At 37.2% G+C, this 53,657-nt stretch carries 74 protein-coding genes and 1 pseudogene (2 of these 75 cut by a window edge); 61 read left to right on the top strand and 14 right to left on the bottom strand.

Annotated features, from left to right (window positions below; genetic code table 11):
- Together HMPREF2988_RS07680 and HMPREF2988_RS07675 are read right to left on the bottom strand one after the other, a co-directional pair.
- Window positions 1-254 carry the 5' end (the start) of a DUF58 domain-containing protein gene (locus HMPREF2988_RS07680; RefSeq protein WP_070770350.1) on the bottom strand. Its footprint begins 820 nt before the window's first position, so the window shows 254 of its 1,074 coding nt (coding positions 1-254); it begins with the start codon at window positions 252-254; the stop codon falls past the left edge of the window.
- Between the two features lie 3 nt (window positions 255-257).
- A complete protein-coding gene (locus tag HMPREF2988_RS07675; RefSeq protein WP_070770349.1) occupies window positions 258-1,202 on the bottom strand; it encodes an AAA family ATPase in 945 nt (314 codons plus the stop codon).
- A 257-nt stretch (window positions 1,203-1,459) separates the two neighbouring features.
- On the opposite strand from HMPREF2988_RS07675, the gene HMPREF2988_RS07670 reads away from it, so the two are divergent.
- The gene (locus HMPREF2988_RS07670; protein ID WP_070770348.1) at window positions 1,460-2,752 is read left to right on the top strand and encodes a hypothetical protein; all 1,293 of its coding nucleotides are present in this window, start codon (window positions 1,460-1,462) and stop codon (window positions 2,750-2,752) included.
- Window positions 2,753-2,825: 73 nt separating this feature from the next.
- Window positions 2,826-3,401 carry a hypothetical protein gene (locus HMPREF2988_RS07665; protein WP_002291618.1) on the top strand — a complete coding sequence of 192 codons (576 nt, stop codon included), beginning with the start codon at window positions 2,826-2,828 and terminating at the stop codon, window positions 3,399-3,401.
- Window positions 3,402-3,465: 64 nt separating this feature from the next.
- Here the strand turns inward: HMPREF2988_RS07665 and HMPREF2988_RS07660 are convergent, their stop codons facing one another.
- Complete coding sequence (locus HMPREF2988_RS07660) at window positions 3,466-3,831, bottom strand: hypothetical protein (protein ID WP_002308708.1); 366 nt, start codon at window positions 3,829-3,831, stop codon at window positions 3,466-3,468.
- 207 nt (window positions 3,832-4,038) lie between these two features.
- Here HMPREF2988_RS07660 and HMPREF2988_RS07655 point away from each other — a divergent pair, with 207 nt between their 5' ends.
- The 4 genes from HMPREF2988_RS07655 to HMPREF2988_RS07640 all read left to right on the top strand — a co-directional run bounded on the left by HMPREF2988_RS07655 (window position 4,039) and on the right by HMPREF2988_RS07640 (window position 9,979).
- Window positions 4,039-4,521, top strand: a complete 483-nt coding sequence (locus HMPREF2988_RS07655; RefSeq protein ID WP_002291615.1) for a hypothetical protein — start codon at window positions 4,039-4,041, stop codon at window positions 4,519-4,521.
- Between the two features lie 194 nt (window positions 4,522-4,715).
- The gene (locus tag HMPREF2988_RS07650; protein WP_002291614.1) at window positions 4,716-5,606 is read left to right on the top strand and encodes a phosphate ABC transporter substrate-binding protein PstS family protein; all 891 of its coding nucleotides are present in this window, start codon (window positions 4,716-4,718) and stop codon (window positions 5,604-5,606) included.
- 250 nt (window positions 5,607-5,856) lie between these two features.
- A complete protein-coding gene (locus HMPREF2988_RS07645) occupies window positions 5,857-8,325 on the top strand; it encodes a cation-translocating P-type ATPase (RefSeq protein WP_070770347.1) in 2,469 nt (822 codons plus the stop codon).
- Window positions 8,326-8,509: 184 nt separating this feature from the next.
- Window positions 8,510-9,979: a C69 family dipeptidase gene (locus HMPREF2988_RS07640; protein WP_143355233.1), complete on the top strand. Its 1,470-nt coding sequence runs from the start codon at window positions 8,510-8,512 to the stop codon at window positions 9,977-9,979.
- Window positions 9,980-10,073: 94 nt separating this feature from the next.
- Here HMPREF2988_RS07640 and HMPREF2988_RS07635 read toward each other — a convergent pair whose 3' ends face one another.
- The gene (locus tag HMPREF2988_RS07635; protein ID WP_070770345.1) at window positions 10,074-11,813 is read right to left on the bottom strand and encodes an ATP-binding protein; all 1,740 of its coding nucleotides are present in this window, start codon (window positions 11,811-11,813) and stop codon (window positions 10,074-10,076) included.
- Entirely contained in the window at window positions 11,810-12,514 is a 705-nt protein-coding gene (locus tag HMPREF2988_RS07630) for a response regulator transcription factor (RefSeq protein WP_002291606.1), read from the bottom strand. The genes HMPREF2988_RS07635 and HMPREF2988_RS07630 overlap by 4 nt, the downstream gene beginning before the upstream one ends.
- Before the next feature lie 130 nt (window positions 12,515-12,644).
- On the opposite strand from HMPREF2988_RS07630, the gene HMPREF2988_RS07625 reads away from it, so the two are divergent.
- From HMPREF2988_RS07625 to HMPREF2988_RS07605, 5 genes are all read left to right on the top strand, one after another.
- Entirely contained in the window at window positions 12,645-13,148 is a 504-nt protein-coding gene (locus HMPREF2988_RS07625) for a 2-thiouracil desulfurase family protein (RefSeq protein WP_002291604.1), read from the top strand.
- On the top strand, window positions 13,108-13,446 hold the full coding sequence (locus HMPREF2988_RS07620) for a putative DNA-binding protein (protein WP_002291603.1): 339 nt from the start codon (window positions 13,108-13,110) through the stop codon (window positions 13,444-13,446). The genes HMPREF2988_RS07625 and HMPREF2988_RS07620 overlap by 41 nt, the downstream gene beginning before the upstream one ends.
- A gap of 20 nt (window positions 13,447-13,466) precedes the next feature.
- The gene (ffh, locus tag HMPREF2988_RS07615; RefSeq protein WP_070770344.1) at window positions 13,467-14,885 is read left to right on the top strand and encodes a signal recognition particle protein; all 1,419 of its coding nucleotides are present in this window, start codon (window positions 13,467-13,469) and stop codon (window positions 14,883-14,885) included.
- 111 nt (window positions 14,886-14,996) lie between these two features.
- Complete coding sequence (locus HMPREF2988_RS07610) at window positions 14,997-15,569, top strand: DNA-3-methyladenine glycosylase I (RefSeq protein WP_070770343.1); 573 nt, start codon at window positions 14,997-14,999, stop codon at window positions 15,567-15,569.
- Between the two features lie 18 nt (window positions 15,570-15,587).
- A complete protein-coding gene (locus HMPREF2988_RS07605) occupies window positions 15,588-16,109 on the top strand; it encodes a dihydrofolate reductase family protein (RefSeq protein WP_070770342.1) in 522 nt (173 codons plus the stop codon).
- 208 nt (window positions 16,110-16,317) lie between these two features.
- On the opposite strand, the gene HMPREF2988_RS07600 is transcribed toward HMPREF2988_RS07605, so the two are convergent.
- On the bottom strand, window positions 16,318-16,872 hold the full coding sequence (locus HMPREF2988_RS07600) for an NADPH-dependent FMN reductase (protein ID WP_002290264.1): 555 nt from the start codon (window positions 16,870-16,872) through the stop codon (window positions 16,318-16,320).
- A 179-nt stretch (window positions 16,873-17,051) separates the two neighbouring features.
- On the opposite strand from HMPREF2988_RS07600, the gene HMPREF2988_RS07595 reads away from it, so the two are divergent.
- The 10 genes from HMPREF2988_RS07595 (at window position 17,052) to rplS (ending at window position 23,520) form a co-directional block, all read left to right on the top strand.
- Window positions 17,052-18,164 (top strand): helix-turn-helix domain-containing protein, encoded by a 1,113-nt coding sequence (locus HMPREF2988_RS07595; protein WP_070770341.1) that lies wholly within the window; start codon window positions 17,052-17,054, stop codon window positions 18,162-18,164.
- Between the two features lies 1 nt (window position 18,165).
- Window positions 18,166-18,366 carry a PLDc N-terminal domain-containing protein gene (locus HMPREF2988_RS07590; protein WP_002290267.1) on the top strand — a complete coding sequence of 67 codons (201 nt, stop codon included), beginning with the start codon at window positions 18,166-18,168 and terminating at the stop codon, window positions 18,364-18,366.
- A complete protein-coding gene (locus tag HMPREF2988_RS07585) occupies window positions 18,366-19,268 on the top strand; it encodes an ABC transporter ATP-binding protein (protein WP_070770340.1) in 903 nt (300 codons plus the stop codon). The genes HMPREF2988_RS07590 and HMPREF2988_RS07585 overlap by 1 nt, the downstream gene beginning before the upstream one ends.
- Complete coding sequence (locus HMPREF2988_RS07580) at window positions 19,265-20,035, top strand: ABC transporter permease subunit (RefSeq protein ID WP_070770339.1); 771 nt, start codon at window positions 19,265-19,267, stop codon at window positions 20,033-20,035. The genes HMPREF2988_RS07585 and HMPREF2988_RS07580 overlap by 4 nt, the downstream gene beginning before the upstream one ends.
- Before the next feature lie 122 nt (window positions 20,036-20,157).
- Window positions 20,158-20,433, top strand: a complete 276-nt coding sequence (rpsP, locus tag HMPREF2988_RS07575) for a 30S ribosomal protein S16 (RefSeq protein ID WP_002290274.1) — start codon at window positions 20,158-20,160, stop codon at window positions 20,431-20,433.
- An 11-nt stretch (window positions 20,434-20,444) separates the two neighbouring features.
- A complete protein-coding gene (locus HMPREF2988_RS07570) occupies window positions 20,445-20,696 on the top strand; it encodes a KH domain-containing protein (protein WP_002308728.1) in 252 nt (83 codons plus the stop codon).
- 123 nt (window positions 20,697-20,819) lie between these two features.
- Window positions 20,820-21,611 (top strand): hypothetical protein, encoded by a 792-nt coding sequence (locus HMPREF2988_RS07565; protein ID WP_070770338.1) that lies wholly within the window; start codon window positions 20,820-20,822, stop codon window positions 21,609-21,611.
- 150 nt (window positions 21,612-21,761) lie between these two features.
- The gene (gene rimM, locus HMPREF2988_RS07560; protein WP_002290281.1) at window positions 21,762-22,286 is read left to right on the top strand and encodes a ribosome maturation factor RimM; all 525 of its coding nucleotides are present in this window, start codon (window positions 21,762-21,764) and stop codon (window positions 22,284-22,286) included.
- Entirely contained in the window at window positions 22,276-23,037 is a 762-nt protein-coding gene (gene trmD, locus HMPREF2988_RS07555) for a tRNA (guanosine(37)-N1)-methyltransferase TrmD (RefSeq protein WP_002335943.1), read from the top strand. Before rimM ends, trmD begins: the two co-directional genes overlap by 11 nt.
- A gap of 135 nt (window positions 23,038-23,172) precedes the next feature.
- On the top strand, window positions 23,173-23,520 hold the full coding sequence (gene rplS / locus HMPREF2988_RS07550; RefSeq protein ID WP_002290284.1) for a 50S ribosomal protein L19: 348 nt from the start codon (window positions 23,173-23,175) through the stop codon (window positions 23,518-23,520).
- 131 nt (window positions 23,521-23,651) lie between these two features.
- Here rplS and HMPREF2988_RS07545 read toward each other — a convergent pair whose 3' ends face one another.
- The 5 genes from HMPREF2988_RS07545 to HMPREF2988_RS07525 form a co-directional block, all read right to left on the bottom strand.
- A complete protein-coding gene (locus HMPREF2988_RS07545; protein WP_070770337.1) occupies window positions 23,652-24,788 on the bottom strand; it encodes a tyrosine-type recombinase/integrase in 1,137 nt (378 codons plus the stop codon).
- Between the two features lie 116 nt (window positions 24,789-24,904).
- Window positions 24,905-25,597, bottom strand: coding sequence for a hypothetical protein (locus HMPREF2988_RS07540; RefSeq protein WP_002340827.1), 693 nt, complete (start codon window positions 25,595-25,597; stop codon window positions 24,905-24,907).
- A 137-nt stretch (window positions 25,598-25,734) separates the two neighbouring features.
- Window positions 25,735-26,388 (bottom strand): hypothetical protein, encoded by a 654-nt coding sequence (locus HMPREF2988_RS07535; protein WP_002342021.1) that lies wholly within the window; start codon window positions 26,386-26,388, stop codon window positions 25,735-25,737.
- A gap of 49 nt (window positions 26,389-26,437) precedes the next feature.
- Window positions 26,438-26,866: an ImmA/IrrE family metallo-endopeptidase gene (locus HMPREF2988_RS07530; protein ID WP_070770336.1), complete on the bottom strand. Its 429-nt coding sequence runs from the start codon at window positions 26,864-26,866 to the stop codon at window positions 26,438-26,440.
- Window positions 26,867-26,870: 4 nt separating this feature from the next.
- Window positions 26,871-27,245: a helix-turn-helix domain-containing protein gene (locus HMPREF2988_RS07525; protein ID WP_002337457.1), complete on the bottom strand. Its 375-nt coding sequence runs from the start codon at window positions 27,243-27,245 to the stop codon at window positions 26,871-26,873.
- 286 nt (window positions 27,246-27,531) lie between these two features.
- On the opposite strand from HMPREF2988_RS07525, the gene HMPREF2988_RS07520 reads away from it, so the two are divergent.
- The 4 genes from HMPREF2988_RS07520 to HMPREF2988_RS07510 all read left to right on the top strand — a co-directional run bounded on the left by HMPREF2988_RS07520 (window position 27,532) and on the right by HMPREF2988_RS07510 (window position 28,525).
- A complete protein-coding gene (locus HMPREF2988_RS07520; RefSeq protein ID WP_002315391.1) occupies window positions 27,532-27,717 on the top strand; it encodes a helix-turn-helix domain-containing protein in 186 nt (61 codons plus the stop codon).
- A 12-nt stretch (window positions 27,718-27,729) separates the two neighbouring features.
- Window positions 27,730-27,978 carry a hypothetical protein gene (locus tag HMPREF2988_RS07515; protein WP_002325021.1) on the top strand — a complete coding sequence of 83 codons (249 nt, stop codon included), beginning with the start codon at window positions 27,730-27,732 and terminating at the stop codon, window positions 27,976-27,978.
- Window positions 27,979-28,008: 30 nt separating this feature from the next.
- Window positions 28,009-28,179, top strand: a complete 171-nt coding sequence (locus HMPREF2988_RS13785) for a hypothetical protein (RefSeq protein WP_180363525.1) — start codon at window positions 28,009-28,011, stop codon at window positions 28,177-28,179.
- Window positions 28,180-28,342: 163 nt separating this feature from the next.
- Window positions 28,343-28,525: a hypothetical protein gene (locus HMPREF2988_RS07510; protein WP_070770335.1), complete on the top strand. Its 183-nt coding sequence runs from the start codon at window positions 28,343-28,345 to the stop codon at window positions 28,523-28,525.
- Here HMPREF2988_RS07510 and HMPREF2988_RS07505 read toward each other — a convergent pair.
- On the bottom strand, window positions 28,508-28,861 hold the full coding sequence (locus HMPREF2988_RS07505) for a hypothetical protein (RefSeq protein ID WP_010752312.1): 354 nt from the start codon (window positions 28,859-28,861) through the stop codon (window positions 28,508-28,510). The two genes, HMPREF2988_RS07510 and HMPREF2988_RS07505, sit on opposite strands and share 18 nt — an antisense overlap.
- A gap of 76 nt (window positions 28,862-28,937) precedes the next feature.
- Here HMPREF2988_RS07505 and HMPREF2988_RS07500 point away from each other — a divergent pair, with 76 nt between their 5' ends.
- From HMPREF2988_RS07500 to HMPREF2988_RS13675, 18 genes and pseudogenes are all read left to right on the top strand, one after another.
- Window positions 28,938-29,636 (top strand): Rha family transcriptional regulator, encoded by a 699-nt coding sequence (locus HMPREF2988_RS07500; RefSeq protein WP_047927437.1) that lies wholly within the window; start codon window positions 28,938-28,940, stop codon window positions 29,634-29,636.
- A gap of 178 nt (window positions 29,637-29,814) precedes the next feature.
- Window positions 29,815-30,156 (top strand): hypothetical protein, encoded by a 342-nt coding sequence (locus tag HMPREF2988_RS07495; RefSeq protein WP_070770334.1) that lies wholly within the window; start codon window positions 29,815-29,817, stop codon window positions 30,154-30,156.
- A pseudogene (locus tag HMPREF2988_RS07490) lies at window positions 30,149-30,830 on the top strand (DUF1071 domain-containing protein). Before HMPREF2988_RS07495 ends, HMPREF2988_RS07490 begins: the two are co-directional and overlap by 8 nt.
- A gap of 5 nt (window positions 30,831-30,835) precedes the next feature.
- Entirely contained in the window at window positions 30,836-31,522 is a 687-nt protein-coding gene (locus HMPREF2988_RS07485) for a putative HNHc nuclease (protein WP_070770333.1), read from the top strand.
- 2 nt (window positions 31,523-31,524) lie between these two features.
- Window positions 31,525-32,355 (top strand): phage replisome organizer N-terminal domain-containing protein, encoded by an 831-nt coding sequence (locus HMPREF2988_RS07480; RefSeq protein WP_070770332.1) that lies wholly within the window; start codon window positions 31,525-31,527, stop codon window positions 32,353-32,355.
- Between the two features lie 15 nt (window positions 32,356-32,370).
- Entirely contained in the window at window positions 32,371-33,222 is an 852-nt protein-coding gene (locus HMPREF2988_RS07475; RefSeq protein ID WP_002323158.1) for an ATP-binding protein, read from the top strand.
- Window positions 33,219-33,578 (top strand): DUF1064 domain-containing protein, encoded by a 360-nt coding sequence (locus tag HMPREF2988_RS07470; RefSeq protein WP_002321420.1) that lies wholly within the window; start codon window positions 33,219-33,221, stop codon window positions 33,576-33,578. The genes HMPREF2988_RS07475 and HMPREF2988_RS07470 overlap by 4 nt, the downstream gene beginning before the upstream one ends.
- A gap of 14 nt (window positions 33,579-33,592) precedes the next feature.
- Window positions 33,593-33,754 carry a hypothetical protein gene (locus HMPREF2988_RS07465; protein ID WP_002301517.1) on the top strand — a complete coding sequence of 54 codons (162 nt, stop codon included), beginning with the start codon at window positions 33,593-33,595 and terminating at the stop codon, window positions 33,752-33,754.
- Window positions 33,751-34,062, top strand: coding sequence for a hypothetical protein (locus HMPREF2988_RS07460; RefSeq protein ID WP_083314617.1), 312 nt, complete (start codon window positions 33,751-33,753; stop codon window positions 34,060-34,062). Before HMPREF2988_RS07465 ends, HMPREF2988_RS07460 begins: the two co-directional genes overlap by 4 nt.
- The gene (locus HMPREF2988_RS07455; protein ID WP_002326231.1) at window positions 34,056-34,346 is read left to right on the top strand and encodes a hypothetical protein; all 291 of its coding nucleotides are present in this window, start codon (window positions 34,056-34,058) and stop codon (window positions 34,344-34,346) included. Before HMPREF2988_RS07460 ends, HMPREF2988_RS07455 begins: the two co-directional genes overlap by 7 nt.
- Complete coding sequence (locus tag HMPREF2988_RS07450; protein ID WP_070770330.1) at window positions 34,346-34,657, top strand: MazG-like family protein; 312 nt, start codon at window positions 34,346-34,348, stop codon at window positions 34,655-34,657. Before HMPREF2988_RS07455 ends, HMPREF2988_RS07450 begins: the two co-directional genes overlap by 1 nt.
- Window positions 34,654-35,079, top strand: coding sequence for a YopX family protein (locus tag HMPREF2988_RS07445; RefSeq protein WP_070770329.1), 426 nt, complete (start codon window positions 34,654-34,656; stop codon window positions 35,077-35,079). Before HMPREF2988_RS07450 ends, HMPREF2988_RS07445 begins: the two co-directional genes overlap by 4 nt.
- Window positions 35,076-35,708 carry a DUF1642 domain-containing protein gene (locus HMPREF2988_RS07440; RefSeq protein WP_002391686.1) on the top strand — a complete coding sequence of 211 codons (633 nt, stop codon included), beginning with the start codon at window positions 35,076-35,078 and terminating at the stop codon, window positions 35,706-35,708. The genes HMPREF2988_RS07445 and HMPREF2988_RS07440 overlap by 4 nt, the downstream gene beginning before the upstream one ends.
- A complete protein-coding gene (locus tag HMPREF2988_RS07435; RefSeq protein ID WP_180363524.1) occupies window positions 35,705-36,028 on the top strand; it encodes a hypothetical protein in 324 nt (107 codons plus the stop codon). Before HMPREF2988_RS07440 ends, HMPREF2988_RS07435 begins: the two co-directional genes overlap by 4 nt.
- Window positions 36,029-36,247 carry a hypothetical protein gene (locus tag HMPREF2988_RS07430; protein WP_070770328.1) on the top strand — a complete coding sequence of 73 codons (219 nt, stop codon included), beginning with the start codon at window positions 36,029-36,031 and terminating at the stop codon, window positions 36,245-36,247.
- Window positions 36,247-36,543, top strand: coding sequence for a hypothetical protein (locus HMPREF2988_RS07425; protein ID WP_070770327.1), 297 nt, complete (start codon window positions 36,247-36,249; stop codon window positions 36,541-36,543). Before HMPREF2988_RS07430 ends, HMPREF2988_RS07425 begins: the two co-directional genes overlap by 1 nt.
- 75 nt (window positions 36,544-36,618) lie before the next feature.
- Window positions 36,619-37,035, top strand: coding sequence for an ArpU family phage packaging/lysis transcriptional regulator (locus HMPREF2988_RS07420; RefSeq protein WP_002318885.1), 417 nt, complete (start codon window positions 36,619-36,621; stop codon window positions 37,033-37,035).
- Window positions 37,036-37,295: 260 nt separating this feature from the next.
- Window positions 37,296-37,451 carry a hypothetical protein gene (locus HMPREF2988_RS13675; RefSeq protein WP_002339938.1) on the top strand — a complete coding sequence of 52 codons (156 nt, stop codon included), beginning with the start codon at window positions 37,296-37,298 and terminating at the stop codon, window positions 37,449-37,451.
- Window positions 37,452-37,454: 3 nt separating this feature from the next.
- On the opposite strand, the gene HMPREF2988_RS07415 is transcribed toward HMPREF2988_RS13675, so the two are convergent.
- Complete coding sequence (locus HMPREF2988_RS07415; RefSeq protein WP_002339939.1) at window positions 37,455-37,721, bottom strand: hypothetical protein; 267 nt, start codon at window positions 37,719-37,721, stop codon at window positions 37,455-37,457.
- Window positions 37,722-38,076: 355 nt separating this feature from the next.
- Between HMPREF2988_RS07415 and HMPREF2988_RS13780 the strand changes: the two genes are divergently transcribed.
- From HMPREF2988_RS13780 to HMPREF2988_RS07395, 5 genes are read left to right on the top strand one after another with little or no spacing between them, the layout of a single operon-like run.
- Window positions 38,077-38,241 (top strand): hypothetical protein, encoded by a 165-nt coding sequence (locus HMPREF2988_RS13780; RefSeq protein WP_180363523.1) that lies wholly within the window; start codon window positions 38,077-38,079, stop codon window positions 38,239-38,241.
- Entirely contained in the window at window positions 38,238-38,465 is a 228-nt protein-coding gene (locus HMPREF2988_RS07410) for a hypothetical protein (RefSeq protein ID WP_070770326.1), read from the top strand. The genes HMPREF2988_RS13780 and HMPREF2988_RS07410 overlap by 4 nt, the downstream gene beginning before the upstream one ends.
- A complete protein-coding gene (locus HMPREF2988_RS07405) occupies window positions 38,462-38,746 on the top strand; it encodes a hypothetical protein (RefSeq protein WP_070770325.1) in 285 nt (94 codons plus the stop codon). Before HMPREF2988_RS07410 ends, HMPREF2988_RS07405 begins: the two co-directional genes overlap by 4 nt.
- Before the next feature lie 40 nt (window positions 38,747-38,786).
- A complete protein-coding gene (locus tag HMPREF2988_RS07400) occupies window positions 38,787-39,359 on the top strand; it encodes a hypothetical protein (protein WP_070770324.1) in 573 nt (190 codons plus the stop codon).
- Window positions 39,360-39,674, top strand: a complete 315-nt coding sequence (locus HMPREF2988_RS07395) for an HNH endonuclease (protein WP_070770323.1) — start codon at window positions 39,360-39,362, stop codon at window positions 39,672-39,674. It abuts the gene before it with no gap.
- A 286-nt stretch (window positions 39,675-39,960) separates the two neighbouring features.
- Here HMPREF2988_RS07395 and HMPREF2988_RS07385 read toward each other — a convergent pair whose 3' ends face one another.
- Window positions 39,961-40,551, bottom strand: a complete 591-nt coding sequence (locus tag HMPREF2988_RS07385) for a hypothetical protein (RefSeq protein WP_016631236.1) — start codon at window positions 40,549-40,551, stop codon at window positions 39,961-39,963.
- Window positions 40,552-40,602: 51 nt separating this feature from the next.
- Between HMPREF2988_RS07385 and HMPREF2988_RS07380 the strand changes: the two genes are divergently transcribed.
- From HMPREF2988_RS07380 to HMPREF2988_RS07320, 13 genes are all read left to right on the top strand, one after another.
- Window positions 40,603-41,058 carry a phage terminase small subunit P27 family gene (locus tag HMPREF2988_RS07380; protein WP_025481918.1) on the top strand — a complete coding sequence of 152 codons (456 nt, stop codon included), beginning with the start codon at window positions 40,603-40,605 and terminating at the stop codon, window positions 41,056-41,058.
- Complete coding sequence (locus HMPREF2988_RS07375; RefSeq protein WP_016631238.1) at window positions 41,049-42,839, top strand: terminase large subunit; 1,791 nt, start codon at window positions 41,049-41,051, stop codon at window positions 42,837-42,839. Before HMPREF2988_RS07380 ends, HMPREF2988_RS07375 begins: the two co-directional genes overlap by 10 nt.
- A complete protein-coding gene (locus tag HMPREF2988_RS07370; protein ID WP_016631239.1) occupies window positions 42,839-44,074 on the top strand; it encodes a phage portal protein in 1,236 nt (411 codons plus the stop codon). Before HMPREF2988_RS07375 ends, HMPREF2988_RS07370 begins: the two co-directional genes overlap by 1 nt.
- 34 nt (window positions 44,075-44,108) lie before the next feature.
- Window positions 44,109-44,834, top strand: coding sequence for a head maturation protease, ClpP-related (locus tag HMPREF2988_RS07365; RefSeq protein WP_070770321.1), 726 nt, complete (start codon window positions 44,109-44,111; stop codon window positions 44,832-44,834).
- Window positions 44,835-45,971: a phage major capsid protein gene (locus HMPREF2988_RS07360; protein WP_016631241.1), complete on the top strand. Its 1,137-nt coding sequence runs from the start codon at window positions 44,835-44,837 to the stop codon at window positions 45,969-45,971.
- Between the two features lie 73 nt (window positions 45,972-46,044).
- On the top strand, window positions 46,045-46,407 hold the full coding sequence (locus HMPREF2988_RS07355) for a head-tail connector protein (protein WP_002318060.1): 363 nt from the start codon (window positions 46,045-46,047) through the stop codon (window positions 46,405-46,407).
- A gap of 85 nt (window positions 46,408-46,492) precedes the next feature.
- Entirely contained in the window at window positions 46,493-46,747 is a 255-nt protein-coding gene (locus tag HMPREF2988_RS07350) for a phage head-tail adapter protein (RefSeq protein ID WP_225610375.1), read from the top strand.
- Entirely contained in the window at window positions 46,740-47,144 is a 405-nt protein-coding gene (locus HMPREF2988_RS07345) for a hypothetical protein (protein ID WP_016631243.1), read from the top strand. The genes HMPREF2988_RS07350 and HMPREF2988_RS07345 overlap by 8 nt, the downstream gene beginning before the upstream one ends.
- On the top strand, window positions 47,141-47,551 hold the full coding sequence (locus HMPREF2988_RS07340; RefSeq protein ID WP_016631244.1) for a hypothetical protein: 411 nt from the start codon (window positions 47,141-47,143) through the stop codon (window positions 47,549-47,551). Before HMPREF2988_RS07345 ends, HMPREF2988_RS07340 begins: the two co-directional genes overlap by 4 nt.
- 60 nt (window positions 47,552-47,611) lie before the next feature.
- Window positions 47,612-48,199: a major tail protein gene (locus HMPREF2988_RS07335; RefSeq protein WP_016631245.1), complete on the top strand. Its 588-nt coding sequence runs from the start codon at window positions 47,612-47,614 to the stop codon at window positions 48,197-48,199.
- A 72-nt stretch (window positions 48,200-48,271) separates the two neighbouring features.
- Window positions 48,272-48,739 (top strand): Ig-like domain-containing protein, encoded by a 468-nt coding sequence (locus tag HMPREF2988_RS07330; RefSeq protein WP_016631246.1) that lies wholly within the window; start codon window positions 48,272-48,274, stop codon window positions 48,737-48,739.
- 45 nt (window positions 48,740-48,784) lie between these two features.
- On the top strand, window positions 48,785-49,093 hold the full coding sequence (gene gpG / locus HMPREF2988_RS07325) for a phage tail assembly chaperone G (protein WP_002337251.1): 309 nt from the start codon (window positions 48,785-48,787) through the stop codon (window positions 49,091-49,093).
- A gap of 194 nt (window positions 49,094-49,287) precedes the next feature.
- Window positions 49,288-53,657: the 5' portion of a phage tail tape measure protein gene (locus tag HMPREF2988_RS07320; protein WP_070770320.1), read on the top strand. The gene runs 2,395 nt beyond the window's last position; 4,370 of the gene's 6,765 nt are visible here — the first part of the coding sequence; the start codon lies at window positions 49,288-49,290; its stop codon lies off the right edge, out of view.

Below are 53,657 nucleotides of genomic sequence, written 5' to 3'. Positions count from 1 at the left end.
AAAGCTCTCTTTTTGGCTATAGAAAAACTAATCTGTATACTTTTTTTACGATAAACGACTGGCTGGACTGTGCAAGTAACAGAGAGTTTCTTTAGAAAGGTGCTTAGTGAAAACACACTCCATGATACATAAAGAGTAAAAAAGGCCAATAAGAACCACCCTAAAGAATTGTTGAATACAAGAGCAAAAAAGACAATGACGAAATATATCAGAAATAACACAAAATTAATGAAATAATCTTTGGCTTTTTCCATTATCTACCTCACGGGAATTGGGATTTGTGCAACAAGGGCATGGATCATTTGTGTCTTTTCGTCTTCCTTCAATGAACGATCGTAAAAAATCAAGCGGTGAGAAAAAACGAAAGGAACTAACTCCTGCAAATCTTTGGGCGTGACGTAATTTCTCCCATGGATCAACGCATAGGCTTTTGCTGCCTGAATAAAGGCAAGGCTTCCTCGTGGACTGATACCAAGCTGGATAGCAGAGTGGGTTCTTGTTGCGGATACTAACTGCAAGGCATAAGATGCCACTTCTGGACTGACAAAGACATTCGCCACACTTGTTTTTATTTCTTCTATTTCATGACTGTTCAAGACGACCTTCAAATTATCCAACACTTTTTCAAATTTATCCAAAAGTAGCAGAAGTTCGTCGTCAAAAGAAGGATAACCAATTTGTAGTCGGAATAAAAAACGATCGAGCTGTGCTTCCGGCAAAGGATATGTTCCTTCATATTCGATTGGATTTTGTGTAGCTAAGACAAAAAAATGATTGTCTAGGGGGTATGTATTGTTGTCGATCGTTGCATGATTCTCTGCCATTGCTTCTAAAAGTGCTGACTGAGTGCGAGGAGTCGTACGATTGATTTCATCTGCTAACAAGATCGTTGTAAAGATTGGCCCCGGACGAAATTCAAACTCTTTTGATTGTGAGTTATAGACAGAAAAGCCTAAAATATCACTAGGAAGAAGATCGGGTGTGCATTGGACTCTGCTAAAGGTTCCTTGCACAGCCTTTGCTAGTGCTTTGACTAGTAATGTTTTACCTACACCGGGAATATCTTCGAACAAGACATGACCACCTGCTAGCAGGGCAACAATCATCAATTGGATAGTGGAACGTTTACCGATGACCGCTTTTTCTAATTCTTGTATCAACTGATCGATTTTTTGTTTGGATTCTTCGATTTTAGCTTCCATTTTCACATCACCTTCTCATGAAATCACTATTTATTTTAATTGTAATGGAAGGGGATACATCCTACAAGCAAAGTGATTTTATTATGTTTTTTTAAAGTACATTCGTTTTAAAATGAGAATACAATTAAATTAAGTAAAATAAAAAATAATGAGAGAAATTTGCGTAATTAAGTAAATAGAAAGGGACTTTTTATCTTTTTAGAAAAGAGCCCTTTCTGATCAAACAATATGTTTAGAAACTAGGTGAGAGATGATCAATGAGATGGCAAAAACTATTATCAAAAAATGCACAGAATTTATTTTCACTAATCAACCTAATGAAAGATCTAATCTGGCGAAAAACGGATTTAGCTGAAGAACTGAAAATCGATGTCAAAACAGTTGATCGGCATCTAAAACGTTTGGCAGAAAGCGACTGTCCAATCCAACTGATTCTTCATAAGAAAACCGTTCAGTTAGTTTATGATCAAGGATATAGCGAACCTTACCTCCTTTTTGTTTTTCTGATCCAATCACCACCTTTTTGTCTACTGAAAAATCTGCTGTTGAATGAACCTTATGAACAGGAGTATGATCGTTCGACACAAGAGCGGTTGAGAAAATGGTTTGGTGAGTATCACCTTTCGTTTTCTTATAAAAAAGCGCAGATCTTTGGTTCAGAAAGAAAAATACGGTACCTGCTATTTTGTTTTTTGAAAGATTTCCCCCATTTTTTTGCAGACGATGGAGAGCAATCCTTTTCAGAGACATTCATCCAATTATTGAAGCAACGAAAGGATCCGGCAGAAATCGAGATTTTAGGAGACAGTCGAACCCTTTTCTTTGAGTTGTTTCCAGAATTGCTTTTTAGAGAAGAGCAGATTTTGCCAATAAAAGAAAAAAATTATCTAGCGATTTTGCGCTTGAGCTGTAATCAGATTACTGAAAAACGGTGGGAACGGATAGAAGAGACACAAGACTATCGGAAATTGACGATCGTAACTGAGAAGCTTGACTCGCTGTTTTGGCTGAATAGTGAGTTTGAAAGTGGAAATAAGTCAAAACTGACAAAAGTACTTTACCAAGAATGGCTTCGTTATGTGATTGGTATCCATGACCGACTGGTGGAAGAAGAAGTTCGTTATTATCAGGAAACATTAGAAAAGTTTCCTAATTCCAAAGATAAACTCTATCAATTTCGTCTAGCAATCCAACAAGCACTTGCACACCCCGCAGTTGAATGGGGAATGCTTTTACTTAAGACACTCCAAGAACGGGGGTATTTAGATGTCCATCCTCCTGAAGTGAAAATCGTCTTTTTTTTTCGTTATGAACATCAGGAAGCAAGAAGACTTGCCGAGGTACTGAACAAAACCCTAAGACATCGAAAACGGATCTCGATCCATGTTTGCACTCGAAATAAGCCACCTCGTTATGCAGATCTAGTGATTACGGATCATTTTTTTCCATTAGACCATAATGAAGATCAAAAAACGTATCTGTACCATCCTTCATTTGGTATTGAAAGACTACTTACGGATATCAATTACTGGTTAGGGAAAAACCGATAAAACCTTTGGAAAACAGATCAAAACAAGTCAGTCTATGCTATAATAAAAAGCGATTAGTAAAGGAGGAAATCCATTGGAATTAAAGAAATTAGAAGTTCCCACATCTTCGATCACAGAAGTAAAACGATCGCCGATGGATGTATTTGCTCAAGCGCGAGACGCGGGAACTGGCGTATATATATTTAATCGGGAAAAAGTAGCTGGTGTGATGCTGACCCAAGAACAATACGAAACGCTCTTGCAAGAACTAGATGTCCTTCGTCAAACAGTGAAAGAGGAACTGAAAGAACCAAAGGAAAAAGAAATACATGAAGAATCTGTCAATAAAACAGCTTCCGTCGTATCCAATGCTGAAGGGATGGAAGAGTTGGCTCAAACATTACAGCACTCGCTTATTACGGGTGTGACGATTACAGCAAAAAATCTAGATGAACGAATGGTCGCACTTGGTTTTATTACGAAAAAAACCGGATTTGGCGGGGTCGTGGATATGCTCAGCGAATTGATGAAAACCGGGAAAATCAATTACCAGCTAAGAAGAAAACCGCAAAATCGGACCATCATCGCTGAAATCATAGGGGAGCAAAACAGTCAGTCCCAATTGATGGATAAGATCATTATCAAAAAAATTTTTCTACATGAATTATAAGAAAACCCTATATGTACAAAAAGAAGAAAAACAGCTTCTCTTTGTACATATAGGGTTTGTTTTTTTAGGGATGCCGTGCTTTTTTATAAGATAAGGCTACCGCCCATAACGATCCAAGGATTTGTGGAACTAAGTAAATGCCAGCTAGAATCAAAATCAGTTGGGTCGGTTTTAAAGGATGATAAAAGTACCGCCATTCAGCAAAATTGACGCAAAATAAATAGGAAGTGACAGTAGATATAATATTGGCGATAAATAAAGATAAAATACGCCTGCTTTTTTGGAAATAATACCCAGCAAAAAGAGATAAAAATATCAACGTGATGAATCCGCTTACGGAATGATAATGGAAATCAAGCAGTAAAGCGAAATGCACATAAGGAACAAAAGATAAAAGCAATGGAAGATTCTTCCAACACGTTTTTATCATATTTTGTCACCACCTAACAAGTGTTATTATTTTGTTAGTTTTATTGTAAATTGAATCATATAATAATCAATTACTTTTTCATTATTTCTAGATTAAATGAATAAACTCTCATGCCATTATCTCTAAAAAAAAAGTTTTTCCCCCTAATTTTTTTAGATAGAAAATTGTATAGTATGATGAAAGAAAAATTGGTTTGGGGGAACATTGATGAGAAGAAAAGCAGTAATCGATCGGCTTTATTTATTTTTTTGGTTTTTTCCTATCGTTTTGCTACCTTTTACATGGGTAAATGCTGTTGTGCAAGGTGCCGAGATATTAGGGCTGATCCAAGGAAGTGGATTTGTGGTTTCTAGAAATTTTCCAGCTTTGACTGTTTTTTACTTAGTGATAAGTGTAGGTCTATTACTGCCAAAATCTCTGATCAATCATTATAATTGGCAGCTGCTTTATTTTTCTTGTTTACTCATATTCACATCTATGTTTTCCTTGTTGCCTCGCATGATCATCGGTCCTAATGGTTTGAGCGAGAGCGGACTGAAGGATTCAGCATATCCCTCCATGTATTTCTTGACCATTAAACCGTGTTTCTATTTAGTCATTGTCTCATTTATTCTTGCGACATTCTTTTACTTCTGGACAGAGATCCGGATAAAAAGTGAACGATCTGTATCTATAAAAAATAACCGTTGATGGTGGATCATCGGTAACAAGCATATGAGCGGCGGAAAACGCCTGTTTCTCATATGCTTTTTTATTCTCGTGTAAAGAATCCGAAAAACGTTTACATGATTTTTACATAACTTAACTATATTTTTACAGCAACCATACGAGGGATTTACAGTCGACTGATAAACTTTAGTTGTAAATAAGAAAGGAGCAATAAAATGAAAAAAGTATTGTTTACTCTAGGTATGATGGGAATTCTTTTAGCCGGATGCGGCTCAGGATCAGGAAATACAGATGGCTCTGCCACACAAAATAATTCAAGTGACTCAAATGAACAAGTAAAAATCGTTGCGGTAGGTTCGACAGCATTGCAGCCTTTGGTCGATGCAGCGCAAGAAAGCTTTGTACAAGAAAATCCGAATTATCAAATCTCTGTACAAGGAGGAGGAAGCGGAACTGGGTTGAGCCAAGTCGAAGCTGGAGCAGTTACTATCGGAAACTCTGATGTATTTGCAGAAGAAAGAGACGGGATCGATGCCTCTAAACTAGTGGATCATAAAGTAGCAGTAGTTGGGATGGCACCCATCGTCAACAAAGATACAGGTGTCAAAGATATCACAAAACAGGAATTGATTGATATCTTTACAGGAAAAATCACTAATTGGAATGAAGTTGGCGGGAAAGATCAAAAGATCAACGTTGTGAATCGTGCAAACGGCAGCGGTACCCGTGCGACATTTGAAAAATGGGGATTAGATGGTGCCACACCTATACAGTCCCAAGAACAAGACTCATCAGGAACTGTTCGGCAGCTTGTAAGTCAAACACCAGGAGCAATCAGCTATTTAGCCTTCTCATATCTCGATGATTCCACACAAGCACTAAGTATCGACGGTGTAGAACCAAAAGAAGAGAATGTAGCAGATAACAGCTGGAAAATCTGGTCCTATGAACATATGTACACGAACGGAAAACCTTCCCCTGAAGTCCAAAAATTCTTAGACTACATGATGACAGAAGAAATCCAAGAAGGACCTGTCAAAGAATTGGGCTATTTACCAATCACAATGATGAAAGTAGAACGTGACCACGAAGGAAATATCAAATAACTAGCAGATAAATATGCTACAGTTATCGTGACTATCAAGGAAAAATCAACTATGTTTCCCCGCATATAGATTTTTCCTATAATTGAGAAAAAGAGCGACGACATAGAACTGTCGTCTCTCTTTTTTTGCTATATGACAGGAATGAAAGGTGTATGCAAGCTTAATAAGAGGAACACTTTTCATATCTGTTCTATACTGGATAGGAGAAGTTTGTAAATATCCAGAAAACGAAATTGATCGAGGTAGCCACATGAAGAATAAATGGACAAATCGAAGTAAAAAAAAGAAAAGAACACAAAAATCATCTGACAAAGTTATCCGTCTTTTTCCCTCGTACAAAGAAGGATTGACAGCAGAACAAGTCAAGGAACGAATAGAAAAAGGTGCAGCAAACGATTCAGTCGATCCCACATTCAAAACAAACCAACAAATTATATTGGAAAATATTTTTACGTATTTCAATTTGATCTTTCTTATCTTAGCCATTTTGCTTTGCCTAGTAGAATCTTATAAAAACTTGACCTTTTTACCAGTTATCATAGCCAATACAGGAATCGCTGTCTTTCAGGAAATTCGATCCAAAAAAATCTTGGATGAATTGAATGTATTGAATACAGCAAAAGTCAATGTCATAAGAGAGGGGATAGAGCAAACAGTAGCTATAGAAAACCTTGTATTAGATGACATTGTTATTCTAGAGACTGGACATCAGATTCCAGCAGATGCAGAGGTCGTGGAAGGAAAACTGCAAGTCAACGAGGCTTTATTAACAGGTGAAGCAGATGAGATAACCAAAGAAATAGGTGATCCATTGATGTCCGGCAGTTTCGTTGTTTCCGGAAAAGCTTACGCCCAATTAGACAAAGTCGGAGCGGATTCGTATATTTCCCAATTGACAGTCAAAGCCAAGACAATGGGAGAAGGAGAACAGTCGGAGATGATTGCTTCTCTTAATCAATTGATCAAATGGATTGGGATCATCATTATTCCTATCGGTATTCTGCTTTTTTCTCAAAGTTACTTTTTTAATGGAAACACGATGAAAGAAAGTGTCGTCGCAATGGAAGCAGCATTGATCGGTATGATACCTGAAGGACTGTACTTGCTAACGACGATCGCATTAGCATTAAGTGCGACTAAACTAGCAAAGCAAAGAGTTCTTTTACACAATATGAAAAGCATTGAGACATTGGCAAGAGTAAATGTCCTTTGTGTAGATAAAACAGGAACGATCACAGAAAACAAAATGTCTGTCCAAAAAGTGATTGTCTCTAAAAAACAAGAAATAATCAGCCAATCAGATCAACTGGAAGAGCGCATTGCTGACTATGCAAAAGCGATGGCAGGAGACAATGCAACAATGGAAGCCGTCAAAGAATACTTTACAAAAACCACTGATCAATCCTATCACCAGGTCATTCCTTTTTCTTCTGTCCAAAAATTCAGCAGTGTAGCGTTGGAAGACAAGGTGTATGTTTTAGGAGCACCCGAAATGGTTTTGCGAGATCAGTTGCCGGAATATGCGGAAGAGTTTGTTTCTTTTGCTGAAAAAGGCTATCGCGTGTTGGTCTTTGGTGTGTACGATGGGATTCTTGAAGAACCAGTATTGACGGAGGCAGTCACACCATTAGGCTATATCCTGATCGCTAATCCTATCAGAAAAGAAGCAAGAGCCACATTCGATTACTTCAAAAAACAGCAAGTAGCCATCAAAGTGATTTCTGGAGATAATCCGCTCACCGTATCTAATGTAGCTGTCCAAGCAGGGATTTCACATGCTGATCAGTACATTGATGCGTCTAAATTATCAGAAGAAGAATATGAAGCAGCTGTCGAAAAATATACAGTTTTTGGACGCGTCAAGCCAGAACAAAAGAAAATCTTCGTTCAATTGCTAAAGCGTAACAATACAGTAGCTATGACAGGTGATGGCGTGAATGACATTCTAGCCATGAAAGAAGCAGACTGCAGTATAGCGATGGCTTCTGGCAATGAAGCCGCCATGCAGGCCTCACAAGTGGTCTTGCTTGATTCTGACTTTTCACGCATGCCGGAAGTTGTTGCAGAAGGACGGCGCGTCGTGAACAATATTGAGCGATCAGCCAGCTTGTTTTTAGTGAAGAATATTTTTTCCTTTTTGCTTTCGCTGTTTTCAGTCATCTTTGCTTTGACCTATCCTTTAGAACCATCACAGATCACATTGATTAGTTTGTTTACGATCGGACTCCCATCTTTCTTGCTTGCTCTAGAAGAAAACAAAAAGCGAATCAAAGGGAAATTCATCATGAATGTGATGGAAAAGGCTGTGCCAGGTGGACTGACAGATATGATCGTAGTCGGTGCGTTGGTGATCTGCGGGGTGACTTTGAATCTAAATAAAACAGATGTTTCTACAGCATCTACTATGCTTTTGATTGCAGTAGGATTTCTCGTTCTCTATAAAATCTGTTCACCGCTGAATAAATTCAGAAGTCAGATCATTCTTTTCTGTGCTAGCGGTATCTTTTTTTCGGTGGTTTTTTTGCATAAACTTTTTTCAATCACCGGTATCTCAGCTGTATCGCTTTTGTTGTTGAGCATTCTATTTTTCTCGGCAGATTCGATTTTTAGGCATTTGACTACATTGGTAGAATATTTGTTTGAACGTAAAAATGAAAAAGAGCCGGAGATAATAAATAAATTGCCTCGGTTCCTTCGATTATTCAAAAGAAATAAATGACTAATAAGATAAAAGAAGCTTAAAAAATACATTAACCAAAAAATTGTATTTTCTAAGCTTCTTTCTGTATAAAAAACAAAGCAAATTTTTATCTAGAACTTATAGAAAACCAATTAAATCTTTACTTCAGGTGTCCTATAATCATTTTGAAAGCGTTTTTATAAAATTGGGAGGGATGCTTCAAATGAAAAATAGAAGATTGCTTCAATTTAGTTTATTTTTAGGTGTACTGTATGGGATTTTCTTATCCGTTTCCATTGATGCTTGTACGACGATTTTAGTAGGAAAAAATGCTTCAGTAGATGGATCAACGATGATTGCTAGAAATGAAGATCTGAACACGGCTTGGTCCAAACACTTTGTTGTCAGAAAAGAAAATACGAATCCTTCACATTTTGTATCAAAAGGGAATGGATTTACCCTTGATCTTCCGAAAGAACAGCTGAAGTACACAGCGACCCCAGAATGGGATACGTCAGAAGGATTATTTGAAGAAGATGGTATCAATAGCAAGAACGTTGCAATGAGCGCTACTGAATCAGCTACGACAAAGGAAGAGATATTGAAAAAAGATCCATATACTGCGCATGGTATCGCAGAAGACTCTATGTTGACAGTGACCCTTCCTTATATTGATTCAGCAAGAGCAGGAGTAGAACGATTAGGAAAAATCGTTGCTAAGCAAGGAGCTGCGGAGACAAATGGTGTGATTTTCTCTGATAAAAATGAAATCTGGTATATGGAGATACTTAGTGGTCATCAGTGGGCAGCTGTCAAAGTTCCAGATGACTGTTATGCAGTTATTCCTAATATGTTGTCAATTGATTCATTTGATTTGAAGGACAAAGATTCTTATCTTTGTTCAGCAGATTTAGAATCTTTTTTAGAAAAGAATCAACTGATAAATACGAAACGGGATATTTCTTTAAGAGACATATTTGCAGATAAGTCAAAGGATGAAAAATACAATCTTCCTAGGATATGGGATGCACAGAGAAAACTGACACCTTCAAAGAAACAAAAAATAACAGACCGTTCATTTGAGATGTTCATCAAACCAGATAAACCTATTTCAATTGCAGAAACAGCTTATATCATGACATTACACTTTAATGGTACTGAATATGATACCATCGAAGGGACAAAGCCAGATAAGTATCGTCCAATCTCTGTGCCGAATACGATGGAATCTCATATTCTACAGATAAGAAACAATGTACCAGAAGAAATCAGTGGTATCCATTGGTTAGCGTTGGGGATTCCTGATACAAGCAATTATATACCATTTTATAGCAATATAAGCGAGACACCCGAAGCTTATCAAAAAGGAACAGATATGCCAGATGATATTTCTGCTTACTGGACATATCGGTTGACGAACATCTTGACGAAGCCATACTATAGTGATTTCAAGAAAAATATTACTTTACCAACTCGCCAAAAAGTTCGAGACCATCTATCGAAAGAGTTAGCAAGTACAGACCAACAAGCAAGAGAATTAGTAGTAAATCATCCCGAAAAATTAACGGATTATTTGAATCAAAAAACACAAAGTTTTGCTGATTATGCCATAGATGCTTATCAGAAAATGAACCAGGAGCTGATTGTAAAGATGTCAGAAAAGACAGCTACACATCATGACAAAGATTTATAACATGTGGCTCAGCATTTTTAGCTAATAAAAAGCCTGCTTTTCAGCGTAGTAGATGATCGTTAGACATCTAAACATTGCTGCAAGCAGGCCTTATTTAATTGCTTTTCGGAATGGTAACGGTGAAAGTCGAGCCTGTTCCAAGATGACTGTCTACAGTAATCGTCCCATGAAGGAGTTGCACGTAGTCTTTTACGATCGCTAACCCTAGTCCGGTCCCGCCTGAATGCCGGCTTCGCGCCTTGTCTACACGGTAAAAACGCTCAAAGATCCGTTCCTGATCCTCAATGTCGATACCTATACCAAAGTCTTGGACAGAAAACGATAATTCATCTGTTGCCTGATAACGGATAATGATCTCGCTGTCGTTTTTTGAATATTGGACAGCATTTTCAATCAGGTTTTTGAGGATTGGATAAAGGATATCTGTTTTAGTAGTAAATGGTTCGTTCTTTCCAATCAATCGAATCGTCAACCGTTTCTTTTCGATGATTGGCTGATAATTTTGAACGATTTGCTGGAAATAAGGTTCTGTATAAATCGTCTGGATTTCGTAAGAATTCTCACCGTCTTTTGACAGCTGGATGATTTCCCGAATCAATTTATCTAACCGAATCGCATCTTTTTGCATGATCTCAAGAAAAGAAGTCAGAGTTTGCGGGTCATCTTTTGCACCATCCAATAAAGTCTCGGTAAAACCAATCAGTGAAGTCACAGGAGTTTTTAATTCGTGGGAGACGTTGCCAACGAAATCTTTTTGTAGCTTTTCTAAACGTCGCACTTTCGTTAAGTCATACGCCACCCCTAGAATCTGTCCGGTACCTTCTGAATTAGTAAAGTAGCGCAAACTCAAGTCTAATGTCTGTCGTCCTTCAGTGATGGTGATCTCCTGATGGATCAGCGGATGCTCAGGAGTCACTTGGTGAATCAGCTGAATGAGTTTTGGCTCTTGGATGACTTCTGTGTACCGTTGTTCAGGTTCATAGCTGGTCACGTTTAAATGCAACTGCATCTTTGGATTAAGCAGTAGTAAACGAGAATCAGCATCATCAATCAGGAATACGCCTATCATCAGTTCATTTAATAATGTGTACAATTGTTCTTCTGTTGTAGTATACGCTCGATACATCTTACTCATTTGTTCGCTCAGCGCATTGATCGTCTGATACAATTCCTCCCATTGGTCAGGTGTCTGCATGATTACTTCTGCTTGGTTTGGATTTTGTACCATTTTTCTAAGAACAGGCAGGACAGTTTTCAAAGGCTGATTTTTTTGGTAGATCAGGTAATAGATCATTCCTGCAAGAACAAGGAAGAAAGACAGAAAGAAGAAAAAGACCCAACGGCGAAAACTTTCCGTTCTCGGTAAAAATCCGCTTGTCGGTTCTGCGATACGTAAAATGGCTTCTAACTGGCCTCCTTTTTTGACTGGTAATGCGACGTATAAAAGATCCTCATTCAAAGTAGTACTTTTGCGCAAAGCGCTACCTAGGTTCCCACCATTCAATACAGCTTTTATTTCTGGACGAGAACTTCGCTGTTCATTCAATGTTTCATTGTTTGTGTCAAATAAGATTTTTCCAGTAGCATCCATTAAAGTGATCCGTTCGTTCGACTGATGGACGAATTCTTCCAAAGCAGTTTTGTTTTGCGCCGCTTGGAGGTTTTCGACATCTAATTGCCGGATCAGTAGTTGTGCTTTTTTTGTCAGGTAGCTTTCTTGCTGTTCGACGATCTGTTGTTGGAAATAATGGGAGATCAATTGCCAACCACCAAAAAATAAACTAATCAAAAGAATAAGAAAGAAGAGACGTTCATAAACTTTTTTCCATTTCATCGTTTTGGTTCCTGAAACTTATAGCCAAATCCTCTAACAGTCACCAAGTACTTTGGATGTTTTGGATCTCGCTCGATTTTTTCTCGCAAATGACTAACGTGCACATCTACGATTCGGCTTTGTCCTGCGAAGTCAAAATTCCAAATGCGGTCTAGCAATGTGTCACGATCGATCACACGGTCTTTTCGTTTCATGAAATAAACGAGTAATTCAAATTCTTTCGGTGTGAGTTCAATCAGATGATCGTCTACGGTGACTTGATAATTGGTCAAATCAGCAGTGATTTGTCCAATCGATAGATATTCAGGTTCAGCTTCATCTTTTGATTGCTTACGAGGTTCGATCCGTCTGAATATGGCTTTCATACGGGCTAATACTTCACGTGGACTAAATGGTTTGGTCAAATAGTCGTCAGCACCTATCTCCAGACCAATGATCCGATCCACTTGATCATCTTTAGCCGTCAGCATCAAAATCGGTGTTTCATTTTTTTCTTGACGCAGCCGCTGAGTGATCTCCATGCCATCCATCGTTGGAAGCATCACATCTAAAATGATGAAATCAAATGATTGTTCTAATGCTAATTCTAATCCTTCGCCTCCATCTGCGGCACTGGTTACCTTATAGCCTTCTTTTTCCAAATTGAACGTCAAGAGCGTCACAATAGAAGGTTCATCATCAACAACTAGTATTTTTTTCATTCAAATCTCCTTTAAATAGGTTTCATTCTGTTTATATTTTAGCATAGAATCAGTACAAGGGGCTATTTTACAAAAGAAATAAATGGTATAATAGGAAGGCACTTTGCTGAATAGAAAGGAAGAGCAGTCAATGATTGGAATCAGTGCATGTTTAGGCGGTCTAGCCTGTCGCTATGATGGACAGAAAAAAGAAGTACCAGAATTGATGGAACTAGTTGAAACTGGCGAAGCTGTCATGGTCTGTCCAGAAGTAATCGGTGGATTGCCAATCCCTAGAGATCCTGCTGAAATCATTGGTGGAAATGGGTTCGATGTGTGGAAAGATCAAGCAAAAGTATGGACGACAAGCGGCGAAGATGTAACGGAAGCGTATAAAAACGGCGCGATCAAAGCATATCAAAAATTGCAGGAAAAACACATTGATCTAGTCATTATGAAGGAAAAAAGCCCTTCATGCGGGACCCATTCGATTTATGATGGAAGCTTTTCCGGAATAACAAAAAATGGCGCCGGAGTGGCCACTGCTTATTTTATTCAGCAAAAAATGACTGTGCTCTCTGATGAAGAATGGCTGAAAACTAGAGGTGAGCAGAATGGAAATCGAAAAGACCAATCGAATGAACGCGCTCTTTGAATTTTATTCGACCTTATTGACAGAAAAACAAATGAACTACATGGAGTTATATTATGCAGATGATTTTTCATTAGGTGAGATCGCGGAAGAATACGAAGTAAGTCGACAAGCAGTATATGACAATATCAAGCGGACAAGCAAGATCTTGGAGGATTATGAAAAAAAACTCCATCTCTTCTCTGATTATATTGTCCGAGAACAGATATTGGAAAAGATGACCGCATATATTACAGATAAGTATCCGGAAGATAAAAAACTGCTTGAATATGTACAGCAAATTCAAGCAATCGAAGAATAAATAAAAGGAATGAAGAAAATATGGCATTTGAAAGCTTAACTGAACGTCTCCAGCAGGCGATGGGAAAACTAAGAAAAAAAGGGAAAGTATCAGAAGCTGACGTAAAAGAAATGATGCGGGAAATCCGCCTTGCCTTACTAGAAGCCGATGTTAACTTGCAAGTAGTCAAAGACTTTACTAAACGCGTACGCGAACGTGCGGTAGGGGCAGAAGTGCTGGAAAGTTTATCACCTGCACAACAAATCGTAAAAATCGTTGATGAAGAATTAACGATCACACTTGGTTCTGAAACAGCAGAGTTAAATAAATCACCAAAAATACCAACTGTTATCATGATGGCTGGTCTACAAGGGGCAGGTAAAACAACTTTTACCGGTAAATTAGCGAATTATTTAAAGAAAAATGAAAATGCTCGTCCGCTCCTAATCGCAGGGGACGTATATCGACCAGCGGCGATCGACCAATTGAAAGTATTAGGTCAACAGCTAGATGTTCCTGTATTTGACATGGGAACAGAAGTCAGCCCGGTAGAAATCGTTCGTCAAGGGATGGAGTTAGCAAGAGAAAAGAAAAACGACTATGTATTGATCGATACGGCAGGACGTCTGCACATCGATGAAACATTGATGGATGAGTTGAAACAAATCAAAGAATTGACGCAACCAAATGAAATCTTGCTAGTTGTCGATGCCATGACTGGTCAAGATGCCGTCAATGTAGCTGACAGCTTCAATCAGCAATTAGGGATTACTGGAGTCGTCATCACTAAACTTGATGGGGATACTCGAGGTGGGGCAGCCTTATCGATCCGCTCAGTGACAGGTGCACCAATCAAATTCATCGGTTCTGGTGAAAAATTGACTGACTTAGAAGTATTCCACCCGGATCGTATGGCTAGCCGTATCCTTGGTATGGGGGATATGCTGACACTGATCGAAAAAGCGCAGCAAGACTATGATGAGAAAAAAGCGGAAGAACTTGCACAGAAGATGCGGGAAAACTCATTTGATTTCAATGACTTTATTGAACAACTCGATCAAGTGATGGGGATGGGCCCACTGGAAGATCTAATCAAAATGATCCCAGGAATGAATCAAGTCCCTGGAATTGAAAACGTCAAGGTAGATCCAAAAGACGTTGAACGCAAAAAAGCGATGGTTTATTCTATGACACTAGCAGAAAGAGCAAATCCTGATCTGTTGAATCCAAGCCGTCGTCGCCGAATTGCTGCCGGTTCTGGAAACAGTGTGGTTGAAGTAAACCGAATGATCAAGCAATTCAAGGAATCAAGAAAAATGATGCAACAAATGTCCAAAGGGGATATGAACATCCCAGGTATGGACCAAATGTTTGGTTCAGGCGTCAAAGGAAAACTAGGCAAAATGGCGATGAATCGAATGATCAAGAAAAATAAGAAGAAAAAGAAAAAACGGAAATAAGATGAAAAAAACAGCTTCGGTACAGACTGAAAATGTCTACTGCCGGAGCTTTTCTATCAGCAATTTTTATTCTTTACTGATACAATTACTCTAAACGAAGAGGTGGCACAAATGAGATGTCCGTGGAGTGAACAAACAGAAAGTATGCGGCAATATCATGATACTGTCTGGGGTGTTCCTGAACATGATGACCAAAAGCTGTTCCGAAAATTGATGCTCGACATCAATCAGGCAGGATTGAGTTGGCAGACGATTTTAAATAAAAGTGACGCATTCGATGAAGCATATGATCAATTCGATATCCAAAAAGTCGCAAATTATGGAGAAACAAAAATGAGCGAACTAATGGAAAACAAAGGAATTATTCGGAATCGCAGAAAAATCGAATCAGCTGTCCAAAACGCTAAAGCAGTCTTGAAGATTCAAGAAGAATTCGGCAGTTTTTCTGAGTATCTTTGGTCGTTTTCTAATGGAAAAATCGTTGATTCTTCTTATCATTCACAAGAAGAAGTCCCGACAACAAGTCCTCTTTCAGATGAATTAGCAAAAGATCTAAAGAAAAGAGGATTTAAATTTATTGGCAGTACGACAATCTATGCTTTTTTAGAAGCAGTCGGGATCATCAATGATCACCTTGACAGTTGTTTCCGCAAAGAAGAGGTCGTACGTATCGGCAGAAAATAAAGAAAGGGCGAATAAAGCATGCGAAAAATCATATTTTATGGCGCTGTAAGTTTAGATGGTTATTTGGCAACGAAAACGGATGACCTTCAATGGCTTTTTGACACTCCGACAGGTGAGCAAACCACTTATGAAGCTTTTTATGGAACAATCGATACGACCATCATGGGCAGGAAAACTTATCAAGAAGCAAAAAAATATTTGGAAACCGAAGCAATTTATCCAGAGAAAAAGAATTTCGTTTTTTCAACCAATGCACAATTACAATTGCCAGATGCTGAGGTCGTACACGAAGAGCCTGTTGCTTTTCTAAAAAATCTACAAATGACAGAAGGAAAAGATATCTGGGTCGTGGGTGGCGGTCGATTGATCAAACCGTTAGTAGAACATCAAATGATTGATGAATGGTATATCCAGATTGCCCCTGTATTATTAGGGGACGGAATCCCTTTATTCCAAAAAGGAACCTATGAAGCACGTTTTGAATTGCTAGATACGACACGATTCGGTGAATTTATCGAATTACATTATGTACGAAAGTAGAAGTAAATAAAACAAAAGGAGCGTGAGGCAAAAGTGTTCTTTACTTTTGTCTCACGCTCTAAACACATATAAACGGCGGAAGCAGAAGCAACTCCTTCGGAAATAAGCTGAAATTCACAAAAATTTGAAAAGCAATTTTCGTGAATTCCTTCTTATTTCTTGGAGTTAAACGCTTCTGTCCCAGCCTCTTTTTATTATCGTTCTGATTTTATTCTGCTAATTTGTTAGAAAAATCTAGATACGCATCTAAAATCGTTTGGAAGAAACTTAATGTTCCTTCAACGATATTGCCGTTTTCATCAATTAGATTCGCAACGTTTCCGATATATGCTTCCGGTTGTTGCAAGGTTGGCACATTCAAAAAGACAAGTGATTGGCGTAGATGGTGGTTTGCGCCAAAGCCGCCAATCCCACCTGGTGATGCAGTAACGACTAAACCTGGTTTATGATCCCAAACACTGTGTCCATAAGGTCTTGAGCCTACATCTAAAGCATTTTTCAATACTGCTGGCACAGAGCGGTTGTATTCAGGAGTAACGAAAACGACACCGTCTAATCCGCTCACTTCCTCACGAAAACGAGTCCATTCAGCAGGAGCTTTTTCTGGGGTTTCAAGATCCTCATTGTAAAATGGCAGATCATCGAATTTTACAAATACACTTTCGTACCCTTCAGGAAGCAATTTCGCAAAAGCTTCTGCTACTTTTTTGTTGTAAGAATCTTTTCTTAAACTACCAATAAAAAATCCAATTTTTTTTGTCATACGATTTTTCCTCCTTCAAACTATCTATAATAATCTTACAAAAAATAAGTAATTGGAGCAAACAAAAACACTTACTGGCAAAAGTTTCGTTTTAGTTGACAAATGATCGCGAAGTATCGTTAGTCTCCATTGCCAACCCTCTTAGAAAGTCTATATAATGAAGAAAAAGGAGGGATAAGATGGAAGAATTATCATTATCGAAAAATGTAGCAAATTTACGAAAGAAAAAAGGCGTGACTCAAGAAACTCTAGCCGAATTCATAGGTGTGACAAAAGCTTCTGTTTCCAAATGGGAGACAGGCCAAAGTATGCCTGATGTACTCATATTGCCTAAATTAGCCAGTTTTTTTGATGTGTCTGTTGATGAACTGCTCGGCTATCATCCTCAATTGACGAAAGAGCAAATCAGACACTTTTATCAGCAGTGGACCACCGCTTTTTCTAAAGAGCCCTTTGAATATGTGATGGAGGACTGTAGAAAAGCGGTCAAACAATATTACTCATGTTATCCTTTTCTTCTACAAGTAGTCGTTTTGTGGTTGAATCATTTTATGCTAACAAAGGATCTGGAGGAACAACAAGCAATTCTGTCTGAAGCAGAAGCGTTATGTACGAAAATCGTTGAAGAATCAACAGAATTATCTCTATGCAATAATGCTTCTTTGTTAAAAGTAGCGGTCATGCTCCAGTTAGGCAAACCAGAAGAAGCTTTATCTGAAATCGAAGAAAAAGCGGACCCTTATCGTTTTGCCCAGCAAAGCGACACCTTACTTATCCAAGCGTACCGAGCCGCCGGTCAAACAAAAAAAGCGGTAAGCTACACTCAATTCAGCATGTTTTCTCATTTAATCAATCTCGTATCTTCAGCCACCCATTATCTATTGATCCAAATCATTCAATTACCGGTTATAGAAGAAACTGTCAATAGAATAGTTGCTGTGATCCAAGCATTCAACCTGACGGCGGTCCATCCCAACAGTTGTGCTCAATTTTCTTACGCTGCAGCCTGTGCTTATGCGAAACATGAAAAAGAAGAACAAGTAATAAAGTGCTTAAAACAGTTTGTGGATTTGACACTTATACTTTTAAGCGAGGAAGGCAGGATCCTTCATGGTGATAGGTATTTTGATGAGATAACTGAGATATTTGAAGGAGCAGATCTTGGGGTACAGCAAATAAGAGACACGAAAATCATCAGGGAAGGGGCATTGAGTGCATTAGAAAATCCGATTTTTCAACAAATTGAAAGATCAAAAATTGAAAAACTAAAAAAACGATTGGCGGGCGAGTAATATGAGCATCAAAGAATTTCTTCCGTTTTTAATTCCTTTAATCATTGTACAGTTTGGATTACTTATTTATGTACTTCATCATATCTTTACACATTCTGCATATAAACATGGAAATCGAATGATATGGGTGATTATTGTTATTGTTGGTATGCAGTTTATCGGCCCTGTCCTTTATTTGATTTTTGGCAAGGAGGATGCGTAGTGGCTATCTTGACACTTGAAAAAGTCTCAAAGTCTTTTGGTATAAACAAATTGCTGGATGATTTATCTTTTTCTGTAGAAGAACAGATGATTTTTGGTTTCATCGGTAAAAACGGTGCTGGAAAAACGACAACTATGAAACTGATCTTAGGTCTTATCAAAAAAGACAGCGGAACGATCCGAGTGAACGGAAAAGAAGTAGAGTACGGACAAACAACGACCAATCAAGAAATCGGCTATTTAGCTGATGTACCGGTTTTTTATGATTATATGACCGCTTCTGAGTATTTGATCTTTTGCGGCGAACTCACAGGAATGCCTAAACAGCGGATAAAGGAAAAAACCAATGAACTGTTGTCACTTGTCGGTCTGTCGAATGAAAAGAAGCGGATCAAAAAATTTTCCAGAGGGATGCGACAACGTTTAGGGATTGCTCAAGCCTTGTTGAACGAGCCTAAATTACTCATTTGCGATGAACCAACTTCTGCTCTTGATCCTGTTGGTCGAAAAGAAATCTTAGATATTTTATCCTCTGTGAAAGAGCAAACGACGATTTTATTTTCTACTCATATTTTTTCTGATGTGGTGCGTATCTGTGACAAAGTTGCTTTTTTGGATAATGGAAAAATCGTGTTGTCTGGATCAGTGGACGAATTGAAAAAGCAAACAAATGCTAGTGGGTTTGAGATCGTATTTTTTTCCAAAAAAGAGCGCGAACAATTTGAAGAGCTTTTACCTGGAGGGATGATCCGAAGTGAATTGCGTATAGCTTATCCACAAAAAAGTAAAGAAGAAATGCTTTTTGCTATGGATTTGCTAGCCAAGTATCAATTGCCAGTCCAATCAGTCCAGATGGAAGAACCCACGCTAGAAAAACTCTTTTTGGAGGTCGTTCAATCATGAGACAACTCATTGCCTTCGCCAAAAAGGAGCTGAAGGAAAACTGGCGTACTGGAAAAATCATCACGCTAAGTGCGCTCACAGTGATTTTCGGTATAATGAATCCATTGCTAGCTAAATTGACTCCTTATTTAGTGCAAGCTATGTCAACAACTCTGGCAGAGTCAGGGATTTCTGTTCAGAAAATCACAGTTGATGCAACAACTTCATGGACACAATTTTATAAAAATATTCCGATGTTGCTAATTTTCTTCCTTCTTTTATTCAGCGGGATATTGACAAGCGAATACCAGAACGGAACAATCGTCAACTTGCTGACAAAAGGGATGAAGCGATGGAAGATATTTCTGTCGAAATGGATCATGGGTATACTATTTTGGAGTGTCAGCTATTGGTGCTGTTATAGTATTACGCTAGCATACACGATTTATTATTGGGACCAGTCGATTATCTCCCATCCTTTATTTATCAGTTTTACTTATTATTTTTTTGGCTGTTGGCTTTATTCATTGATTTTATTTTATTCAGCTTTTCTTTCTTCCAATTATGCGGTTCTGTTGGCTAGTGGGGGAACGGTCATTCTGAGTTATGGTGCTGGGTTGTTCTCTAAAGTAGCAGAATATGTACCGACTTATTTGATTTCTTCCTCAAATTATCTTACGAAAGAAATCCACCTTACAGATTATACTCAGTCATTAGCAGTGACGTGTTGTTCTATCGTCATATCCATCGTAGCTGGGTGGCTTGTTTTTAACAAAAAAGAAGTCTAAAATCTGCTATTTCCTAAAAAAAATCGAATTTAATCAAGCTGTAAAGAAAAAAAGCTTTACAGGGTAAAAAAAAACTGTTACACTACATCTTGTGAATAAAACAATGGAGGTGGAAATAAATAATGGCAGTTAAAATCCGTTTAAAACGTATGGGTTCTAAAAAGAGTCCTTTTTACCGTATCGTCGTAGCTGATTCACGTTCTCCTCGTGATGGACGTTTCATCGAAACTGTAGGTACTTACAATCCTTTGAAAGACCCTGCAGAAGTAGTTTTAAAAGAAGACTTAGTTCTTGACTGGTTATCAAAAGGTGCACAACCTTCTGACACTGTACGTAACATCCTTTCAAAAGAAGGCGTTATGCAAAAACACCACGAAGCTAAATTCTCAAAGAAATAAGGTGACCGGATATGAAAGATTTAAGCGACTTAGTCTTAACAATCGTTCGTCCGCTAGTCACTTATCCTGATCAAGTCAAGTTAGAGGTCGTAGAGTCGAAAGATTTTTACGAGTATAACCTAACAGTGGCACCTGAAGATATTGGCCGTATCATCGGAAAACAAGGGCGTGTGGCCAAAGCAATCCGCACGATTGTTTACGGTGTTCGGATCAATGCACCAAAAAAAGTGCGTTTGAATATCATCGATGATAAGGAAAAGTAAATAAACGTGCTGTACTCGAATTTTCGAGTACAGCTTTTTTGTTTTTTTATTAATTGAAGAAATGATTATTTGGCAAAAGAAGTAAGAAAGCGTATCCTTATAATAGGAGGGAGTGAGCAGATAATGAGAAATACTATGTTATTTATTCCGTTTGTCTTATTGTTAAGCGCCTGCAGTTTGATTACTGAAAGATCAGACAATACGCAACTATCAAGCAGTACATCTGAAACTGTTGCAAGTACAGAAAAAAGTAGTACTAAAACGGCTTCATCTACTGAACAAACAAGGACTACCTCAAATAATGAGGAAAAGACTGCTTTAAACCAATTGAAAGAACAACAACCAAACGTGCCCATGCCTTTAGATATACCGATTTCTTCTGGCTATCTCAATGTCGCAGCGGCACAAACAAAGCAAGGCTATTCTATTTTATATTACGGATCAGATCGTCCCCTCAGGTTGAATGCTGACGAATTGAATCAAGAAACGCCTATTGCAACTTATCTCTATCAATATGGATTTGCTTCTAGTCAAGAAACGATACAAGTCTTGCAGCCATTTGAGATCGATACAAATGGGCAGAAAATGGATTTAGGTCATCAAATCACGGGGTATCAGCAAGGAGCAGCAGGTTCAAGCTACCTTGAATGGCAAGAAGGAAATTGGCGTATTCGGATCCGTGGGAATAATATTGATGGTCAAGAACCCTTGCCGTTAGCTAAAGAAATCGTAGCCTATTTGGAAGAAAACAGGCTGCCAGCACCTGAACAATTTGGTAAGATAACTATTGATATGGGAGATACGACGAATCGAGCCGTAGAAGTAAGTTGGCAAGAACCGAAAAATGTCTATACGATCACTCGTCAAGACCCTATGGCTGCATTGAAGATGGCAGTTTCTATGAAGAAGCCATGACAGAAGTGCTGAGCTTCAAGAAATAAGAAGTCATCAAAAACAGCAAGCCACAGTTTTGCATAAATTTGGCTTAATACCCTAAAAGAAAACTAGAATTGCCTCTCCGCACATGCTAAAATAAAACAGACAAAAAAGAAATGGGGATATAAGTTGACTGAATACTTGAATGTAGGAAAAATCGTAAACACACAAGGTATCAAAGGTGAAGTCCGTGTGATCTCAACAACGGATTTCCCAGAAGAACGTTACAAAAAAGGGACGGTGCTGACATTATTCCAAGATGGAAAAGCACCTATTGAATTAACGGTCAAAAGTCATCGTAAACATAAAAATTTTGACTTATTGAGTTTTGAAGGTCATCCTTCCATCAACGATGTGGAAAAATATCGGGATGGCATATTGAAAGTGTCAAAAGACAACTCTGTAGATCTAGATGAAAATGAATTCTATTACCACGAGATCATCGGTTTGCGTGTGGTGGAAGAAGATGGAACGGAACTAGGTAAAGTAAAAGAAATCTTGTCACCAGGCGCTAATGATGTTTGGGTCGTTCAACGTCCGAAAAAGGCTGATATCTTGCTTCCATATATCGCTTCTGTCGTCAAAGAAGTTGATTTAGAAGCTGGAGTGATCCGTGTAGAAATCCCAGAAGGACTGATTGACGATGAAGATTGATGTATTGACTTTATTTCCACGAATGTTTGAAGGTCCTATGGGTGAATCCATCATCGGCAAGGCTGTAGATAAAGGTTTATTAGACATCAATATCTCTAACTTCCGAGACTATTCAGATAATAAACATCAGACAGTAGACGACTATCCATATGGCGGAGGAGCAGGTATGTTGCTTAAAGTCCAGCCAATCTATGATAATATCCAAGCAATTGAACAAGCTGCACCTGATGTCAAGAAACGAGTCATCCTTCTTGATCCAGCTGGTAAACGATTCGATCAGAAAATGGCAGAAGAATTTTCACAAGAAGAACACCTAGTATTCATTTGTGGTCACTACGAGGGGTATGATGAACGTATCCGCACATTAGTGACAGATGAAGTTTCCTTAGGGGATTATGTTCTTACTGGGGGAGAATTAGGTGCGATGGTCATGATCGATGCAACAGTTCGGCTGTTGCCAGATGTGTTAGGCAATCAGACTTCTGCCCAAACCGATTCTTATTCAACTGGTCTATTAGAACATCCCCAATATACTCGTCCAGCAGAATATAAAGGGATGAAAGTACCAGAAGTATTGACAAATGGAAATCATAAATTGATTGAAGAATGGCAATTAAAAGAGTCGCTAAGAAGAACCTATCAACGCCGACCTGATCTCTTGGAAACACTTGAATGGACGCCTCAAATGACGAAATTTTTAGAAGAAATCAAGAAAGAAGAGCAAGAAAAACCATCAGATGTAGCCAAGTAACTTTTTCTAAAATCTTCTTTACAGTAGATTGATAGTATGTTAGTATTTTATGGTGAGTGCACAAGCACTTAACTATTACGATATTCCGCTGTGAGAGAAGCTCATAAGAATATTTGGAATAAGGAGAAGAAAACCATGAATCCATTAATCGAAGAATTAACAAAAGACCAATTACGTTCTGACATCCCAGCGTTCCGCCCTGGTGACACTGTGCGTGTTCACGCAAAAGTTGTCGAAGGTACTCGTGAACGTATCCAGTTATTTGAAGGTGTTGTTATTAAACGCCGCGGTGCTGGAATCAGCGAAACTTATACAGTACGTAAAGTTTCTAACGGAGTGGGCGTTGAGCGTACATTCCCATTGCACACACCACGTGTTGCAAAAATCGAAGTAGTTCGCTACGGTAAAGTACGTCGTGCAAAATTGTACTACCTACGTGCATTACACGGAAAAGCTGCTCGTATCAAAGAAATCCGTCGTTAATCATTGTTATCAGACAGAGAAAGAACCCTTGGTATTCAAGGGTTCTTTTTTTGTTATCTGTTTTTTTATATTAACGATTTCTATTTGGTACATTTTTGATTAATAAAAAGGGGCAAAAAAGGGGCAACAAGTTACAGTTTTTCTATATCTTCTTTCAATTTTTCTTTTACTCCTTTTGTCACATGCAAATAAATCTTTTCAGTGATATCACTATTTTCGTGACCAACGCGATCCTGAATAGCATACAGAGGTGTTCCTAGTTCCGCTAATTTTGAAATATGGGTATGTCTAAAAATATGTGAACTAAGTTTTTTATCAATCTTCATGTCAGCTTTATGATTTCTCAAATAGGTGTTAATTGCTGTTAGTTGGAAAGGAGTTCCTTTCGTTGTTTGAAATAGAAATTGACCATTCGGATTTAATTCTAGAAGCTCATTGTAAATAGCTATCGCTTTTTTTGGTAAATCAATTTCTCGCATTCCAGCAGCAGTTTTTGTAGAATCAGATTTTTTCATATCAGCTATTGAACGTTCTCTATACATCATCGTCCCATTTATAACTACTGATGCATTATTATTGGTAATGTGTACATCATCTTTACTTAATGCTATTGCTTCTCCAGGTCTCATTCCAGTCAAATATAGCCACTGGAAAAGGAGAGAATATCTTTTATTGTGTGAAGTTGTGAAAGCTACTAGTCTTTTATATTCATCATCTTCTAAAAACTTATCTTTAATTTTTATCGCTTTTGACTCTCGTTTATAATCAATAACTACTTCGTTGATAGGATTTTTTTCTATATAGCCTTTTTTCATAGCGTATGAAAAAAGAAGATTCAATTTGGATTTAATTACACTGACGTACTTATTTGACAAGTCATCTTTATATATCATGTCTTCAAAAATATTATTTAAATCTATTGTATTAATACCAGAAACGATGTAAGTTTCTGGTATCTTCTTCTTTATAGTGTTTAAGATATTATTCGTAGGATAATATGTAGACTCCTTAACTTGTCTTTTGTAAATAACTAACCATTCTTCGACAAGCTCATGGAATGTTAGATCAGGCTTCTGGAGTGTCTTTTCATTTAGTTTTATATCAATTTTTTTATTTAACTCTAGTAATGCCACTTTCTGAGTTTCTCGAGATTTATTTTTATAAGTAATACTCACTTTTTTTCTTTTTCTAGTTTTTGGATCAATATATCGTTCATTATATTTATATACTTTTTTTCCGTTTTTATCAGTTTTGGTTTCAATCCACATTGTTTTCATCTCCTATTTGTTGCTATAATAGGAATGGATAAGTAAGCCGATTATAGCAGGTTTATTTTTCATCACGTCCACAAACTTTGGCGAGGGAGGGGGCGTGTTTTTGTATTTTAACGATTTATATTGAATGTTGATTCAGCACTTTCAGCAACTGTACTATAATCAGACGGATTATATAACACTCCGGTTTTTATCGTTACTTTTGTAATATCGTTAACTTTAGATGGATCTAAGTAAGCTAAACTATAAAATTCTTTACTTTCAGTTTTTTTGAAAAACGAGTTTGTTGTCATTGTATGCATAAGATCGTCTGAACTGAAATCAATTTGTTGGCCGTTATCAAGTATGGCGTGTGCAAGCCCATTATAACCATAATCTACTTCAGAATTGTTTTTAACTTTGAATGCAATTTGTAAACCATAAAAATTTCCTTCACTATCTTTGTGATTATTTGCATCGTAGTAACCAGCAGCGCTAGGGTCAGCATAATCGGAATACTTGAGTAGTTTGATATTAGATATATAAATGCCGATATCACCAAGAGGAATATCTGATTGTGGGCTTGCCGTTCCAATTAATTCAATTTTGCCACTTGTATCTCTTTTTTCTTTGGTCCATTGACCAACTTTGAGGAGGGGGCCATCAACCTCCTGTGAATTTTTAGAAGACTGTGTTGTACTTTCTGATAACGTAACTGAAGAGTCTTTTTCGTTTGTTTTGCCAGTATTATCTACAACATTAGATTGGCTACATCCGGTAAGAAAAAAAGCACCAAATACTAACCCTAAAATCACTTTTTTCATTCTTTATTCTCCGTTTCTATGATATTATTTTTATGTAGGATCTTAGAAACGAGATCTTAGTCCGTGTTGCAGCACGGGCTTTTTTCTTTATAACTTTTTTAGAGATTATAGGCAAAATAGTAGGACACAAAAATATATTATTGTATTCCGTATTTAGAAAATCCTAATTGAACTTCACCGGAAGTTTTTTGCTGTGTTGTACGCAATGCTTCTTCTTCAGACATTCCATTCTGTACTTTCCATGCAACAGGCGACATCCCGTATTTGTTAACAAAATCAGTAAGTGATAAAGTGTCAGCGTCTTGCTGAGCGCTTGTTTGTTGGTCTTCTGGATTTTGTTGAGATGCTGCTTGTTGTTCTTTCTGATCTTGACTGATAATATTGCCAGCATCATCTGTAGTCAATCCATTTTCATAAAGGGCCACGCCGAAAGCTTCCCACTCTTTGTTGGACCAATTTGCACGATCAGCTGGAGTTGACTGTAAAGTGCGTTGTTTCATCTGTTCATATGTTTCTTCTTGAGGTGCGGTTTGGATTGTACTCTGACTGGAGCTTATAACTGTTGGGCTAGGTTCCGCCGTAACTTGGTTGGAGCTTGTAACTGTTGAACTAGAATATGTTTTAGATGTAGATTTGCTAGTAGATGAACTGGTTTCAGTTGTTTCTTTTGTTTTACTTATTTTTGTTTCTTGGTTAGAAGTGGTATCTGTTGATTCAGCTTTTTTATTATTTGAACAAGCTGAAAGTAGCAGAGCAGTACTTAACAACAACATAACGCTAACTTTTTTCATTTTATAATTCCTCTTTCTCGTTGTAATATGTGTGCTAACACGGGCTTTTTTATATAAGAAAACGATAAGCGCTTTCTGGAAGTCCGTAAAGATTCTTTAATTCATCGATTTTTTTAGGATATTGATCATTATCTTCTTTATAAAGAGAAACAATGAGATTAGCAGCAAAGCAATTAGCTTCGCTTTCAGATTTGCTTCTAGATGTTCTTGTTGATACATAGTAACTGGATAAGCCGCGATGAAAAATAGCGTGACCTAATTCGTGAGCGCAAATGTAGAATCTTTCCTCACAGTCTCGCAGTTCATCATTTAAGAAGATTATTGCACGACCTCTAATTTCTTGAAACTGTCCTTTGGGATTTTCGATAAAAGGAACGTATTGAATTTTAATGCCCATCTTTTCACAAATATAAAAAGGATTAGCGGACTGGTATTTCCGCTTCAACTCCTCGACTAAATTAATCGTATCGATCTCCATAAGCTCACATCTTTTTGCCTTTTTCTTTGTCTTCTTTCACAATATCCCAGAAGGTTCCAATAAGGATATCTTTTACGCGTTGGACCTGTTCAGGCGTCAGTGTTTCTCCGCCATAAGACATATTGACATTTGAATCTAGTAATTTATCAAGTTCAACTACTTCATCTTTTGTTGCCCAGTCAGGAACTTGGTTTCTACCGAGTAAATAATCAGTAGTTACATTAAAATAATCTGCTACAAGTTGTAGTCTTTTAGTACTAGGAGTTCTATTTTTCCATTGATAAATCGTGTTTTTAGGTATATTTAATTCTTCTTCCAATTGAGTTATACTTATGCCTCTTTTATGAGCTAATTCCTTTATTCTATCTAGTAAATTCATTTTCGCACCTCACAAGCTACGAAAACACTAATAAAAAAATTAGTTAAAGGTGTTGACAACTAATAAAAGTGTTAGTATACTGTTTTCGTAAGCTAAAATATTAGCTAAAAAGACTTGATAACTAATAAACACTTCACGGTCGGCAAACTCTGAAATGTAAATTACTAGGCATTTCTGTGTCTTATTTAGCTATGTCTATATACTAATAAAAATATTAGTTATTGTCAACGAATATTAGCTAATTTTTTAGCTTACAGATTATTTTTTTTAGAAAGGAGCTATTTTTATGTCTGAGAATTTAGACTTAAAAATTCGAGCGGAGATGAGAAAAAGAAGAATGACTTTCAAAGAACTAGCTGCGCTTATCGGTATTTCAGGAGCTTATTTATCAGATATTCTAAACGGCAATCGTGATGGAAAGAAAGCACAACAGCATATCGAAACAGTGAAAAAAATATTGGACATCCGATAGGGGGGGTAGGCGATGACAAAACTAAAAAAACAAGATTTTGTAAAAAAATACAATTATTCTCCATCTACTTATCAACGTCGAATGTCGGAACTAAAAAATACAGCAATTTTCTCAGCGGCGTATGAACGGGTCACAGGACAAGAAGTTTGGATCAATACAGAATTATACGATAAATTTTTGTCTTTCAAATCCTATAACAGGTTACGCACAAGAAAGGTAACACCTAAAGAATTTATCGAGAAGCATTTAGTTGATTTATAAAAAACAGAACATTTTGAGAGGCGAAGGTTAATGGGTAAATTCAACAGAGCATTAGTATTCAGCGCACCGCTAATCATCTACGCTTTAGGACTTTGGGGAAGCAAACAAGCGTTGATAGGGACAATCGTTTACATGGTCTGGATTTTTATGGGGCTTGATGAAGCTGAGTACAAAACAAAAAAGCCAGTCGGGAGGAACTGACTAATGAGTAAGGACGATATTATATTTCTGTTAACTATGTTTTGTGGGATTGGATCAATAATAATTAATTTGTATTTGATTATTAAAGAAAAATTTTTCAATTAAAATGAGTCTTTTAGCTTTAACTTAAATTTTTTTGATAATTAGCGGAGGAGCAGAAAATATGACTACAGAAGAACGGATTCCGACGGCATTAGAAAACATTGCAAATAGCCTTAGTGCTTTGCTCGAAGACACTAAAGCTAATCGTGAGTTACGGATAAAAAATCAACAAACATTTTTAGAGTTAGAAGGTAAAATTGACAATCTGACTAAAGATCCTTTTGGTTTAAAAGAAGGGAATTAAACCTTTTATTTTACTAGCATAATCCAGTATTGAATCAACCCTATCTTTGAAACGAGATTCCATTATAGCGATTGCTTCAGTTGTAATAAAAATTCTAAAAAACGTTCCACTTGCAAGAGTTCCTGATATTAATCCATGTTTTTTTAATTCGTAACATGTTGATAGTACATCTTCGACTGGCCATTCAGACATGAGATCATGATGCAAATTATCTACAGATCCGAAGTGAGAAGCATCTTTTTTCAAAGAACCAGCCTTTCTTTTCTCAACGTAAGCTTTATACATTGAAGCTAACAAATATTTTGCGTCGTTTGTAAGCAAATCTAAAATTTCCAAATATTGTCACCACCTTTTTATATTTCGACAGACCACTTGCCGATAAAAAAATTATATCAAAAGGAGAGAAATAAGAATGCAAGAATTAGTAATTTTGAAAAATAAAGAAGCTGTGACTACGAGTTTGCAAGTTGCAGAAAGTTTTGAGAAAAAGCATCAACATGTTTTAAGAGATATTGATGCACTGAAAAAAGATGTGTCCAATTTTGGACAGATGTTTTCTGAAGGTAATGAGCCAGATTCCTACGGAAGAAATCGACGAGTTTTCTTCATTAGCAGAGATGGATTTTTCTTGTTAGCTATGGGATTTACAGGAAAGAAAGCTATTTACTTCAAACAAAAATACATTGAAGCATTCAACGAAATGGAAGATGTTATTCGCAAGAATACTGTTCCTCAAACAATTGAAGACATGATGATCTACCAACTAGAAGAAATGAAAGATGTTAAAAAAGATGTTTCCATGCTTAAAGATACTATGCGAATTAGCGGACAACAAGAGTTTGAAATTAAGCAAAAAGGAAATATGAAAGTTATGGAAGTTCTAGGAGGCAAAGAAAGCCGAGCTTATGAAGAAATCAGTAAAAAAGTATTCTCAAAATTTTGGTCTGAATTTAAACGTACCTTTTCAATCCCAAGATATGGCGAGTTACCTCGTAAGAGATTCGATGATGCTGTTTCATTTATTGAAATGTGGTTACCAGAAACTGCGATCCGCATGGAAATCGATCAACTGAACAGACAACAAAGACTTTTCGGTGATGAAAATGAATAGAGCTGAAGCGCTAAGAATAGGGACGGTAATTGCTAATCGCTGGTGGAGACACAATAAACCAAACATCCTAAGCCAACAACATATTGATAAGCAAAAAGCTTGGCAACAAATAAAAAAGTGACTCAGCCGGCAAGCATAGAGTCACAAAACAAAACATATCTAAGGAGAATTTTAGCATATGAATAAAGAACTTTCCACTTTAGATCAATATTTGACTGATTCTGAATGGGGCAAGTCGAATATCAAGGAAACAAATAATCGAAAAATCAGACGAAATCTTTTGACGAACGAAGAACTACCATGTGATCAAGATGACTTGGGAAATTTTGTGAGTATTTGGGATCATGTTTACCTTATACATCTATCAAAACATTCAAATAAACCTGAATACATCTATGTCATCGAAGATGGCTTGATTGATGCGCTAGAAGAGTACGACAGAGATAACTTGATTGATATCTCTTATTACGGATCAGGTAAGAAATACATTGCTGAAATGGAGGCAGAATTTGATGAGTGAAATCAAAGGGACAACGAACTTTGAAAAACTTTTTAGTCGTAAGTTAAATAAAATTCTCAAGAAAAAAGGAAATTTTGATTATTTATCTTGGGCTCACGCGTGGGAGATTATGAAAAAGAATGATCCACAGGCAACGGTAACTATTAATGAGTATAAACACTACAGGGTTGTTTCTGGAACTCATCAAGACTTTCTTGTTGAGGAATATAAACCTTTTCTTATGGATGAAACAGGGACTTATGTATCTGTCTCAGTAACGGTTAAAGGACATACGGAAACAGAGTTATTTCCTGTTTTAGATTATCGAAACCAACCAGTTGTTAAACCAAATGCTATGCAAATCAATAACTCATTGAAGCGATGCTTTGTGAAAGCATTGGCTCTACACGGACTGGGATTATATGTATTTCAAGGGGAAGATATTCCAACACCACCTAGCACCACCTAGAATCGATACAAAGAAATTAAGCATGCTAGAGACGATTCTAGAAGCTTTCAATGAGCAGATGGGTAAAGATATGACCAAAACCTTAATTGAATATGTTAATGAGCAGACAGATAAATTAGGGCTCTTAGCTGATAACGTTGAAACTATTGAACAGTTAAGCTATGAGCAATGCGCCTTGATGGAGCGAGCAATAGCAGCTAAGAGAAAAGAATTGGATAAGAAGTGATATGAGTGTTTAAACCATTAATCGATTCATATTCAGCAGTTCTGAAAAAGTTCAAAGGGAAAGACATAGGCGCAACCATCAATGAAGAAGTAAACATTGATCGACTAAAAACAATGTACGACGGATATGATGGCGATCGAGTCATTGAAATACGCTTTATTGATCCTAGACGCTTTACAGTACAGCAACGAAACTTCATCTATGCACTCATAGGCGATATTTTCATCGATACAGGCATGCCTGCAGAGTTCTGGAAGGAATTCTTCTACTTCCGTTTTGAAGGCGTCACAGGGCGCAAAATAAGCCTCAAAGACGAATCGAATACAACCGTGAGTGATGCTAACGTCTTAGCGAATATCATCTTAGATTTCATCTTTGAACATCATGTTCCTTTCAAAGAAGGCTATGAGATTTTACCAGCGAATCAAGAATATTACTTCTACAAATGCATCACAAAAAGAGTCTGCTGCATCTGTGGCAAAACAGGAGCTGACATCGATCACTTTGACAAAGCGCTAGGAAGACGAAAGCGCAAAGAAGTTGATCATTCAGAGTACACATTTGCAGCACTCTGCAGAATCCATCACACAGAGAAACACAAAATAGGTGTGACCAATTTCAAAAATAAGTATCAAATCAAAGGAATCAAGTTAAGTCATGAAACGATTAAAAAGTTAAGGATAGGAGGATAAATTTGGCTGAGATAAGTTGGATCAAACTTAAAACTACTATGTTTGACGATGAAAAAATACGATTAATTCAAGCTGTTCCTGAGTCGGATGCCATCATCGTTATATGGATTCGATTACTAGTTTTAGCAGGAAAGACTAACGACGATGGTCTAATATACATCCAGAGGAACATGCCTTATACCGAAGAAATGCTTGCTACATTGTTCGGCAAAAACGTAAATACGGTTCGCCTAGCGCTAACCACATTGGCAAATTTCAACATGATTGATCTAGGCAGTGATGGACTAATTGCCATCAGTAATTGGGAAAAACATCAAAATATCGAGGGGATGGATAAAGTAAGGCTAAAAAATGCTGAAAGAAACCGTAAATACAGAGAAAGAAAGAGACAGGAACGTCTCAAATTGGAAAATGACGTTATCGTGACGTCACGTGACGGTACAGATAAAGATATAGAAGAAGATAAAGATATAGATAAAGAAGAAAAGAAAGGTAAGTATTCTAACGAACACTTACGCCTTGCTAAAAAGTTGCAAAGTAATTTAACTGAAGATTTTCCAAAAGAAATGAATAAAGTAGATATCGAAAAATGGGCAGACACAATCAGGTTGATGGAAGAAAGAGATAAAGCATCTATAGAAGCGATTGAGTATGTGATCAATTGGCTACCTACAAATGAATTTTGGTTTGGAAATATTAGAAGTGCTAAGAAATTGAGAGAAAAATTTGAGAAGCTCAAATTCGAAATCAAAGCAGACAAGAAGAATCATAAAAAGCAAAGTCAAAAACTACAGTACAGCAATCCTAGTGAATATGACGACTTGCCAATTTAAAAGGAGATGCATCACATGGAAAGCCTAGCAAATGCTATGGAGAAGCTAATAAGAAGAGTATTAGTGCAAAGCGGAAAATGTCCAGAATGTAGCGAACCTTTGTATAGTTGGCGAGCTAAAAATAAGGATGGTTCAGAACGTTGTAAACCAACATGCATGAGTTGTGGTTATAAAGCGTTACGTGTGAAAGAGGATATACAGACCGAACGGATATATAACGACAGCTTAAAAGCACGAGCATTGAGTTTTTTTCAAAATGGTTCGGTATTAACAGATAAAACTTTGTTTAAATGCAAAATGGAGAATTATCACGTAGTGGACCAAGAAACGAAAATTGCTTTAGAAAGAGCTAAAAGCTATGTAAATGATGTCCTACTGAACCATCCTGCACATTTCATTCTATCAGGGAAATCAGGAAGCGGAAAAAGCCACTTGTCAATGGCGACAGCTTGGGAAATACTTGAGCGCTCAAATTATGACAAGAAAATACTTTTTATAAGCTATCAAGAGTTATTAGAGCAAATAAAGTTTTCTTATAACAATGCTGAACTGAGAAAAGAAATTGAAGGATCACTTATAGCCGATATTAAAACAACTGATTTGGTGGTTTTTGACGATATTGGAGCTGAATTAGGTAGCGGGGTATCAAATAGTAGGCAGTTTACAAACAACACGTTAAACACGCTCTTAGAAGCCAGACAGAACAAGGCAACGATCATCACAACAAACTTATCTGGTCCTGAACTAAGAGAAGCCTACGGCGAAAGAATTGTTTCTAGGATATTTAAGAATTCAGAAGGTTATGCGCTGAAATTCCAACAAACAGCAGACAAGCGCATAAAACCAGTGAAAGGTAGTATCGCATGAATAAATACCGTAATAAGAAAACTGTTCATCGAGGTATCAAGTTCGATTCTATCGCAGAAGCAGAGTACTACGATCTAGCCTTATGGCAAGCTGAAGCGAACGGCTGGAAAGTAAAACTTCAGGAAAGATTTGAGCTGATGCCGAAATTTGAACTAGACGGAAAGAAGTATCGCAAGATCGAGTATATTCCCGACTTCACATTTTATAAAAACGGCAAACTTGTCAAAGTCGTAGATGTTAAAGGAATGCAGACAAAAGACTTTAAGATCAAGGCAAAGTTGTTTTGTCATCAATATCAAGTTCCGTTGATTTTAGCTAAAAAATATCGGAATACGTTCAAGGAAGAGCGTTTTTAACGAGGTGGTCCATCATGACAACAGAAGAAGTGATTCAAATGCGCATTCGAAGCATTCAGCGTGAGATTGACGATCTGGAGCGGACAAAGGCAGTGATGGTCAATGAAACGGCTAGAAAGGCAATCGATTTACACATTGAGAATTTAAGAAGGGAAATTCGTAGATTGGAGGAATGAATGTGGATAAGAAAGTAGCAATGAAAAGAATTGCTGAATTAACTAAGTCAGAATCTTGGCAAGAAGACAAAGAAATAGTTGCAGAAGTCCAAAAGCTCGGTAAATCAATGTGGACTGAAAAAACCAAACGGAGAACGCCGAGAAGAATTGCAATCTGGCATGGTGACAGAATTCTAGTAACAGGTACCGCTGAACAGTTATCTGAAATTACTGGTCTGAGCAAAAACATTATTTGGGATAGAGCTAGGAGCTTGTGGATTGATTCAAAAGGACGACAGTTTAAGTATGTGGAGGAGAAAAAATGCTAGACATGAAAATCGAAGATTATCGAATTACCAGTGATTCTAGAAACATTGTCTTATCGAAGGTAAGACGAGATGAGGAAGGAAACATCCGCTACACAGAAACAAAAGAAGAATCACGAGCAGATATCGGATACTTTCAAACTGTCTCATCGTGTTTAAAGGCAATACAACGCGATTACGTGTTAAGTGAAGAAAGAACGATAAAAAGTATTATCGAGTACAAAAAAGCGTTAGAAAACATCACTAGACAGTTTGAACAGGCATGTGAGATTGAGGAGGAGAAATAATGAACGAACTAATCGCGAAAGTAGAGCAGTGGGCAAAAGATAAGGGATTGGATCATGCGGATCCAAAAGCACAGTTTTTGAAAGTAGCTGAGGAATTCGGAGAAATCGCTTCAGCAATGGCAAGAAGTAATGATGAGCTATTTAAAGATAGCGTAGGAGACGTTATCGTCACGCTGATTATCCTTTCCATGCAAAAAGGGACAAACGTACAAGAGTGTTTAGAAATGGCGTACAACGAAATCAAAGGACGTACAGGGAAGATGGTAGATGGTGTATTCGTGAAGTCGAGTGATTTGGAGGACAGCGAATGATACCGAAGTTTAGAGCGTGGTACACACCATTTAAAGGTAAAACAATTGGACAAGAAATGAAATATGGGAAAGCAGGAAGGTTGATCACTCATGCTGAAATGGCTCCAGATAAATATGTACTCATGCAATCCACAGGATTGAAAGATAAGAATGGTGTGGAGATTTTTGAGGGGGATATAGCGCTTATCACTCATAAATCAACGAATTATGCTGATACTTATTGGCACAGTTACGTAGAAGTTTTTAGAGCAGAAAACGGAGCCTACAGAATTCGCGGTGAACACATCTACGAAACAGAATTATATAGTAATAGAAAACAATTGACGGTAGCGGGGAATATTTATAATTCACCAGAACTTTTGAAGAGAGATCGATTTATGACTACTACCGAAAATCCAGATTTATTGGAGGAACAGCGATGAATAAACAGGAGCAAAAAAACAAATTGTGGGCATTAAAATGGATTGATAAAGAAATAGAAGAAAACGAACGCCACGCACACCAAAAAACAGGTACTGAAGCAAACACGGCTTATTGGAAGGGGTATATTGCTAGCTGTAAGAATATACGATATATCGTTAAAGAGTTAGATGAACATCCAAAGCATGTGATGCCGAAGTTTTTTGATGATTGGGCAAAACGAGTTATAGCAAAACATGACGAGTTTTATGCTATTTCACTTGTTGCACGTGCAGGTTGGGGATATGGTGTTGATTTTGAACTTAGCGAGAACGGATCATCATCAGAAAACAAAGAGCTGTTGTACTGGCTTGTTGATAAATGCAGCGACAATTATCCTAATAAAAAGAAAGCAATAGAAGCTTTGTTATACGGCTACGAGGTCGAGAAAGAGCCGTTGTATAGAGTGATAATAAATAATAGATATCTTGCAAAAATGTCCAATTTTTCAGACGTCACCATATTGGTTTCAGAAGATGAAATATCAGAGTGCGCTACTGAAAGTTATGAATTAACTGAAAAACAAATCAAAGCAATTGATGAAAGATACTGGCCGTTCGCTGTGCCAGTGGAAGAGGAGGCAGAAGGATGAGCAAATTTAAAGAGAAAGTATTGTCAGAAATATCTTTTGCGATGGTTGACGATGCACCAGACTTACAAAAATTATATGACAAGGTAGCAGCTATTGATGAGCATCCGGCACTCAACGACAACCAGAAAATCGTGTTTGAGTGGCTAGAAGAATATTACGCAAAATCACAATGGCCGTTTCCTTTTTACGTGTTAAAGCATGCAGCAAACGATATGCCAGCGAATATTTTTGGTTTTTATGATGATTTTACTATGAAAGAAGAATTCGAAATCCTAGCAGCATTCGCTCAATGGTGGTTAGAACAGGAGGAAGCGGAATGAATGTTCAAAATAGCATTTTATCTATTCGATTACAAAGATGGTTCGTTTAAGAAAGTTTATTTCCATCACTGGAATGATAGCAAGCCAGTTTTTACAAAAAACAAGAGGAGAGCAAAGAAGTATTTTGATGAAAGATTAGCAAATAAAGATATAGCGCAGTTAAGAAAAGTAGAATCCCCATCTGCGAAAACATTATCTATAAAATTGGAGGAAGCATAATGAAACTAAAAGACGGATTTTACGCTAGTAGTCATGGTATCGGCGGTTTAATGCTAGATATGCCGACAAAGAACCCTAAAACACGTAAGAAATCAAAATTCAAAGTCGGTGACATGGTTCGCTGCGAAGCAGAAGGGTTCATCTATCCATTTCGTGGATATGTAGAACACGTCTATAATCACTCAGCAATCATTCGCATTGAAAACACGATGGAATGTGACAAGTGGACAGCGAAAAGCAAAGAGAATTTAGCAGTGGCTCGATTGGTGGATATGGAACTAATCAATGACAAATAAAAAAGCCGGATCGCTCCGACTGATTCAATAAATCCAACACATTTATTATATCACATAAAGGAGCGGTTTGACTTGATGCAATTGTTACGAGAGGTAGATTTCAAACAGACAAGATGTAATGCGAGAGATGTGCTGAAGAACTTTCGGCGTTTGGAGCGGATGGCAGGTCGCTCTTTGATAGATATTAAGTCGCCGATTATTACGGATATGCCGAAGGCACCAAAGCATGGCAATAAGGCAGAGGACGCGATTATTCAGATGATGGATATAGAAGCGGAGAGAGACGCGATTTTAGCGGCTTTGATGGCTCTTAGTCTGATTAGTCGTCAGATACTCTACTACAGTTTCTGTGACGTAAACAAGCACTCTAATTATGAAATAGGGCAATTGATACGAGGATATGGTGAGAAGAATGTAGAGAAGTTGAAATCCATCGCGTTGATCGAATTTGCAGAAGCATACAAAAAAGGCGTGTTAGTTCAATATCGTTAATTTTGTAGGGTTTTTGTAGGGATAGTGTAGGGTTTTTGAGCAGTTTAACGTGTTATTATGGTAGTGTCGAAAGATTAGTGATAGGTCTGAGACAAAATAATAATAAAAGGAACATCGTTTTATTATTGTTTCACAATTAAGCTTCGATAGACAGCAACGGAAATATTAAGAATAAGGATGTGAATTTCAACTCCTCCTGATTGTTCTTATTATCTATCATCCGTTGCTGTCTATTAATTTATGTATTGGAGGGAAAAGAAATGGCTATTTTAATCATAGACGAAGGAATTCAAGGAGAAAAATATGTTGATTTAACAACAGATGAAATGCGAAATGAAGTATTGAAAGTGTTGGATGATCGAATAATTCAGGTTGAAATATCAAAAACCCCGTTGCAGAAAAGCAACGAGGAGTGAATTTTACAGATGTTCTTGTAAATGTTGGCTACTACAAATCGTATTATGCCATGCGGCAGCACCGGTAAGTTTTGCTACAAAAAGGCTGTCATCTTTATCCATTACGGATTTTAGATCGTCTCTAATTTCGGGGCATTTTTTATTACTTTTAAAAAACCAAACAGATTCATTAATCTTAGCCCATTTCGAGTAAGTTTTGATTTTTTTGATTAAATCATCGTAATTCTTGCCTGAATTATTTAAATCATAACTTATGATAAAGCTGTCCATTAGGATTACCTCCATGTCATTATTTCAGCGGACCACTCGCTGATAACTAAAATTATACGCTTAGTATTTATTTTCACAATATTAATTTGTCGCTGTGGCGGAAGTAGAAGACGCAATAAAGGATGAATGAGAGTAATCCATGCAATGTTCGATTCATTGCCAGCGATTTTAGCAACTGAGGGTTGGAAATGAGCGCTCAAAGTACACGAGCAAGGCGATGTCGATAGTAATCGATGGAATCGGTGTAGGTTGCTTGATAGAGCTATAACTGCATTTCGTTTATGAGGTGTAGTTTTTACAGATTAGATCACTCTATGAGTGGTCTTTTTATTTTACATAAAGGAGGTTAACAACAATGTATAGACCACAATACTTAGAACAGAAGCATGAAGTAATCACTGTGCAAAATGGTAACGGTGAGATAGTACGAAAGTATAGAAGACCAATAAAGAGCGATACATACAAACGAAAGGAAAGCAATGAAGTTATTTCTTTTCGCAGAAGGAGAAAAGCCAAATGAGAAACTACTGGTATGTATCGCTAACTAATGAATATCCTCGAACCATTGATGATTGTTCAGTGCGTGTTGTGCGTTCTGTACAAATCAAAGGGAAGTACTCTATTGTCGAAATGCTAAGAGAAGCTACACCAAACGAAGTGGATAAATGCAAGCTGATATATTGTGGCCATGGCTATTGGAAAGACGAATATATTCAACAAAACATTGAGAGGTACATCAAATGAATGATAACTATGATTACATCAAGTTGATTGAGAAGATAAGAGCAGAAAAAGATATGGACGAACTAGCTAACTTATTCATGAACATCATTAGTTTGGTGGGGTTAAAGATGGATGAAGTAGCGGCACTAAATTATTTCATCGCTGAGCAAACAATTAGAGCAGAGCACAATGCTAAGTTCTTGAAAGATAGGTTAGATCTAGATGTAAAAGGATTAGGCGTTGAAGGGATATTCAAAGTGCAAGAAGCTTTAGTGAATGTTTATGTCGGAAAGATGCAATAGCATTAGCAAGTAATTATTGGTTGTTTTCAGGAGGGAAACTATGAAATTAAAAGATTATATCAGGGAAGGGTATAACATTGTAACTACACCAAATCTAGCTTATAAAATCCAAGAAGATTATCCCGATGCTTTAGTGTTTACTGATAGAGCTTTAGATGCCATTCCTATAGGGAAGTTATTAGTTGATCGTTATTATAGCAATAATCCAGCTGTTCTTAGTGCTAAGCCACTTCAAAACGCTTATGCTATTGAACGCTTTACTTGCGAGTTTACTGGATATGAGACGGTAGTACCAATGACAGGTGAGACAGGAAGAAAAGTAATTCAACAGATCAAAAAGAGGATTGCTGAATTGACGTTAGATGATGGAAGTAATACGAACCTTCTAGAAATCAAACTAAGAGATACTGACTCAGTACCAGAAGTTTATTATAAAGGTCAACGAATGGATGAGATGCCGATAGGTCTTGTCGATATTACTTATCATTGGCATACGGAAGAATATGAATGCCAAGTACCAAAAGGAGCTAACGACATCACTATTGAATATTATGATTCACATAATAACAAGTACTTAGATAGAAAAATCATTGGGCACAAGAGAGATATGTAAATGAAAGAAGCTAGACCTAGAGACGAGATAGACAAACTCTATAAGATGAACAAGTGGAGGAAGCTTAGAGAACTAGTTATAGCAAGAGACTTTGGTGTATGCCAAGAGTGTCAACGTCGAGGGATAGTCACAAGAGGGATAGTTGTCCATCACATAATTGAAGCAAGAGAAGATATAACTAAGTTCTGGGACATTAATAACCTAGAGCTTGTTTGCCTTGCTTGCCATAACAAAGAACATCCTGAGAGATCAGGAGGAGAAAAGAAAGTTAAGACGAAAAGAAAGGTAGTGAAGTTCTATGCAACAAGAGAGTAATGCAAAAAATAAACAGATTGAGTCTTTAGATCATCTCATTGAAGGAATTAATAAATTAAAAACGGATGTTTTGGACGGAACTGTAATTATAGAATCAACCTATGCACCTCGTGAGACTAATCACCAAGTTCTAGCGACACCTAGATTAGCGTGTGAGAGTTTACGAGTGGAAATAGAACTTAGAAGAAGTAAAGGCAAGTAGCCCCCCTATTTAGAAAAGTAGAGACAGGAGGGCGCCAAGACCGGTGAGCTCCCTCCTTCACACAAATACCGCTTTTCAATATTTTTACTGTAGCACGAGACTAGCAATATTCAGGACTTTATCTGTAATATTGATTTTATTTTTTTGATTTACGCATTTAATAACAAGTTTATGAAAATCAGATACAGAACCAGAATCACTTACTAAATTTAGTATAAATTCCATCGTACTATTAATACTAGTTTCGATTTGTTCCTTATCATCTACAAGCTTAAGAACAATTGCATCTTCATAGCAAATCTTACCTTGTTTATAATCTACCAATACTAAAATAGGGTAAGTATCAGTATACTTTAACTTCGGAATTACTTTCTTTATAGCGTTTTTTACTTCAAGAAATGATTTATTGCTGAACTGTAAATAATGAGGATTACCAGACACCTCAACCTGTATTAAGTCTTTGTCTTCGGGATTATATGCTCCATACCCAGCCCAAAAAATATCAATATCTTTCCCTGAAAATTCATTCCAGTAACAATAATTATCTTTTATGAATGAAGCATTTAGAGAATGAGGACGCGCGAGCATTATCCCAAACATTCTAGATGTCCGGGTATCACTGTAAGTCCTGTTTAAATGTTCTTCCATTGCTTGAGTATCTTTGATTGTAATCATAACTTTCACTCCGTTTTTATTTTTAATTCTACCATGAAAGAAGGTGATAAAATGCCGCAACCAGCAAAAAGTGCAAAATTACAGCTCTTACAAAAAAATCCCAATAAAAAGAACGTTAATGAATTGAAGAAGCGCGCAGAAGCTGAAGAAAGATTGCAAATGAAAAGTGACAATATTAGAGCTCCTGGCTGGTTAAACAAAAACGCTAAGAAAGCATTTGATTTTCTTAAAGAGGAATTACTCGAAATTGAATTAATAACAAATGGTGATGTTTATCCATTAGCGATGTACTGTTATTGGTATTCCGAACATTTAACTTTACAAGAACAAGCAGCTAAGGCGCAAAAAGATGATCCAGAAGGAATAGGTAATCCTTTAATCAAACAATTAGACACTTGTTCAAAAAACATGCGATCCTTTGGAAGTGATTTAGGATTATCGCCTTCAGCAAGAGCTAAATTAGCTATAAAAATGGCTCAAAGCGAGGATGATGATGAATGGACTTGATGTCATTATCATATTCAGAACTTGAAAGATGGTGGGCTGATTACAAAGAAGAACAAGCTACATGGGGAGGAATCTTATTAGAACCATATCCTGAACTGTTGACTACTTGGTACGCTGAACGATTGATTGATGGATCTATACCAGCGAGTAAAGAAAACATCCTGGCTGCTAAACGTCATGTATTAGATTTAGAACGGCAAGGAACAGAAGAATTTCCGTGGATTTTCGATGAAGAAATTGGACATCGTCCCATTCGTTTTATTGAAGATAATTGCCGCCCGACTGAAGGTGACTTTGACCGATTTATTTTGCAACCATGGCAACATTTTATCATCGGTTCGATGTTCGGATGGATTCATAAAGACACAGGAATTCGACGTTTTCGTGAAGCTTTGACATTCGTTGGTCGTAAAAATGGAAAGACATCTCTTATCAGTGGGCTATCTGCTTACATGCTTGGATATGATCATGAACAAGGTGCCAATGTCTATGTGTTGGCCAATGCAAAAGATCAAGCCTCTATTTTGTTCGATAAAACCAAAGAAATGGTGAAACAATCGCCGCGTTTGGATAAAAAATATAAGCCACAAAGATCCTTAATTAAAGATGAGGCTACTTTCTCTAAAATGGAAGCTCGAGCATCTGATAGTAAAAAGCTGGATGGCTTAAACACTCATTTTGCGATTTTTGATGAAATTCATGAATTCATTAATTTCAAATTGATCAATGTCATAAAAAAATCTCGTGGTACACGAAGACAACCGCTGATCGTATATATAACTACAGCTGGTTATGTTCTTGATGGGCCGCTTATGCAATATTATGACAATGCACTCGATTGTTTAGAACATCTCGAAGATGGACTAGATGAACGAGTTTTTTATTTTGTAGCAAAGCTAGATGATGTTTCTGAAGCGGATGATCCAAGAAATTGGATCAAAGCTAATCCAAATATCGGATTGATGTCATTTGTTGATTTGGTAACTGATTGGAAAACAGAGCGTAATAGTCCCCAGGAACGAGCGGACTGGATTACTAAGCAGTTCAATCTATTTTCTGATATAGACGAACTATCGTTTCTAGATATGCAGACAATCAATAAGAATAACAAAATAATTGATTGGGAAATCATGGAAGGTGAAGAATGTGTTGGAGGATATGATTTATCAGAAACACAAGATTTCACGTCGGCTAATTTAGAATTTCCTATTTACGAAACTGGAGAAATAGCAGTTCTAGAACATAGTTGGATTTCGCAAGAGAGATATAACAACGACAATAATAAACAACGGTTGGATGCTTGGATAAAATCAGGTGATCTAACTGTGACACCAGGCAGTTATGTCGATTACCAGTTTGTTTTTGACTGGTTTGTTGAACAATCAAAAAAATATAAAATACTGAAAATCAGATATGACAGGAGAAACAGTTTGATTTTGAATCGGCAAATGATTGACTACGGGTTTGTGATGGAAGAAGCTATTCAAGGTTTTACAACTCTTGGCGGTCCGATGAAGGATCTAAAAGAACGCTTTTTAGATGGCAAGGTCATTTATAACCGGCAGAAAATTTTTCGCTGGTATTTATCGAATGTAAAGTTAGTGCAAGATAGAAATAATAACTGGATGCCTACTAAACAATCAAAAAATAGAAAAATAGATGGCTTTGCCGCTGTATTGAATAGTCATGTCAGCGTAGTTGAAATGTTTGCTACAAAATCTAAACAGAGCGGAACCATTGGTTTTATAAGCGTCAGAGAAATGATGAGGGGAGGTAAATAATGAATAAGTTTCAAAAAGTGGTTAATAGGGTAACTCCAAAATTTATCAAACAGGCAATTATAAAAGATTACTCAACTAGTAGTAATTTCAAGGCTTGGTTTGGTAAGACTTTTTTTGGAATAGAAAATTCAACTCTTGAAACCAATGAAAATATTTTTTCGGTCGTATCTCGTTTAAGTAATACATTGTCTAGTCTACCATTCAAAAAATATCTGAATTACGATCAACAATTTGATGAGTCTATGGACCGATTAATATATTTTCCTAACAAAAATCAAACTTTGGACCAAATAATTAATGTACTTGAAGTTAGCAGGAATACAAATGGAAACGGCTATGCTTTGATTATTAGAGACTTTAGAGGGCAATTTGATACATTGGTCCCTTTCAATCCAAATTATGTTGAACCGGTAATTGAACAGGATAGTAAAGAATTATGGTATCAAGTGAATAATGATGGCAAAACATTCTATTTTCATAATACTGATGTTATTCATGTACGACATATTGCGGGAAATGGAAATTGGAAGGGAATAAGTCCAATCCAAGTATTAAAAAATTCAAATGATTTTGATAAAGCGGTTCGTGAATTTTCTTTAAAAGAAATGCAATCCTTACGAGATTCATTCATTTTAACTTATGCCACTAGCGTTGATGAAGAAAAAAGAAAAGCCGTTGTGGAAGATTTTAGACGTTTCTATGAAGAAAACGGTGGCGTGCTTTTCCAAGAACCGGGTGTAACTATTGAAGAAATGAAACGGAACTTTGTAGCAACTGACATGAAAATCACTGAAGAAATTACTCGAGATCGTATTGCTAATGTTTATAACGTTCCTAGCATTTTCTTGAACTCTGACAGTAGCAGCTTTTCTTCAAATGAACAATTGATGCAACTATTCGTTAATATGACACTTACTCCGATTGTGAAGCAATATGAAAGAGAGTTTAATAAGAAAATACTTCAAAAAAACGAAAGAATAAAAGGTTATTATTTTAAATTTAACATGATGGGATTACTTCGTGGAGACAGTGATGCACGTCAAAAGTTTTACCATGGCGGAATACGCGATGGTTGGATGTCTCCTGACGAGGCAAGAATGTTAGAAGAAATGCCTCCACGAGGTGGAAAAGCTGCTGATCTATGGATTTCAGGTGATATGTATCCGCAAGAAATGGATCCAACATTAAGAAAATCGAATAAATCTAGTGAAACAGACGTAACTAAAAATAGTTAGGTCTTTTTTATTTTGCCTTGAAAGGAGGGTTGAAATGAAAAAGTTTTGGGAATGCAAACAGTCTGCTAATCAAAATGAAGCAGATGTTTTTATATTTGGAGAAATTGTCTCCTTCAAATGGGACGACACAGACACTACTGCAGCAAGTTTTCAAAAAGATTTGAAGGAGCTTGGAGAAGTTAGCCAGATTAATCTTCACATAAATTCACCAGGTGGTTCTGTTTTTGAAGGAATTGCAATTGGAAATATGTTGCGACAGCACAAAGCACGTGTTGTAGCTCATGTGGATGCTTTAGCGGCATCAATTGCCAGTGTGATTGTAGCAAGCTGTGATGAAGTCATTATGCCTGAGAACAGCATGTTAATGATCCACAATCCTTGGACAATTTCAATGGGAAATGCCAAAGAGCTACGTAAACAAGCAGATGATTTGGACAAAATAGCTGAATCTTCTGTAGTTACGTATTTAGCAAAAGCTGGTGAAAAGTTAACAGAAGAAAAAATAAAACAAATTATGGACGAAGAAACTTGGATGTCTGCTCAAGAAGCATACAATTACGGTCTTTGCGATGTGGTTGAGTCAGCTAATCAAGTTACAGCTTCAATCAGTCAAAAACTGTTTGAAACGTATCAAAAAGTTCCAGAAAAACTTTTGGACTCTAGACAAGAAGACTCGAGAGACCAAGAAAAAATAGAAAAAATCGTTGAACATGCAAAACAAAACAAAGCCTTGATAGGCACAATTCTAGGAGGATTATAAATGAAAACACTGTATGAATTAAAACAAGATTTAGCTACATTAGGACAGCAAATTCAAAAACAAAACGATACGATTATGCAAAAAGCAACAGATCCAGGGACGAGCGCTGAAGAGTTAGTTCAAATGCAAAAATCAAAAGATGATTTACAGCAACGTTTCGATATTATCAAAACTCAACACGACCAAATGGAAGCAGAACAAAAGGCTAATTTGTTAAAAGGACAATTTACTACTTCTGAAAATCCTAAACAAAAAGTAATTGATGCAAAAGCAGAATTGATTCGCAAAACCATTGCAAAAGAAGCTGTTCCATCAGATGTTTTACAAGTATTAGGCGATGATGATGCATCAAAAGGTGGGAAATTCTTACCTAAAACAGTAGCTACCGACATTATCTCTGAACCGATTGTAAAAAATCCATTAAGAGATGTTTCAGCTATCACAAATATTCCTAATCTAGAAATTCCAAAAGTTTCTTTCACATTGGATGATGATGATTTTATTGCAGATATGGAGACAGCAAAAGAACTGAAAGCAAAAGGGGATACAGTAGCTTTTGGACGTCATAAGTTTAAAGTTTTTACTGGTATTTCTGAAACTATCTTAGCTGGAACAAATACGAATTTAGTTTCAACTGTAGAGCGTAATTTACAGTCTGGTGTAGCTGCAAAAGAGCGTAAAGTTGCGTTTGCTACAACTCCTAAAACTGGCGAAGAACATATGAGTTTTTATGACGAAACGGAAGTAAACATTAAAAAAATCGAAGGTGAAGATTTATACAAAGCAATTAAAGCTGCTATTGCCGATCTACACGAAGACTATCGTGAAAATGCAAAAATCATGATGAAATATGCCGATTATTTAAATATCATCGAAACCCTAGCTAACGGAAGTGCCACTCTTTATACAGCACAACCTGAACAAATTTTAGGTAAACCAGTAATCTTTACTGATGCTGCTGTTACCCCTGTTATCGGAGATTTTTCATACTCACACTTTAACTACGATATCGGTGCGACGTACGAACAAGATAAAGACGTGAAAACAGGTGTTAATTTGTTTGTTGTCACAGCATGGTTCGATCATCAAATCAAACTAGCGTCAGCATTCCGTCTAGCTACGATAAAAAAAGCGTAGCCCCGGCAGTCGTCGGGAAAGTGACCCCGACTGCAGATGGGGCAACTATCGAACTTAGTTAGGCGGTGTATTCATGATTCTAGATCCTAAAAATGAACAAGATTTAGAAGAAATTAAAGAGGCGATTCGTGAAGATTTTTCTGACGATAATACTGGCATTAAACGATCTGCGGCAGCTGCTATTGCATACATCAAAGGAGCTATCGGACAAGATAAGCCTTCTTTTTATGAAACAGATAACGATTCCACAGATCTTTTAAACCTTTCTATCTTGATGCTGACGGATCATTACTATCATGCACGCTCAGCTACCATTGAAACAGCGAATGCAACTGGAGGTTTAAGAGAGTATGATTTAGGCTTCAACTCTCTTATTCTTCAACTCAAAGCGAGTTATAAAGTATTCAAAGAAGGTGAGTCCACTGAAAAGGTCTAGTACAAGAAAATTAAATACAAAAGTTTTCTTTTATCAATATAAACCTTCAAATGGGCCTGAACCCGGTAATGATGAGGAAAAAATATTGTATAAAACAAGAGCTGAAATATACGATCCATCAATGAAGGACCTTGAAGTTTTGAATGGATTAGATAGTAAGTTGGCTGTCACTCTGGTGATGCGTGATCCGAGAAAAAAGTATACTCCGGACAATAAAGATTTCGCAGAAATAATTGATTATCGATATTCCGGACTCAGATGGAATATCGTGGAAGTACGACATGATTTAGCCTCAAATGAGTTTGTCACACTTTTATTAGCGGTGATAAACGATGAGTAACGTAAAGTTTGAAGGCGTTCAAGAAACAATCCAAGCTTTAGAGAAAAAGTTTGGAGAAAAGAAAACTAAGACATTAACAAAAAAAGCAATCAATGTTGGCGCTGAAAAAGTAGAAAAACAGTTGCAAACGGACATGACCGTTTTTAAAGACAAAGGTTATACGATCGATGAGGTTGTTCGCAAGAACGCTACGTATAGAGATTACAAGGCAGAAGCTGAAATCGGTTGGAATGGTCCACATCAACGATATAGAATCATTCATTTGAATGAATGGGGATATACACGAAAGGGCAAACAAATTAGACCGAGAGGATTCGGTGTAATAACAAAATCACTTAAGAATTCCGAGCCGTTGTACTTTGATGCTGTAGGGGAGGAGGTTAAAAAGAGTTTATGAAAGATATGCTTAATATCATTTACGAGGCTCTTTGTTTGAATGAGTATATTCATTCAATGACCTACAACGAGAATACCGAACAATATCGTATTAAATTTTATGAGCAGCCTGAAACCGCCGATAAAACAGGTCCAATGATCACAATTCGTCCTGTAGATACACCTAACGAAGCGTACCACGGAAGTAACAAAGAGCTTTCTGTGGAGCATATGATACAGATTGACGTTGAATCGAAATATAGAACAACATGTAAGCAGATTCAATATGAGATAAAAAAAGAGATGAAAAAACTAGGCTTTGGCCAAATTTCCGGGAAAGGATTAGATGAATATTTTTCTGAAACAAAACGCTTTGTAGATGCGCGCCGTTACGAAGGAAATACAAAAATTTATGATACCGAATATTAGAAATTAAGACACGAAAACAACGTGTCTTTTTTTATTACCCAAAATTAGGAGGAAAATTTTATGACTTTAGTAGGATTCAAAAAAATGACAATCGGGGTCTTTGACAGCACAGGGAAGATTCCAGCAGCAAATTTATATGTAATTGAAGGTAAACAAGACGAAGGAGCAACTGTATCTGCTGAAATCAGTGGGCTATCAAAAGAACCATCAAAAGTTTACGGATCGAACATCGCTTACTATGTCTCTCAAAAAGGAACAGGCGATGTTTCAGCTACTTTTGGATTGTTAGATTTACCAACAGAAGTAAATGACAAAATTCTTGGTTACAAAACTGATACAAACAAAATTAGCTTCTTAGGAGAAGATACTGAGCCACCATATTGTGCAATTTTGATGGAATCGGAGGATTTGAACGGCGATACAGCGATGCTTGCGATGTTCAAAGGAAAATTCAGTCGGGAATCTATTAATCTTAACACTACGACAAATGAAGCTTTCGAACCAGAAGCAGAAGAATATGTATTTTCAGCGATTGCCAATGATGTTGAAGGTGATGCTAAAGGCCAAACAGTCGCAAAATATGTTGGAGACGAAGAAGCTTCTATTACTGCTTTGAAAGAGATGGTATTTCCTACAGCGGGGGAGTAACTAGCCCCGTTGTTGGAGCAATCACTCCCACTATTAATGGGGCAACAGTTGAATTAAGTTAGGAGGATAACTATGCCAGATACATTTAAAATCTATAAAAAAAATGGTACTGAATTTACAAAAGTCGCAGAGGGTGAAAGTCCACTTTCTATTACTGGAATTGCAGCAAATACTCAAGTTGCTAAAGGAGATTATCAAGCTACGCGTGTGGTCGGAGGTCAAGAATCAGTAAAAGTAGATATTCCTGCATTCACCACTCTTCCAATTTCAGTTACTGGTGTGACGTTGGATAAAACGACAGCTGAAGTTGAACAAGGCGGAACCTTAAAATTAACTCCTACTGTAACACCAGCAAATGCAACAGACAAAACAGGAAACTGGAGCAGTTCGAATACAGCTGTAGCTACGGTTACTGGAGGCAACGTTACAGTAAAAACAGACGCTGAAGTTGGCGGAACTACAGAAGTTTCATTTACTACTACGGATGGCGGTAAAGTAGCAAAATGTACTATTACAGTTATTGAAAAAGCAGCGGGCTAGTCTTCGGACTAGCTTTTTTATTTGGAAAATAATGGAGGAATCTAAATGGCAAAAGTAAGAATTGAATTGAAAGAAGAATCAGGAAAGAAAGTCTATGAAAACATAGACACAACAGGGAAAGATTATCGAAAAGCTTTAGAAACAATCAAAAAGCTAAATGAAGATGGAGTAATGATTTGGAATCGTTTAGACATTTATTTGGATTTTGCTGTAGGTATCTTCAGGGATAGCAAATTGACAGCTGAACAAATTCTTGATGGCTTACCATCTGAGAAGGTAATGAGCACATTGGACGACATCCTAGGAGAAGTAATGGGGATTGAAAGCAATCCAGACCCAGACGCAAAAAAGTAACACCCGAAGAAGCAGAAGAAATGTACTTAAACCTATGCAGAGAGTTAGTGAAAGCGGGATGGTCACTATCTGACATAGAAGATAATTCCTTTGAAATGATGATGAAAATTGCGTGCACTTCGCCTAAGAAAGAGAAACAAAAAGAAGTTGATCTTAAAGACTTCTTGAAATCCATGTAGAGAGGAGGTAAACATATGGCAAATGGAAAACCTTTAGGCAATATGATTATCAAACTAGACTTAGACAGTTCAGCCTTTTCAAAAGGTCTAGCCGGAGCTAAAAACGCTGTTAACCATCAAATGAAAGCAATGAAATCACAGATGCAAGTAATGAACTCTTCAGGGGATTCTCTCGGTGCTTTACAAGCAAAATACATTGGTTTAGGCGGAGTTCTACAAGCAAATGAAAAGCAAGTAGAATTGCTCACTAAGGCTTATAAGGATAGTTTTGACTCTAACGGAAACGCTACTGCTTCGACTGCTAAATACGCTAATCAATTGAATCAAGCAACAGCTAGATCAGCAAGTTACGAATCTCAGATGAAAACAACTGTTGGACAGATTGCTCGGATGAAAGTGGAAACGGAAGGGTTTACGGGGAAACTAAAGGCTAATTCTGATGTATTGATTAATTCTGGGAAAAAAATTGAAGCCTTTGGTAAAGGAGTTTCTGGGATAGGATCTGCCCTAACTGTTGGAGTAACAGCTCCGATAGTGGCAGGTGCAACTGCTGTTACTAGTGCAGCTATTTCATGGGAAAGTGCTTTTGCAGGTGTAAAAAAGACTAATGATGAAGTTGTAGACTCGAATGGGAACGTAGTTTATTCCTATAGCGACTTAGAGAAAGGTCTGCGTAATCTTGCCACCCAATTACCTGGTAGCCATCAAGAAATAGCAAATGTAGCCGAAGCCGCTGGGCAATTAGGAATAAAGACTGAAAACGTAGTTAGCTTCACTAAAACGATGATAGACATGGGTGAATCGACTAATATGTCGGCTGAAACTGCGGCAACTTCTTTAGCACGATTTGCTAATATAACCCAAATGTCTCAAAAAGACTTTGATAAATTAGGATCAGTCATTGTTGATCTAGGTAACAATTTTGCTACAACCGAATCAGAAATCACTGAAATGGGACTGCGGTTAGCGGGTGCTGGTAAACAGATTGGAATGAGCCAAGGCGAAATTCTAGGATTTGCTACTGCTCTATCCTCTGTTGGTGTCGAAGCTGAAGCAGGTGGGTCTGCCTTTTCGAAGGTCATGATCCAGATGCAACTAGCTGTAGAAAAAGGATTTGGCGCTTTTGATCAGCTGAAACAGATGGCAGAAGAACAAGGTGTTCCGTGGGTTAATTTAGTAAATGCTGTGAGAGACGGTGGAAAATCGTTAAAAGCAGTATCAGAGCAAATGGGATTCACTTCATCTGATTTAAAGAAAATGTATAAAGAAGCGGACAATTCGAAAAGTTCGCTTGAAAATTTTGCGAATGTGGCAGGTGTTACAAGTGAACAATTCCAGAAGTTGTTCAAGAGTGATCCTTCAGAAGCAATCATCAAGTTCATTCAAGGGCTGAAAGATTCAGAAAAACATGGGACTTCAGCAATCAAAGTTCTGGATGACATGGATATAAAAGAAGTTCGACTACGCGACAGTTTATTGAGAGCTGCAAATGCTAGTGACATATTCAAAGGAGCAATTGAAAAAGGAAACGGCGCGTGGAAACAAAATACAGCTTTAACAAATGAAGCTAATAAAAGATACGAAACAACTGAATCAAAGCTAAAGATGTTGAAAAACGAAGTGATTGATACAGCAATCGATCTTGGAGGTCCATTTGTAGACGCGTTGCGTGATGGTCTAAATGTATCGAAACCATTGATAAAAAACTTAGGGAATATGGCGAAAGCTTTCTCGGCTATGAGTGATGATCAACAAAGAAACATTATCAAATGGGTTGGATTAGCAGCAGCAGCTGGTCCAGCGCTGAAGCTTTTAGGAACTGGTACTTCAGTAATAGGTAAAGTTACTTCAACTACTGGAAGATTGACGAAAAGCCTTGTTGATTTAGCAGCGAAAGCAGCAGAAAAGAAGGCTATGGATGCCTTTGCATCGTCGGTAACAACAGCTGGTGCTGCAGCTGCAAAGACAGCAGGAGCTGGAGGTATTGGCGGGTTAGTCCCTATGATGGGAAAAACAGCTAGTGCTGCAAGTACTGCTGCGGGCGCCAGCGGAATAGGCGCAATGACAACATCACTAGGTTTATTAGGTCCTGCTCTGCTTGGTATTGTTGGCGTTGGTGGCGCACTAGCAGTTGGCTATGGAGCATGGAAATTATTTGGTGAAGAAGCATGGAATTCCTCGCAAAGAGTAAAGCAATGGGGAACAGATGTCGGTGAGGAAATAGATAGTACTCTTGACGGAGTACAGAAGAATATTGAAGGTGCAAATGGTCAATTCGGGCTTCTCAAAGAAGGATTTACTGTTGATGATGCGAATAATATGGCGGCTAATTTCGCAACCGCTGGAACATCTTTAGAAACATCTTTAACAGGTAGAATAAAGGCATTAGACGATGCACTAAAAGGGCTACCTCAATCAGTTCAGGATGCCATGAAAGAAGTAGCTGAATCAGAAGAAGAAACCTTAGGGCAATCTCTTTCTAAAATAAAAGACAACAATGAAGAAATAAAAAAAATCAGAGAAAGAGCCGCAAATCAGAACAGAGACTTGACTGTTTCAGAACTACAACAGATACAGGATCTAATGAAAGGAACTTCTCAAGCGTATGTGGATACGCTCGATGTTTCTGCTAAAGACAGAAAAAAGATACTATCAGCCATGAATGGTGATGTTGCACAGGCTACAGAAGAAGAAGCGAAGACGTGGTTACAATCTTTAGCGAAACAAAAAGCTGCAACTACCGAAAATTATAGACAAATGCTTGAAGAAAAAAAGGCGGCTTTAAAGGAAAAGGGAGTAAGCAAAGAATTCATTGATGCATTAGAAGATGAAATGAATGATTACATCAAAACTACAAATCAAGGATTCGATAGCCAAATAGCTGCTATAACAAATAAATATCCACAATTGATTAACGAAGTGAGTTTATCAAATGGTCAATTATTTAGCAAAACGGCAGCTGCTATGGACAATACTGGTCAGTATACAAAGGTTTTTCTCGAAAGTAATGAAAAGATTTTAGCCCAAGCGAAGAAAACATCGGATGAAATAGCAGATAATGCCGAAAAAAATGCAGAACAACTTGGTATGGTAGCTGATGAGGCTACGCATGCTGGATCAACTTGGAATGGCTTAGTTTTAGACGAAAAAACAGGAAAAGTAAAAACTAATGTACAAGAAGTAGTGAATGAAGCAACGAAGGATTTCACTAAATGGAATGAACTGAAACCTGTTGTTCATGATGCGAAACTAACAACGAATGCAAAAGATGTCATTTCCATAGCGGCAGTACAAAATGGCTATTGGGATGATATGGAATGGAAAGAAAAAGAAGCATTATTAGAAGATGAGTGTTCTAAAAATGTATACAAGGCTTTAGAAAATGCTGGTAAATGGAATGAGTTAGATATTCCTTCTAAAGAAGCAATCCTAACTTCAAATACTCCTGAAGTTATGGGTGAAACTCTCATGAATTTGGGACTATGGGATACTTACAAACTTCAAGTGAAAGATTTAGATTTGAATGCGTATAAAGTATACGATGCTATCGATGGATCAGAAGAAAAATTAAATAGTTGGGCTCAATTAGATAACCCCACAAAAGAATTGTTATTAGATAACTCAGATTTTTCTACAAAACTTTTTAATTCAGAAGAAATGTTTAAACGTTGGAATCAGTTATCATCTAATGCAAAGTTTCTTTCAGCTAATAATACTAAATTTACAGAGGTTCTTTTATCATCTGACAGAATGTGGAATCAATGGGTAAACCTTCCTGATAATGAGAAAAGATTACTTGCAGATAACGAAGATTTAGCTACCACTGTTTTATCTTCAGAAGAAATATACGGAAGATGGACTCAATTACCAGATAATCAAAAATATATGTTAGCTGACAATACTGACTTAGCAAACAAAATATTCGCTTCAGAAGAATCATGGAAAGCATGGAAAGCAATTCCAGACACAGTTAAAAACTTGCTTGGTAATAATATTGATTTACTGGCTAAAGTGAAAGACGGGACTGTAAGTGTAGAAGAATATAACAAAGTTATGCCACTTCTTAAAACTCTATATGGAGATAACGTTAATTTAAAAGAGGCAATCAGTGGGGCTAAAAGCTCTATAGAGAATTACAACAAAAATATTTTTCCTAATGATAAAACTGCAGTAGGACACGATGAGGCTTCACAAGCTGCTAAAGATGCATTTGAAGCGTTCAACATCTTCCAAACAAAAATACCAGATAAAATTACTAAAACTGTATCAGCTGACTTTATAGGTCCTATGCCTAATGCTAAAGGAACGAACTTCCATCCTGGCGGAGCAGCTATGGTAAACGATCAAAAAGGACCTACTTATGAAGAGCTTATAACCTTGCCAAG

Origin of the sequence: Enterococcus sp. HMSC061C05 (genome assembly GCF_001814765.1) — a bacterium.
Classification (GTDB): Bacteria; Bacillota; Bacilli; order Lactobacillales; family Enterococcaceae; genus Enterococcus_B; species Enterococcus_B lactis.
This window is presented reverse-complemented; position numbering and strand designations above follow the sequence as displayed.

Bases quoted from the DNA above. Each gene is read 5' to 3' on its own strand.
- HMPREF2988_RS07675 (WP_070770349.1), bottom strand. From the start codon at position 1,202: ATGGAAGCTAAAATCGAAGAATCCAAACAAAAAATCGATCAGTTGATA.
- HMPREF2988_RS07670 (WP_070770348.1), top strand. From the start codon at position 1,460: ATGAGATGGCAAAAACTATTATCAAAAAATGCACAGAATTTATTTTCA.
- HMPREF2988_RS07660 (WP_002308708.1), bottom strand. From the start codon at position 3,831: ATGATAAAAACGTGTTGGAAGAATCTTCCATTGCTTTTATCTTTTGTT.
- HMPREF2988_RS07655 (WP_002291615.1), top strand. From the start codon at position 4,039: ATGAGAAGAAAAGCAGTAATCGATCGGCTTTATTTATTTTTTTGGTTT.
- HMPREF2988_RS07650 (WP_002291614.1), top strand. From the start codon at position 4,716: ATGAAAAAAGTATTGTTTACTCTAGGTATGATGGGAATTCTTTTAGCC.
- HMPREF2988_RS07645 (WP_070770347.1), top strand. From the start codon at position 5,857: ATGAAGAATAAATGGACAAATCGAAGTAAAAAAAAGAAAAGAACACAA.
- HMPREF2988_RS07640 (WP_143355233.1), top strand. From the start codon at position 8,510: ATGAAAAATAGAAGATTGCTTCAATTTAGTTTATTTTTAGGTGTACTG.
- HMPREF2988_RS07635 (WP_070770345.1), bottom strand. From the start codon at position 11,813: ATGAAATGGAAAAAAGTTTATGAACGTCTCTTCTTTCTTATTCTTTTG.
- HMPREF2988_RS07630 (WP_002291606.1), bottom strand. From the start codon at position 12,514: ATGAAAAAAATACTAGTTGTTGATGATGAACCTTCTATTGTGACGCTC.
- HMPREF2988_RS07625 (WP_002291604.1), top strand. From the start codon at position 12,645: ATGATTGGAATCAGTGCATGTTTAGGCGGTCTAGCCTGTCGCTATGAT.
- HMPREF2988_RS07620 (WP_002291603.1), top strand. From the start codon at position 13,108: ATGGAAATCGAAAAGACCAATCGAATGAACGCGCTCTTTGAATTTTAT.
- ffh (WP_070770344.1), top strand. From the start codon at position 13,467: ATGGCATTTGAAAGCTTAACTGAACGTCTCCAGCAGGCGATGGGAAAA.
- HMPREF2988_RS07610 (WP_070770343.1), top strand. From the start codon at position 14,997: ATGAGATGTCCGTGGAGTGAACAAACAGAAAGTATGCGGCAATATCAT.
- HMPREF2988_RS07605 (WP_070770342.1), top strand. From the start codon at position 15,588: ATGCGAAAAATCATATTTTATGGCGCTGTAAGTTTAGATGGTTATTTG.
- HMPREF2988_RS07600 (WP_002290264.1), bottom strand. From the start codon at position 16,872: ATGACAAAAAAAATTGGATTTTTTATTGGTAGTTTAAGAAAAGATTCT.
- HMPREF2988_RS07595 (WP_070770341.1), top strand. From the start codon at position 17,052: ATGGAAGAATTATCATTATCGAAAAATGTAGCAAATTTACGAAAGAAA.
- HMPREF2988_RS07590 (WP_002290267.1), top strand. From the start codon at position 18,166: ATGAGCATCAAAGAATTTCTTCCGTTTTTAATTCCTTTAATCATTGTA.
- HMPREF2988_RS07580 (WP_070770339.1), top strand. From the start codon at position 19,265: ATGAGACAACTCATTGCCTTCGCCAAAAAGGAGCTGAAGGAAAACTGG.
- rpsP (WP_002290274.1), top strand. From the start codon at position 20,158: ATGGCAGTTAAAATCCGTTTAAAACGTATGGGTTCTAAAAAGAGTCCT.
- HMPREF2988_RS07570 (WP_002308728.1), top strand. From the start codon at position 20,445: ATGAAAGATTTAAGCGACTTAGTCTTAACAATCGTTCGTCCGCTAGTC.
- HMPREF2988_RS07565 (WP_070770338.1), top strand. From the start codon at position 20,820: ATGAGAAATACTATGTTATTTATTCCGTTTGTCTTATTGTTAAGCGCC.
- trmD (WP_002335943.1), top strand. From the start codon at position 22,276: ATGAAGATTGATGTATTGACTTTATTTCCACGAATGTTTGAAGGTCCT.
- rplS (WP_002290284.1), top strand. From the start codon at position 23,173: ATGAATCCATTAATCGAAGAATTAACAAAAGACCAATTACGTTCTGAC.
- HMPREF2988_RS07545 (WP_070770337.1), bottom strand. From the start codon at position 24,788: ATGTGGATTGAAACCAAAACTGATAAAAACGGAAAAAAAGTATATAAA.
- HMPREF2988_RS07540 (WP_002340827.1), bottom strand. From the start codon at position 25,597: ATGAAAAAAGTGATTTTAGGGTTAGTATTTGGTGCTTTTTTTCTTACC.
- HMPREF2988_RS07535 (WP_002342021.1), bottom strand. From the start codon at position 26,388: ATGAAAAAAGTTAGCGTTATGTTGTTGTTAAGTACTGCTCTGCTACTT.
- HMPREF2988_RS07530 (WP_070770336.1), bottom strand. From the start codon at position 26,866: ATGGAGATCGATACGATTAATTTAGTCGAGGAGTTGAAGCGGAAATAC.
- HMPREF2988_RS07525 (WP_002337457.1), bottom strand. From the start codon at position 27,245: ATGAATTTACTAGATAGAATAAAGGAATTAGCTCATAAAAGAGGCATA.
- HMPREF2988_RS07520 (WP_002315391.1), top strand. From the start codon at position 27,532: ATGTCTGAGAATTTAGACTTAAAAATTCGAGCGGAGATGAGAAAAAGA.
- HMPREF2988_RS07515 (WP_002325021.1), top strand. From the start codon at position 27,730: ATGACAAAACTAAAAAAACAAGATTTTGTAAAAAAATACAATTATTCT.
- HMPREF2988_RS13785 (WP_180363525.1), top strand. From the start codon at position 28,009: ATGGGTAAATTCAACAGAGCATTAGTATTCAGCGCACCGCTAATCATC.
- HMPREF2988_RS07510 (WP_070770335.1), top strand. From the start codon at position 28,343: ATGACTACAGAAGAACGGATTCCGACGGCATTAGAAAACATTGCAAAT.
- HMPREF2988_RS07500 (WP_047927437.1), top strand. From the start codon at position 28,938: ATGCAAGAATTAGTAATTTTGAAAAATAAAGAAGCTGTGACTACGAGT.
- HMPREF2988_RS07495 (WP_070770334.1), top strand. From the start codon at position 29,815: ATGAATAAAGAACTTTCCACTTTAGATCAATATTTGACTGATTCTGAA.
- HMPREF2988_RS07475 (WP_002323158.1), top strand. From the start codon at position 32,371: ATGGAAAGCCTAGCAAATGCTATGGAGAAGCTAATAAGAAGAGTATTA.
- HMPREF2988_RS07470 (WP_002321420.1), top strand. From the start codon at position 33,219: ATGAATAAATACCGTAATAAGAAAACTGTTCATCGAGGTATCAAGTTC.
- HMPREF2988_RS07465 (WP_002301517.1), top strand. From the start codon at position 33,593: ATGACAACAGAAGAAGTGATTCAAATGCGCATTCGAAGCATTCAGCGT.
- HMPREF2988_RS07460 (WP_083314617.1), top strand. From the start codon at position 33,751: ATGAATGTGGATAAGAAAGTAGCAATGAAAAGAATTGCTGAATTAACT.
- HMPREF2988_RS07455 (WP_002326231.1), top strand. From the start codon at position 34,056: ATGCTAGACATGAAAATCGAAGATTATCGAATTACCAGTGATTCTAGA.
- HMPREF2988_RS07450 (WP_070770330.1), top strand. From the start codon at position 34,346: ATGAACGAACTAATCGCGAAAGTAGAGCAGTGGGCAAAAGATAAGGGA.
- HMPREF2988_RS07445 (WP_070770329.1), top strand. From the start codon at position 34,654: ATGATACCGAAGTTTAGAGCGTGGTACACACCATTTAAAGGTAAAACA.
- HMPREF2988_RS07440 (WP_002391686.1), top strand. From the start codon at position 35,076: ATGAATAAACAGGAGCAAAAAAACAAATTGTGGGCATTAAAATGGATT.
- HMPREF2988_RS07435 (WP_180363524.1), top strand. From the start codon at position 35,705: ATGAGCAAATTTAAAGAGAAAGTATTGTCAGAAATATCTTTTGCGATG.
- HMPREF2988_RS07430 (WP_070770328.1), top strand. From the start codon at position 36,029: ATGTTCAAAATAGCATTTTATCTATTCGATTACAAAGATGGTTCGTTT.
- HMPREF2988_RS07425 (WP_070770327.1), top strand. From the start codon at position 36,247: ATGAAACTAAAAGACGGATTTTACGCTAGTAGTCATGGTATCGGCGGT.
- HMPREF2988_RS07420 (WP_002318885.1), top strand. From the start codon at position 36,619: ATGCAATTGTTACGAGAGGTAGATTTCAAACAGACAAGATGTAATGCG.
- HMPREF2988_RS13675 (WP_002339938.1), top strand. From the start codon at position 37,296: ATGGCTATTTTAATCATAGACGAAGGAATTCAAGGAGAAAAATATGTT.
- HMPREF2988_RS07415 (WP_002339939.1), bottom strand. From the start codon at position 37,721: ATGGACAGCTTTATCATAAGTTATGATTTAAATAATTCAGGCAAGAAT.
- HMPREF2988_RS13780 (WP_180363523.1), top strand. From the start codon at position 38,077: ATGTATAGACCACAATACTTAGAACAGAAGCATGAAGTAATCACTGTG.
- HMPREF2988_RS07410 (WP_070770326.1), top strand. From the start codon at position 38,238: ATGAGAAACTACTGGTATGTATCGCTAACTAATGAATATCCTCGAACC.
- HMPREF2988_RS07405 (WP_070770325.1), top strand. From the start codon at position 38,462: ATGAATGATAACTATGATTACATCAAGTTGATTGAGAAGATAAGAGCA.
- HMPREF2988_RS07400 (WP_070770324.1), top strand. From the start codon at position 38,787: ATGAAATTAAAAGATTATATCAGGGAAGGGTATAACATTGTAACTACA.
- HMPREF2988_RS07395 (WP_070770323.1), top strand. From the start codon at position 39,360: ATGAAAGAAGCTAGACCTAGAGACGAGATAGACAAACTCTATAAGATG.
- HMPREF2988_RS07385 (WP_016631236.1), bottom strand. From the start codon at position 40,551: ATGATTACAATCAAAGATACTCAAGCAATGGAAGAACATTTAAACAGG.
- HMPREF2988_RS07380 (WP_025481918.1), top strand. From the start codon at position 40,603: ATGCCGCAACCAGCAAAAAGTGCAAAATTACAGCTCTTACAAAAAAAT.
- HMPREF2988_RS07375 (WP_016631238.1), top strand. From the start codon at position 41,049: ATGGACTTGATGTCATTATCATATTCAGAACTTGAAAGATGGTGGGCT.
- HMPREF2988_RS07370 (WP_016631239.1), top strand. From the start codon at position 42,839: ATGAATAAGTTTCAAAAAGTGGTTAATAGGGTAACTCCAAAATTTATC.
- HMPREF2988_RS07365 (WP_070770321.1), top strand. From the start codon at position 44,109: ATGAAAAAGTTTTGGGAATGCAAACAGTCTGCTAATCAAAATGAAGCA.
- HMPREF2988_RS07360 (WP_016631241.1), top strand. From the start codon at position 44,835: ATGAAAACACTGTATGAATTAAAACAAGATTTAGCTACATTAGGACAG.
- HMPREF2988_RS07355 (WP_002318060.1), top strand. From the start codon at position 46,045: ATGATTCTAGATCCTAAAAATGAACAAGATTTAGAAGAAATTAAAGAG.
- HMPREF2988_RS07345 (WP_016631243.1), top strand. From the start codon at position 46,740: ATGAGTAACGTAAAGTTTGAAGGCGTTCAAGAAACAATCCAAGCTTTA.
- HMPREF2988_RS07340 (WP_016631244.1), top strand. From the start codon at position 47,141: ATGAAAGATATGCTTAATATCATTTACGAGGCTCTTTGTTTGAATGAG.
- HMPREF2988_RS07335 (WP_016631245.1), top strand. From the start codon at position 47,612: ATGACTTTAGTAGGATTCAAAAAAATGACAATCGGGGTCTTTGACAGC.
- HMPREF2988_RS07330 (WP_016631246.1), top strand. From the start codon at position 48,272: ATGCCAGATACATTTAAAATCTATAAAAAAAATGGTACTGAATTTACA.
- gpG (WP_002337251.1), top strand. From the start codon at position 48,785: ATGGCAAAAGTAAGAATTGAATTGAAAGAAGAATCAGGAAAGAAAGTC.